Source organism: Pseudomonas chlororaphis, assembly GCF_001921865.1.
GTDB classification, from domain to species: domain Bacteria; phylum Pseudomonadota; class Gammaproteobacteria; order Pseudomonadales; family Pseudomonadaceae; genus Aquipseudomonas; species Aquipseudomonas chlororaphis_D.
In genome coordinates this window covers 57,672-115,342 of the sequence record NZ_MSCT01000012.1, presented here as the reverse complement: position 1 = coordinate 115,342, position 57,671 = coordinate 57,672, and the positions used below count along the sequence as shown (strand labels likewise).

Here is a 57,671-nt window from a genome sequence, read left to right as displayed (position 1 = left end):
GTCTGTTCGCCGGCCATGGGCTTGGGCAGTTGCGGCGCCGCGGGCAACTCGTCGACCCGTGCCAGCCAGTACTCGCGGTCGCGCTGGTGGCGGCTGCCTTCGAGCAGGCCGCGCTCGGTCAGCAGGTAGTCGCGAAAGCTGATGTCCAGGGGCGGCAACGGCGCCTGGGGCTGGTGCAACAGGTGTTCGAGTTCGTTGAACAACAGCTGGGCGCTGGCCCAGTCGGCGATCAGCGAGTCCATGGAAAAGTGCAGGGTGTCGGCGCCGTCGCCCCGGCTCAGGCGCAGCTCGAACAGCGGCCACTGCTCGGTGGGGTAGAGCTTCTGTTCCATACCCTCGCGGATCTGTTGCACGTGCTGTTGGCGTTGTTCGGCACCGAGGCCACGCAGGTCCGCTACGGCCACCGAGTAATGGGGCACCTCGGGCAGTACCCGTTGCGAGCCTTCGCTGGCGATCACCGCCCGCAGCATGTCGTGGCGGGCGATCAACTGGTTCCAGGCCTGTTCGACGCGCTGTGGATCGAGGGCTGGCCAGCTCAGTTCGAGGTAGCCGTGGCAGGCCACGTTGCCGTAGCCGAACGACGACTGGCGGCCCAGCAGGTAGGCGTTCTGCACGTCGGTGAGGGCAAAGGGCGCGTGGCGGTTGGCGGGGTCCGCGCTGACCAGCGGCTGTTCCTGGGCCTGCAGCAGGTCGAGTATCTGCTGCTTGTGCTGGCGCAGCTGCTCCAGGCGCCCGGCATCGAGCAGGCCCTGGGGCGCGCGGAATTTCAGTTGTCCGTCCTGGGGCCAGAGTTCGACCCCCAGGGACTTGAGTTCATTTAAGAGTTTGGCGGCAGGCATGGTGATGACAGCTCCTGGAAAATGGGGTGAGACGGGGCGTCAGATGACGCCCTCTTCAACAGTGTCTGGGGCGGGTTGGCGGTCGAGGGTCTGCGCCACTTCCGCCAGGCTGGCGGCGCCGAACAACTGGCCCATGGGCAGGGCCAGGCCGAGGCGGGCGCGCAGCATTTCGAGGAACCGCGTGGCCAGCAGGCTGTCGCCGCCCAGGCGGAAAAAGTTGTCTTGGCGCGAGACCCGGGGCACCCCGAGCAGTTGCTGCCACAGCGTGGCGACCAACTGCTCGTTGGCGCTCAAGGGCTGTTCGTCCACCGGGCTCGCCGGCCGGCTGGCCGACTCCAGCGTGGCCAGCAGCGCCCGGCGGTCGACCTTGCCGTTGCTGCTCAGGGGCCAGTGCTCCAGGGGCAGGATCCGTTCCGGGCGCATATAGGCCGGCAGGCAGTGTTCAAGGTGCTGCGCCAACTGCTCCGGCGCGGCGCTGCCCGTGACGGCGGCCAGCAGCCGGCCTTGCGCGGTCACCAGCGCCACGGCCGTGCTCACCTCGGGGTGACGGGCCAGGGCGGCTTCGATCTCGCCCAGCTCGATGCGATGGCCGCCGACCTTCACCTGGCTGTCGAGCCGGCCGAGGAATTCCAGCAGGCCGTCGGGGCGGTAGCGGCCCAGGTCGCCGGTGCGGTACCAGCCGTCGACGAAGCGTTCGGCGCTCAGTTGCGGCGCGTGCCGGTACCCCAGGGCGACCCCCGCGCCGCCGATCCACAGCTCGCCGGTGACCCAATCCGGGCAGTCCCGGCCCAGGGCGTCGACCACCCGGTAGGCCTGGTTGTGCAGGGGCAGGCCGTAGGGGATCGAGCGCCAGCCCGGCAACGCTTGCTTGACCTCGAAGTGGTTGGACCAGATGGCCGCTTCCGTGGCGCCGCCCAGGGCGATGAAGCGGCAGCCCGGGGCCTGCTGCGCCAGACGCTGCGGCAGGTCGAGGCCGATCCAGTCGCCGGACAGCAACGCCACCCGCAAGGGCAGCGGCTGGCGGTCATGGGCATTGGCTTCGAGCAGCATCGCCAGCAGGGCCGGGACGCTGTTCCACAGGGTCACCCCATGCCGCAGCAGGGCCTGGAGCCAGGCCCGCGCGTCGCGGCGCTGCTGCTCGTCGATCAACACCAGCGCGGCGCCCGCCGACAGCAGGCCGAACAGGTCGTACACCGACAGGTCGAAATCCAGCGCCGACAAGGCCAGGCCGCGATCGCTGGCGCGCACGCCGTAGGCGCGGTTGATCTCGGCCACGGTGTTCATGGCCGCGCGGTGGGTGATTTCCACGCCTTTGGGCTGGCCGGTGGAACCGGAGGTATAGATCACGTAGGCCAGGGCGTCCGCGGCGACGGGGCGCGGCGCCGGCAGCGCCGGGCCGGCCTGGGCCGCGGCGGGCTTGAGGTGCTTGAGCCCGGGCAACTGCGGGTCGTGTTCGGCGAGGATCAGCACCACCCCGGCCTGTTGCAGGATGCGTTGGCAGCGTTGCCCGGGCTGGTCGACGCCCACCGGCAAATAGGCCGCGCCGGCCGCCAGGACGCCGAGCACGCAGGCAATCTGTTGCGCGCCCTTGGCCAGCGATACGGCCACCAGGTCCCCCGGCTCCACGCCGGCCTCCACCAGGCTGCGGGCGATACGCAGGGCGGCATCGGCCAGTTCGTCGTAGCGCAGGGCGCCGTGTTCGCCCCACAGCAGCGCGTGGCGCTGCGGGAACTGGCGGGCCTGCTCGAAGAAACCCTGATGCAGGACGGGATCGCCGGCGACCGCCGGGCCCGGCGCATTCAGCCGCGCCCGCAGCCGGGCCTGGGCCTCGGGCAGGAGGTCCGGCGGCGCGCTGTCCCACGGGTGTTCGGCCAGCCAGCGCAGGCTGTGCAGGTAGGCGTCGAACATGGCCTCGACCATGCCCTCGGGGAACAGCCCCACCACCCGGTCCCAGTTCAAGGCAATGCCGCCCTCGGCTTCCACCACCTGGTGGTCGAGCCACACCTGCGGGGTCTGGGTCAGGCCGAATACTTGCAGGGCGAAAGGGCCGTCGAGCGGGGCGGCGGTGCCGTCGGGCACTCCCAGGGCGCTGGTGAAGACCACCGGCATCTGCGCCTGCTGCGCGCCGTGCTCGCGGGCCAGTTGCCGCAGCAGGCTGACCGAGCCCAGGCAGCGATGTTCGAGGGTTTCCCCCAGGGTCTGCTGGGTGCGCCGCGCGCGGTCCAGCCAGCGTTCGCCGGGGCGCGGCGTATAGCCGAGCAGGGTCAGCGAGGTGAAGTCGCCCATGACTTGATCGATCTGCGGGTGCAAGGGGCGGCGGTCGAACAGGGTCAGGTTCAGGCACAGGTCGGGCCGGGCGCTCCAGCGGCCGAGGGTTTCGGCGAACGCGCAGAGCAGCACCGCCGAGGCGGTCAGGCCGTGTTGCTGGGCCTGGGCCAGGATCGAGGTCCAGGCCTGGGCCTCGATCCGCCCTTGCAGGCGCTCGAAGCGCGGTTGCCCGAGGCTCGCCGGGTCGGCGGCCAGGGGCAGTTGCGGGTGCGGCGGCAGCGCGGGCAGGCGTTCCTGCCAGAAACGTTGCGCTGCTTGCAGCTCCGCGGGCGGCGGGGCGGCCTGGAGTTGGTAGTCGCGAAACGACAACGCCAAGGGTGCCGATTCCAGCGTCGGGTCGCGGTACAGGGCGTCGAGTTCGGCGTAGAAACGCAGGATGCTCAGGGCGTCGAGGATCAGGTTGTCCAGGCTGATCGCCAGCCGGGTCTGCCGGCCCTGGGTCAGCGCCTGGACGTCGAACAGCGGCCATTGCTGCGGATCGAACACCCGATGCGCGCAGGCCTCGCGCAAGGCGTCCAGGCTGGTGTGGCGCTGGCCGATGACGAACGCCGGCACCTGTTGCAGGGGCAGGATCCGCGCCCGGCCCTGCGCGTCGAAGACCGCGCGGAGCATGTCGTGGCGCTCGATCAGCCGGCCCAGCGCCCGCTGCAGGCGTGGCAGGTCCAGGTCCTGCACCTCGTATTCGCGATAGAAATGGCAACTGACGCCGCCCAGGACCAGGCTCGGATCGCGGCCCAGCCAATAGGCCTGCTGCACCTCGGTCATGGGGAACGGCGCGTGGCGGTGCGCCGGGTCGGCGACGATGACCGGCTGTTCCAGCGCTTCGCTCGCCAGGTACAGGTCGGCGCAGAACTGCGCCAGCAGCGGCCGGTTGAACACCTGGGCCAGCCGCGCGCCGCCCACGCCTTGCTCGGCCAGCAGGCGCACCAGGCGGGTGGCGCTCAGGGAGTCGCCGCCCAGGGAAAAGAAGTTGTGCTCCCGGCACACCTCGGCGCAGCCCAGCAACTGTTGCCAGGCCTGCGCCACGCGTTGCTCGACGGCGCCGCGGGGCGGCGACAGGTCGTGGCGCACGCTCGGCCCCTGGGCTTGCAAACGCGCGTGCAGGGCCTTGCGGTCGATCTTGCCGTTGCCGGTCAGCGGCAGTTGCCCGCAGGCCAGCAGGTGCTCGGGAATCATGTAGGCCGGCAGGCGCTCGGCCAGGTGCTGGCGCAGGCCCGGCGGGTCGAAGGGCGCGGGTTCGGCGGGGCCGTTGGGCACCCGCAGCATGGCGGCCAGCCGTTGCCCGGCCAGCAGCACCACCGCCTGCTCGATGCCGGGCCAGGCCAGCAGGGCGTTTTCGATTTCCCCGGCCTCGATGCGGTAGCCGCGCAACTTCAGCTGGAAGTCGCTGCGGCCGAGGAATTCGACGTTGCCGTCGGGCCGGTAGCGCGCGCTGTCGCCGGTGCGGTACCAGCGTTGGCCCTGGTATTCGACGAAGCGTTCGGCGCTGCGCAGCGGGTCGCCGCGGTAACCCTGCGCCACCCCGGCGCCGCCGATCCACAGCTCGCCGGCGACCCAGTCCGGGCAGTCGTGCCCGTGCCCGTCGACGATGCGCAGGCTGACATTGTCCAGTGGCTTGCCGTAGGGCAGGCAATGCCAGGGCAACGCTTGCCCGGGCAAGACCTCGAAGAGGGTCGAGTGAATGGCGGTCTCGGTGGCGCCGCCCAGGGCCATGAAGCGGCAGTCTGGGGCTTGCGCCCACAGCCGCGGGGCCAGGTCCGGCGCCACTTTGTCGCCTCCCAGCAGCACGGCACGCAGGGGCAGGCGCGCGCCGGCCGGGGCGCAGGCCAGCAGCATGTCCAGCAACGCGGGCACGCAGTTGAGCAGCGTGGCGCAGTGGTTCAGCGCCAGCTCGCGCCAGCGTTCGGCGTCGCGCTGGGCCTGGGGTTCGACGCAGATCACCGCCGCGCCGCTGGACAGGGCGGCGAACAGGTCGAACACCGACAGATCGAACTCCAGGGCCGACAGCGCGAGGATCCGGTCCCGTGGGCCGAGCCTGAGCCGGCGTTGCAGGTCTTCCAGGGTATTGGCCGCGGCCAGGTGGCTGATTTCCACGCCCTTGGGTTCCCCGGTCGAGCCTGAGGTGTAGAGGATGTAGGCCAGGTCGCCGATTTCGCCGGGACGTGGGCCGGGCAGGGCGGCGTAGGCCGGTGGCAGCGCGTCGAGCAACAGCCGGGCGCCGGCCGAGGCGCAGATTTTCTCGCGGCGGGCCAGCGGCTGGTCGGCGCCGATCGGCAGGTAGGTGGCGCTGCAGGCGAGGATCCCGAGGACCGCGATCACTTGCTCCGGCCCCTTGGGCAACTGCAAGGCGACCACATCGCCGCGCTGGACGCCCTGGGCTTCGAGGTAGCCGGCCAGTTGCAAGGCGCGCTCGGCCAGTTCGCCGTAGCCGATCGCCCCGTTATCGCCGAACAGCAGCGCCGGGGCCTGGGGGGCTAGGCGCGCCTGGGCAAAGAAGGCGTCGTGCAGGCGTTGCGCCGGCAGGGCGGCGTGCTGGCCCTGGGAGCGCTGGCGAACCGCTTGCTGCTCGGCGGGAATCAGCGCGGGGACCGGCTGGCGCCAGGCCTGCGCGTCGAAGCACAGGCGTTGCAACAGGCCGCTGTAGGCGGCGAACAGGCCGTCGAGCACGCCGGCGGCGAACAGGCCTTCGCGGGCGTCCAGGTTGACCAGCAGGCCGCCGTCCAACTCGGTGACCTGGGCGTCGAGCCACACCTGCGGGCCCTGGGAAATGATCCACGCCGGTTGGCCGAAGTGCTCCTGCACGCCTTCGGGGAACAGTTCGCCCAGGCCCAGGGCGCTGGTGTACACCACCGGCGCCAGGACCTGCTCGCCCCGTTGCCGGGACAGCTCGCGCAGCACCTGCAGGCCGGAAAACGTGCTGTGCCCGGCGTCCTCGTGAAAGCGCCGTTGCAGGGCGGCGGCGCGTTGGGCGAACGCGCCGGCGGCGCCGTCCCAGGCCAGCAGGATCGACGAGGTGAAGTCGCCCACCAGCCGGTCGACATCGGCATGCTGTGGCGCGCGGTTGAACAGCGGCAGGTTGAGCAGCAGGCCCGGCGTGTCGCTCCAGGCCTCCAGGGCCTCGCAGAACACCGCCGCCAGGGCCATGGCCGGGGTCAGCCCGTGTTCCCGGGCGTGGCGCTCGAAGGCCTGGCGTTCGGCCGGGGGCAACCAGTGATGGCGGCGGCGCACCTGGCTGGCGTCGCCGTTCTGCAGGTTGACGGGCAGACGCGCGGCGCCGGGCAGTTGTTCCAGGCGTTGCAGCCAGTACTCGCGGTCCTCGCGCTGGCGCGCCTGGTGTTCGTCGCTGGCTTGTTCCTGGCGTTGCTCGGCCAGGTAGCGCGCGAAGCTGTAGTCCAGTGGGGCCAGGGGCCGTTGCTGGTACAGGTGCAAAAGGTCCCCCAGCAGGGTGCGCAGGCTCAGGGCATCGGCCGCGAGCATGTCGAGGTTCAGGTGCAGGCGGGTGCCGCCCGGGCGCAGGGCGTCGGGCAGCAGCGACAGCTGGATATCCAGCACCTGGCCTTGCTCCACGGCCAGTTGCCGGTGGGACAGGCTGGCGCGCAGCTGTTCCAGGCGCTGGCCGGCCTGTTCGGCGCTGGCTGCGCGCAGGTCATGCACCTTGAGGCCGGTCCAGGGGCTTTGGTCGAGGATCCGCTGGCGGCCGTCGGCCAGGAACTGCGCGCGCAGCATGGCGTGGCGGGCGAGCAATTGGCCGACGGCGGCTTCCAGGCGCAGTGGATCGACGTGCTGGCCGTCGAACTCGTTATAGAAGTGCGCCGCCACGCCGCCCAGCTCCTGGCCGGGGGCGCGGCCGACCCAGTACGCATGCTGCATCGGCGCCAGGTCGAAGGGCTGCCGGTCGTCATGTTTGGCGTGGGCGGGCATGGCCGGGGTGGGGCGCGCGGTGTCGAGCCGCTCCAGCCAGGCCACCAGGCGCGGGTCCGCCACCAGTTCGGCAAAGCGCGCGGCCAGGCCCTGGCGACGCCATTGGCCGACCAGGCGGATCAGCGTGACCGAATCCAGGCCCCACTCGATCAGGTTGGCGTCGAGGGGAATCTGCTCCGCCGGCAGGCCCAGGGCCTGGGACAGCGACTGACGCAGCAGGGTTGCGGTTGAGATGCTGGGTGTGGCCATGGCTCAACGTCTTCTCATAGCTGGGCTCCGGGCCGGGGTTGGCCCAGGCGTTGGGAAACAAGCGAATGCGCGGAAGAAGATGCTAGTCATTCTCATTGCCAGGACTACCCGCATCGAGTCGATTTCGCCCCGCATCCGTTGGCCGCTCCCGGGGTTGGCCGGCGCGGTTGCTGGAGGCTTGCGCGGTTGGCTGCGCGATACGGTTGGAAAATGACTTGAATCGGGTAGAGCCCGCCCCGCGGCCTTGACTACCGTCCCTGGCTGCCCCTTTGCGGGCAGGTGTTTCCCGCCAATAAGCGCCCTGCGGCAGACCCGGTCTTGCTCGATCGGGATCCGGTAGCGGCGCGCTGTCCATGGAGTTACCGATGTCAGTCGATTCGGGTTTGCAAGTGCGCGGCCTGCGCAAGCGCTACAACAATGGCGTCGAAGCGCTGCGTGGCGTGGACCTGAGCGTCGGCCCGGGGATGTACGGGTTGCTGGGCCCCAACGGCGCCGGCAAAAGCAGCCTGATGCGGACCCTGGCCACCCTGCAGCAGCCCGACGCCGGCAGCATTCACCTGGACGGTGTGGATGTGCTTGGCGATTCCGATCACCTGCGCCGGCGCTTGGGCTACTTGCCCCAACAGCTGGGCGCCTATCCGGGCGTCAGCGCCCGTGACTTGCTCGACCGTTTCGCCTGGCTCAAGGGGCGCACCGATGGCCGCCAGCGGCGCGAGGAAGTTGAAGGCCTGCTGGCCAAGGTCAATCTGCAGGAGGCCGCGCACCGGGCGCTGGCCACCTATTCGGGCGGCATGCTGCGTCGCTTCGGCATCGCCATGGCGCTGGTGGGTTCGCCGCGGCTGCTGATTGTCGACGAACCGACGGCGGGCCTGGACCCGGCGGAGCGCAACCGTTTCCATCGGGTCCTGGCGGACGTGGCCGCGGAATCGATCGTGCTGCTGTCGACCCATATCGTCGAAGACGTCGAGAACCTGTGCAGCCGCCTCGCGGTGTTGGCCGGCGGGCGGATCATCGTCGAAGGCAGCCCGGCGCAGTTGCTCGAGGCCGAGCAGGGGCGCCTGTGGGAAGCCTCCTTCGGCCGCGGCGAAAGCCTGCCGGCGGCGTTGCATGTGGCCGCCAGCCCTGAGGGCAGCCGGGTGATCGTGCACGGCGAGCGACCCGCCGACCCGCGTTTTCGCGCCCACGCCCCGCGCCTGGAAGACATCTATTACCTGGCGCTGGCCCAGGCCGGCGAGGCGCTCGAGGCATGAATACCTTTGTCCTGATGATGCGCGAGGCCTGGGTGGAAGTGCGGGCCGGGTTGCGCAGCGGCATTCCGTTGCTGGTGTTCCTCGGCCTGGCCGGCTACCTGCTGATGTCCCTGACCAATGCCGAATACGTGCAGAAAATGGGCGCCAGCGATATCCCGCGCAATGCCCCGAGCCTGATTTACCTGATGTCGTGCGGCTGCATGTTCTTCCTGTTCTTCGCCTGGGCCTGGGTCTTTGCCCAGCCGGCCCTGCGCGACCGCAAGGCGCAGTTGGAGGAAGTGTTGCTGGCGTTGCCGGTGTCGTTGCCGGCGCTGTTGTGGGGGCGGTTTATCGGCGCGGCGCTGGTCGGCGCTTTGCTGGCCAGTTCCTTGGTGGTGGGGTTTCTGCTGAGCCCGGTCCTGGGCTGGCTGGGCTGGGTGCCCGCGGCGAGCATCGGCGCGCCGGCCTGGTCGGCGCTGGGCTTTGCCTGGGTGGCGTTGCTGTTGCCGGTCAGCACCGGGATCGGTGCCTTGTATTACCTGCTGGCGCTGCGCAGCCGCGGCCTGGCCGCACCCTTTGCCCTGGCGACGCTGTTGATGCTGTTGTGGATGTTCGCGGTGGTGGTGCTCAAGGGCGGGCAGATCAACCCGCTGCTGGCCGCCAGCCTCGATCCCTCGCTGTTTACCTTTGCCCAGGCCCAGGTGGAAACCTGGACGGCGGCGCAGAAGTCCCAGGCGCTGCTGGCGTTGACGCCGGGCTTCTGGCTCAACCGTGGCCTGTGGTGCGTGTTGCCGCTGCTGCTGCTCGCCGGGGTGCTGGCGCGCACCACGCGCCAGGGCTTGATGGGCCGTCGTTCCGGCGCGGTACTGGCCGAGCCGCCGATGCGCCTGGCGCCGGGCACCCGCTTGCCCGGGCCGTTGCTGGCCAGCCGCTGGGCGCTGGCCTTGTGGCGCGAGGCCCGCTGGCAATTACGCCAGGTCTGCGCCCGCAAGGTCTGGTGGCTGGCCCTGGGATTGTTGGCGGTGATGGGCGTGCTCAGCGGTTTCGTGCATGGGGTGTGGCACGCCCGCGGGCCGATGGTGCCCCGGGCCGACCTGACCTTGCCGCTGCTCTCCAGCGCGCTGTTCCTGGTGATCGCCTTTGTGGTGGCGGCGCTGGTCGGCCTGATCTGCCGGCGCGATGATGTGGAGGGGCTGGGGGCGATGTTGCAGGCGACGCCGGCGCCCGTGTGGCTGCGCATGCTGGGCCAGGTGCTGTGCGTGCTGCTGGCGACGTTGCTGCTGGCCCTGGTGCCCGGCCTGGCCAGCTTGTTGATCAGCGCCATCGCCGCGCCGCAAAGCCTGGCCCCCGGTTTTGTGCTGATCTATCAACTGCTGGTGTTCGCGCCACCACTGCTGGAGCTGGCGATGCTGACGGTGCTGGTGCACGCGCTGATCCGGCGTTCCGGCCTGGCCTACGCGACCTCGATGTTGCTGACGTTTTTCCTGGTGCTCAACCACGAGCTGGGGCTGGTGAGTTATCCGGCCTATGCCATGGCGATCCCGGCCCATGTGGCGTTGTCGGCGCTGACCGGGTGGGCGCCCTGGTTGCCCTATCTGGCGACGCTGGCGGGCTGGAAGCTGGCGGGTTGCCTGGTGCTGGTCGCCCTGGCGGCCTTGGCCTTGCCCCGTGGGCCGGAGCAGCGGCGCCTGGCAGACGTGCGCCAGCGCCTGTTCGGGCTGCCGGGCGGGTTGCTGGCGTTGGGCGTGCTGCTGCTGTTGGGCAGCGGCCTGTTGCTGCACCGGCATCTGGTGGAGCAGGGCGCTTATCAGTCGACCGCCGAAGAGCGTGCCGAAAGCGCCGCCTGGGAACAGCGCTGGCTGGCCGGGGCGGGCGCCTGGCAGGTCGCCGGTGGCCAGGTGCAGTTGCGTGTCGACAGTGCGCGTCGGCAGGTGGAAGGGCGCTGGGCCCTGGACGGGGTGATCGCCGCCAGCGGCCGCCTGGACGCGGAGTTGCCGCCGGGCCTGCACGTGACGGGCGCCAGCGTCATGGGCCAGCCGGCCGCTGTCGAACAGGCCACCGACCATCTGCGCATTGCCCTGGGCGCTTGCGCGGCGACGGGGTGCGCCGTGACGTTGCACTGGACGCTTGCCGCCACCGGCTGGCCCAGCGAGGGCGAAGGTTTCTGGCTGGGGCCGCAGGGCGTGTGGCTGGAGGCCCGCCGGGCGCTGCCGCGCCTGGGCCTTGACCCGCAGCGCTGGTTGCGTGCCCCGCTGCAACGGACCCAGGCCGGATTGCCGGCCGCGGTGCCCGTGCTGCCGGCGGGCGCCGCGGTCGCCGCGCACGCCGTGGCCCCGGCGGGCGCCTGGCAATGGCTGATCGAAGTGGACGGCCACGCCTTCAATGCCAGCAGCCAGCAGCCGCTGGACTTCGCTTACGTTCTGTCCCCACTGGCCTCGGCGCAGGCCCTGGACGGTGTGTGGGTACTGGCCGACGCCAGCCGCCAGGACAACGCCCGCGACGTGCGCGAGGACCTGAGGGCCATGGCCACTTGCGTGGCACGGCGCCTGGGCGGCAGCCCGTTGGTCAGCGAGCTGAGCCAGTGGCCCGCCGGCATGGGAGGCAGTCGCCTGAGCAACGGCCACCTGCTGCTTGCCCAGAGTCCGGACTGGGACGTGGCGGCGGCAGGCGTCGGGCGCTGGGCGCGGCGCGGGCATATCGCCGAACTGTTGGCCCGCCAGCGGCTGATCAGCGCCAGCGACCTGCGCGAGGACCCGGGCCATGTCTGGCTCAGCCAGGGCGTGGCCGGGGCCATCGGCCTGCTGTGCGTCGGCGACGTCGACGGCGCCCAAGCCCGTGCCGCGCTGATCAGGCTCGGGGTGGACGACCTGACCCGGGCCCTGGGCAGCGACGGCGAGCCGGTCGGCACCCTGGCCAGCGCCCGGGAGCAGGGCTGGGCCGCCTGGTACGCGCCGCTGGCCAGCCTGGATTGGGTCGCCAGCCAGACCCCCGAACAACTGATGGCGATGACCGCCGACATCCGTAATGGCCAGGGATGGCCCGCTCCGATCCAGGGCCTGCTGGGCGCGCCCTCGGATCAGGTGGTCGCCGCGGCGCTGAAGCGCTGGGGCACACCGTGATGAATTCCCCTCACTCCCTCATATCCCTGGAGCCTTGCATGCCTGCTCGATTGTCACTCAAACCGTTACGCCGACCGGAGGGCTGGCGCGTCAACGTCCTGACCCAAGCCTTGGGGCTGGCCCTGTCCAGCCAGGTGTGCACGGCCTTCGCGGCTGACTATCAGGCCAGCCCGGAAACGGTCGAACTGGCGCCGCTGACGGTCAGCGCCCGGTTGAACCAGGAAAGCGCCAAGGACATCCCGTTCGGCCTGTCGGTGATCGATGGGCAGACCCTGGAAACCCGGCGCTTGCGCACCCTCGAGGACGCGTTGCGCACCACCCCCGGCGTCGACGTCAATTCGTGGGGCGGCGCCAACGACGCCAACGTGCGGATTCGCGGCGTCGGCTCGCTGAACCAGATGAGCATGGACGACGGCTCGGTGGTGCTGAACGTCGACGGGGTGCCGATGTCGGTGCGCAACGCGGCCATGGCCACCCTGGACGTGCAGCAGGTGGAAGTGCTCAAGGGGCCGCAGGGCACCTTGTTCGGCCGCAACAGCGAGGCCGGGGCGATCAACGTGACCACCCGCAAGCCGACCCGTGAGCTGGAAGGTTACGTGCGCGGTGAAGCCGGCCAGGACGGCCAGTTCATGACGGAAGGAGCGGTAGGCGGGCCGTTGACCGAGACGCTGGCCGGGCGCATCGCGGTGCGCCGCAGCGGTTTCGACAACTGGGTCGACGACCAGCAGGATGGCGACCCTCTGACCAAGCCCCGGGACCTGGCCTTGCGCGGCAGCCTGCTGTGGGACAACGACGCCGGCACCACCGGGCTGCTGGTCGCCGAACGCCAGCGGGCCGAACACTACGCCGGCCTGGAAATACTCCGGCCCTTCGGCAACCGCCCGAGTCTGGACTACACCCCCGGGACCTTCGACGGCAACCAGAAGACCAACGAGCGCTATTCGTTCGAGCTCAACCACGACCTGGCGCAAGCGCGGATCACCTCCGTCAGCGCCTACACCAGCACCGACCTCAACGCGGTCAAGGGCTACGACCGCAACATCACGCGCGCGCTGTACGGGTCGCCCTCCGAATACCTGATCGAAGACTCGGCCCACGAGCGCGTCTGGAGCCAGGACCTGCGCCTGGGCTCGCTGCCGGAGGCCGATGTGTTCTGGGTTTCCGGGCTGAACCTCTCGCGTTCCGAGCGCAGTTTCGATTCCGACAACTTCACCAACGGCGCCCAGCAGCGTCGCGACTTCACCACCAACAGCTACGCGGCCTACGGCGAGGTCACGTTCCCGATCGCCGAAGACTGGAAGCTCACCACCGGCCTGCGTCACACCTGGGACCGCAAGACCTATGGCGCCGACTATTCCAGCGCGGGCAGCGTGACCGGCGACAGCCGGCGCCTGCAGGACAACTACAGCACCGGGCGGGTGGCGCTGGCCTACGCGCTGACCCCGCAGACCAACCTCTACGCCGTGCTTTCCCGCGGCTACAAGTCGGCCGGTTTCAACGATTACGCCACCTCGGTCAAGGACAGCGAGCCGTACAAGGCGGCCAAGGTGAATTCCGCCGAGCTGGGTTTCAAGCATGAAAGCGAGGGCGGCGCGTTGAGCCTGGAAGGCGCCTTGTTCATCACCCGTGTCGAGGACGACCACTTGCTGGGGTACGACTTCAACACCCTGGCGGTCAGCGCGGTGAACGCCGACACCCGCAGCAAGGGCGCCGAGTTGTCGAGTACCTGGCATGTCAACGATGAACTGACCCTGAGCAGCGCCGTGACCTACACCAACGCGGTGGTGACGTCCGACGCACCGGGGGTGTCCGGTGGCGATGTGGCCGCGGGCAACCGGGTGCCGGACGTGCCGTTGTGGAGCGGCAATTTCAGCGTGGCCTGGAAGAAGGACTTGCCGTACCTGCTGGGCTTGCCGGCGCCGCGGCTGAACACGCTGCTCAATTACCGGTTGCAGAAGAACCGCCCAGCGGACCCGCAGAATCACTACGACCTCAGCGGCTACGCCAAGCTGGACCTGCACCTGGGCGTGGAAAGCGGTGGCTCGGAAGTCTACCTGTGGGGAGACAACCTGCTGGATGCGCGCTACGACTTGTATGGCTCGTATTCCACCGCCCAGGTGACGACCGGGATGCCGGCGCGCGGGCGGTCGGCGGGGGTGGGTTACAGCTATTCGTTCTGATACGGCGCGTGTGGGAGCAGGCGCGCCTGCTCCCCGGGCGCTTCAGAACGAGTAGGTGTAGCCGACGCCCAGCGTGCGGCGGCGCGCGGGCGCGCCATAGGCCACCGGATCGCTATAGAAGCCGTAGGTGTCGTAGGTCTGGTTGAGCAGGTTGTCGGCATAGGCGTAGACCTCGCCGAAGCGGCTTTCCAGGCCGGCGCGCAGGTCGAGCTTCTCGTAGTTGTCCAGGTTGAAATGGTTCTGCGGATCGGCCGCGCGTTCGCCCACCAGGCGGTAGTTGAGGCTGGTGTTCAAGGTGGTTTCGCCCAGGCTGGCGACGGTACCCAGCGGGTGTTTCCAGCTGGCGTTGAAATTGCCGCTCCAGCGCGGCACGTCCGGGGTGCGGTTGCCCGCGGCGACATCGCCGGCCTGGATGCCGTGCACCGCGCTGGTGATCTTGGCGTCGAGGTAGGTGGCGCTGGCGGCCAGGGTCAGGCCGTGGTCGAAGCGCCAGGCGCCTTCCAGCTCGGCGCCCCGGGTGCGGGTGTCGGCATTGAACGCGTTGGTGGCGAAAGTCGCGGCGTCGTACCCCATCAGGTGGTCGTCGTGGACGCGGGTGTAGAACAGCGCGCCGTTGAGGCTGCCGCGGCGGTCGTCGGTTTCGCTCTTGAAGCCCAGTTCCGCGGCGTTGCTGACCGCGGCTTTGTAGGGCTCGCTGTCGCTGACCTGCGAGGCATAGTCGTTGAACCCGCCGGATTTGTAGCCCCGTGCCCATTGCACGTAGACATTGGTCTGCGGGGTCAGCGCATAGCTCAGGGCCGCGCGCCCGGTGCCGTAGTGGTCCGTCAGCTTGCGCGGGTCGTCGACCGCGGCGCTGCCGGCGAAATACTCGCCGTCATAGGTCTTGCGGTCCCAGGAGTGGCGGTAGCCGGTGGTCAGCTTCAGGCGTTCGGTCAGCGGGAAGGTGACTTCGCCGTAGCCGGCATAGGTGGTCGTGGTGAAGTCGCGGAACTTGGCGCTGGAGGTGCCGTAGGTATTGCGCGGGGTGTCGTAGCTGCGCTCGTTGCGCGTGGCGGCGAGGCCCGTGACCCAGAACACCTCGGCGTCAGGCAGGGAGCTCAGGTGCACGTCCTGGCTCCAGCTGCGCTCGAAGGACTTGTCCACCACCCAGTACTCGTTGGGGGTGCCATAGAGCGCGCCCATGAGTTTGCTGTCGTAGGCGATCAGGCCTTCGAAGTCCGCGGTGGACGTGGCGGTGGTGGAGGTCAGGCGGCTGTTGGCGAAGTCATGCTCGAGCTTGATCGCGTAGCGCTCGGTGGTCTTGTAGTTGTCGTCGAACAGGCCGGGCGTAAGGTCCAGGCCGGGGTCGGAGCCGTACGGGCGCAGCACCAGGGAATTGGTGGCGCGCTTGGTCTTCTGCCGCTCGGCGCTGAACAGCACGTGGGTGTCATCGTCGAGGTCCCACAGCAGGCTACCGCGGTAGGCTTCGTTGCGCGGCTTGGTGATGGGGTGGTTGGTCTGGTCGTTGTCGATCCAGCTGTCGTAACCCGCGCGGCGTATGGCCAACCGGCCGCTGAGACGCTCGCCGAGGGGGCCGCCCACCGCGCCTTCGGTCAGGAACTGGCCCTCCTGGCCGACTTCGCCGCGCACATAACCTTCCAGTTCGCGGGTGGGCTGGCGGGTGGTGATATTGACCGCGCCGGCCTGGCCGATAGTGCCGGACAGGGTGCCCTGGGGGCCCTTGAGCACTTCGATGCGGTCGACGTCCAGGGTCTCGAACCCCAGGCTGCGGGACGACACCGGCACACCGTCGATATTGAACGCCACCGAGCTGTCATCCATCGACATCTGGTACAGCGAGCCCACGCCGCGGATCAGCACGTTGAAGTCATTGGGCCCGCCGGAAGAGTTGACGTTGACCCCGGCGGTGTTGCGCAGCGCGCTTTCCAGGGTGTCCAGGCGTTGCGTGCGCAGTTGTTCGCCGTCGATGACGCTGAGGCTGATGGGCACGTCCTTCGGGTCTTCCTGTTCCATCCGCGCGGTGACGGTCGAGGCCGGCAGTTGCAAGGGCTCGCTGGCCGTGTCGGCGAATGTCGGATGACTGAGTGTGCAACCGAGTATTATTGTTATAGTATAACGTGATTGCGGTGATCGACGGCTGGCCGTCGAGTAGCATCGTGCAGACATGATGGGGCCTTGGCTGAGGTGTTGGGCAATGCGCGTCGCGGCGGGCGACGGCGACTGGAAAGCAATTGTGATGCTTTGTAATGCTATTGATTATCAATTGCGTCCATCTGCCCCAATGTGGTCTGATTCGAGCCGTATCCGATCAGCAAGGAGATTCAAGATGTCGGCTGTTCAGGAGGAGGCGAGGGAACCCATGCCGGTCTCACGGATTATCGCCAATGGTTATGGAGGGGAGTTCGGCCCGGGCACGCAGTGTCGGGTGACCCGGGTGACCCTGCAGGGAGGGCTGGATATCGTGCGTTGGCAAAGCACGTTCGAGCAGCCCGTGGCGCTGCCGTTGCATGACGACAGCGAGCGTATCCACTTCAGTTTTACCCACCTGCTCAAGGGCAAGGCCTATTGCAGCTTTCGCGACGGTCGCCGGCAGCGCCGCTTCGCGATCAACGAAGGCGCCGGCAGCATCAGCTTCGGCCGCAGCCGCCAGGGCCTGTATCACCAGCAGGGCGAGATCGACAACATCACCGTGATGATTCACCCCGAGTTGTTGGCCCAATGGGAACTGGAGATCGATCCGGCCCTGCACAGCGCGCTGGCCTGCGACCATTGTTTTCTCGATGGCCACCGCAGCGGCGAAATGAGCGCCACCGCGCATTTGCTATGCAATGCCATGGACCAGGGCCCCGAGCTGTCCATGGGCCAGCCGCGCAGCAGCCTGTGGCTGTACGGCCAGAGCGTGACCCTGGTCAGCCTTTTCCTGGAAGCCCGGCGCAACCTGGGCTGCACGTGCCGGGTCAGCCACATCGACCGCCAGCGCCTGCTACGCGCCCGCGAACGCCTGCTGGCCGACCTCGGCAAGGCGCCGAGCCTGTCGGAGCTGGCCCGCGAGTCGGGCATGAGCCAGCCGAAGCTGACCCGCGGGTTTCGCCAGCTGTTCTACAACAGCGTCTACGGAGTGTTCCAGCAGGCGCGCATGATCCAGGCGCGCAGCCGGTTGCTGGAGGGCGACGAGTCGGTGATGCGGGTTGCCTCGGACCTGGGCTACGCCAATGCCAGCCACTTCGCCACCGCCTTTCGCAAGCAGTTCGGCATCAACCCCTCCCTTCTCAAGAGTGGCGCGAGGAGCAACTTCCTCGATGCCGGCCTGGCCGGCCGAGGCCATCAGTGAGCCTGGGGCCGGGCGCAACGTTCGGTCGCTGATTCAGGTTTCTGCAATCACCCGGCACCCCAAACAAGAATGCCGCTCGTTGAGCGGCATCTTTGTTTGTACGTGGCTTGCGTGCGTCGAGTCGGGGCGACGCGATGGCTTGTTTCAGAGGCTGAGCAGACATCGGTGGTCGACAAGCGCCTCAAGGTGCATGGGCTTGAAGGGCTGCGCATCGTCTGCGTTGATTTTCCCCAACTTCACCTCGGGCAACACCCACGCGGCGGTGCCGATGGTGGCGGAGAAGGGGCGGGTGAGGATGCAGGCGACCCAGAAGGTCAGCACCGAGTTGATCCCCAGGCGCCAGGTCATCAGGGTGGCGGCAATCAGGCCGGCGAAGATCACCGCGCCCAGCGTGAAGCCCAGGCCTGGCGCTTCGCTGTGGCAGACGCCGGGAAGAAGGTAAGGAACGAAACTTAGTGGGGACTGAGGGGCGGATCTTTATTTGTGCTTGACCCTGACACTGACAAGCGCCGCCTGAGCATGTAGGACTTTTGCTTCAGGGTGGGTAGGAAAATTTCGGATATACTGGTTATATATCCAGTATTTTCGGGCGATTCCTCTGCTAGCGCGATGCAGAACGAAAAATGGGCACGTGGACAGAAAATCCAGCTCGGTTAATTTGCAGACCTCTCCTTTGGAAAGGGAGAGTTTCTTAAATCAATGGAGCAATAAACATGAACAAACCACAAACCCAATCGCCGCTTCGCCACGGTCGCGTCACCTCCCCAGCCTCCCGCGGCGCAGTCGCCATCGACCTGGGCCTGCTGGGCAGCTGGCAGGTCAATGAGATGGAGGGCGGCAAGAACTTCCCGGCCCTGGCTGCCGGTCCGTTCCCTGCACCGTTCAACACGGACAACCCAAGCGACGTGCCGCCGGCCGATGGTTTCATCCTCAGCGGTGGCAAGAGCGATCCCCGGGACTGCGTCAACTTCACCGATGAGGAGATGAGCAAGAAGCTCGGCCGCGCCTTCACCTGGCCGATGCTCAACGTCGAGCCCGGTCAGATCTTCAAGGTGACCTGGCAGTACACCGCGCCGCATACCACCCGTGGCTATCGCTGGCTGATCACCAAGGACGGCTGGGATCCGAAACAGCGCATCACCCGCGCACAACTGGAAGCTCAACCTTTCGCCGAGGACTTCTATCAGCAGGTGCCTTACTACAGCCATGCCGGCGAATTGAAGGCCAAGGTCGATCACGAAGTGAAACTGCCTGCCAATAAAAAGGGCCGCCACGTGATTGTCCTGATGTGGATCGTGGCCAATACCGGCAATGCTTTCTATCAGGCCTTCGACGTCGACTTTAAATAAGTCTGCGGACCCTCCAAACGTTCTGAAGGATTAGAACATGTCAAAGATTGACTTTACCCAACTGAAAGCGCCGCAGGATGATGCCGCGTCGCGGATGCCGAGCCTGGATGGCAAGAAAATCCTCATGGGCTACTGGCACAACTGGCCGGCCGGCCCCTCGGACGGCTACCAGCGCGGGCAGTTTGCCAATATGAACCTGGAGGATGTGCCCCGGGACTACAACGTGGTGGCCGTGGCGTTCATGAAAGGCAGCGGTATTCCGACGTTCAAGCCGTACAACCTGTCCGATGCCGAGTTTCGTCGCCAGGTGGGCGTGCTGAACAGCCAGGGCAGGGCGGTGCTGATGTCCCTGGGGGGCGCTGACGCTCATATCGCATTGAACCCGGGCCACGAACAGCCTCTGGCCAATGAAATCATCCGCCTGGTGGAAACCTACGGCTTTGACGGGCTGGACATCGATCTTGAACAGAGCGCGATTGACTTCGCCAGCAACAAGACCGTCCTGCCTGCCGCGTTGAAGCTGGTCAAGGATCACTATGCCGGCGAGGGCAAGCATTTCATCATCAGCATGGCGCCGGAGTTCCCCTACCTGACCACCGCCGGTCGATACGTCGACTACCTCAAGGCCCTGGAGGGCTACTACGACTTCATCGCGCCGCAGTTCTACAATCAGGGCGGCGACGGCCTCTGGGTTCAGGAGGCCAACAACGGCAAGGGGGCCTGGATCGCCCAGAACAACGATGCCATGAAAGAGGACTTCCTCTATTACCTGACCGAAAGCCTGGTGAGTGGTACTCGCGGTTTCACCAAGATTGCGGCTGACAAATTCGTCATTGGCCTGCCTGCCAACGTCGATGCCGCTGCCACCGGATACGTGGTCAACCCGACGACCGTTTCCAACGCGTTCAAACGCCTCTATGCCAAAGGGGTGTCGATCAAGGGCCTGATGACCTGGTCGGTCAACTGGGACAACGGGTTCAATAAGGACCATGTGGCCTACAACCAGGAGTTCAGCCGGCGTTACGGGCCGTTGATCAACGGCGGCAAGCTGTCCCCCTCAACGCAGGATGAGTCCCACCCGCAGACCGCCCACTAGCGCTCGGTCAAGGAGACATCCGGCAGACGTGCCGGATGCTCGACCGTCAAGCCTATTGACTTGATCGCCAAGGGCAAACAATGAAAATCCGATGCCGGAAGGCATCGGATTTTTTGTAGGTGAGGCCTTCAGAGGCTGTCCGGATCGCCAAAAAACATCTGGATCCGCGAACGCAGCCAGCGTTCGCCCGGGTCGTTGTCCTGGGAGCCGCGCCAGGCCATGTGCAGTTCGAAGCTGCGGGTCGGCAGGGGCGGGTCTTCGGCGCGCACGCCGCCGGCAGCGGTCAGGGCGTCGGCAGTGTAGTCCGGCACGGTGGCGACGATGTCGGTGCCGGTCAGCAGGGTGCTCAGGCCGTTGAATTGCGGCACGGCGAGTACCACATGGCGCTTGCGCCCGAGCTTTTCCAGTTCCTCGTCGATAAAGCCGCTGAGGTCGCCGGCGAAGGACACCAGCGCATGGGGGCGGGCGCAGAAGTCGTCGAGGCTCAGGGCGCCCGGCATGCTGTCGGCCCGCAACAGCTTGGGCAGGCTGCGGCGCAGCACCTTGCGCTTGGCGTTGGCCGGCAGGTCCTGGGTGTAGCTGACGCCAATCGAGATTTCCCCAGAGGCCAGCAGCGCCGGCATCAGCAGGTAGTTGGCGCGGCGCACCACCAGCACGATCCCCGGTGCTTCGGCGCGCAGGCGCTTGAGCAGCATCGGCAGCAGGGCGAACTCGACATCGTCGGACAGGCCGATGCGGAACACCGCGGTGCTGGTCGCCGGGTCGAATTCGGCGGCGCGGCTGACCGCGGTGGAGATCGAGTCGAGGGCAGGCGAGAGCAGGGCGAAGATTTCCACCGCCCGGGCCGAAGGTTCCATGCTGCGCCCGGTGCGCACGAACAACGGGTCGTCGAACAGGCTGCGCAGGCGCGACAGTGCCGCACTGATGGCCGGCTGGCCGAGGAACAGTTTCTCCGCCGCCCGGGTCACGCTGCGTTCATGCATTAATGTTTCGAACACGATCAACAGGTTCAGGTCGACACGACGCAGGTCATTACGATTCATCTTGAGTCCTGGCAGAGTCAGCAAACTTGACGAGAACGGCCATATGAGAACAATGGCCGGCATGAATCTTACGGGGAAAGGCTGCTACTCTGCACCGGCTAATTGTTTTTTCCTGTAAGCGCGCCCTTGCTCTGGCACGCCGTTTGGCGTCGTTTCAGGGGCCGCGGAATCAATGACAGGCATGTCGACTATTAATGGCCGCTGATGGTCTTGGCCAGAAAGCCCAGATAGAGTTCATGGCATTAGAGGTTACTTTGACGAGGTTTGCGATGTCCCGCACGATCCGTTTTCACAAGTTTGGTCCGGCCGAGGTGCTCAAGTGCGAAGAGCATGCGGCCGCTCTGCCTGCGCCGGGCGAAGTGCAGGTGCGTGTCGAAGCGATCGGCATCAGTTGGTACGACGTACTCTGGCGCCAGAACCTGGCGTCCTCCCATGCCCGCCTGCCGTCCGGCCTTGGCCATGAGATGGCCGGCGTGGTGACGGCGGTCGGCGAAGGTGTCGACGACTTGGCCGTCGGCGACAAGGTCGCCAGCTTCCCGGCCGAAAGCCCGAACGATTATCCGGTCTACGGCGAGCAGATCGTCCTGCCGCGCTCGGCGCTGACCCGCTACCCCGACCTGCTCAGCCCTATCGAAGCCGCCGTGCATTACACGCCGCTGCTGATGGCGTACTTCGCCTATGTCGACCTGGCGCGGGTCAAGCCCGGGCAATTCGCCCTGGTCACCGATGCCAGCCACTGCGCCGGTCCGTCCTTCGTCCAGCTGGGCAAGGCGCTCGGGGTGCGGGTGATCGCGGCGACCAAGACCGCTGAAGAGCGTGAATACCTGCTGTCCCTGGGGGCCGATAAAGTCATCGTCACCGAAGAGCAGGACCTGCTCATGCAGATCAACAAGCTCACCGACAACCGCGGCGTCGACGTGGTGTTCGACGGCCTCGGCGGTCCACAGATGTCGATGCTCGGCGATGTCCTGGCGCCACGCGGCAGCCTGGTGCTGTACGGCCTGCAGGGCGGCAACCAGACGCCGTTCCCGGCCTGCGCGGCGTTCCAGAAGAACATCCAGTTCTTCGTGCACTGCATCGGCAACTTCACCGGCAAGCCGGAGTTGGGCATCATCCAGGACCAGGTGGCGTTGCAGCGTGCCTTGCGCGACATCAACCAGCTGACGGCAGATCGGGTCCTGCTGCCACTCAAGACCCGGGTCTTCGGCTTCGACGAGTTCGTCGAGGCCCACCGCTACATGGACGAATGCCCTTGTCGCGAGCGGGTGGCACTGCAGGTCGAGCCCGCCTGACGCCGCTGCACGACGCCTCGGGCGTCCCGCGCAACCCCCTCCAGCCCTCTATCGATCGATAGGGGGCTTTTTCATGGCCGCGACAGTGGATTCTGTCGATTTCGGCACGGATAGATCCCGTCGCGCTGCGGTCAAACTGCCAGTAAACTGCGCAGCACTCACCGAACCATCCTTTTCCGAGGTTTTGCATGACACTCAGTCCTTTTGCGGGCAAGCCGGCACCGATCGAACTGCTGGTCGACATTCCGCGACTGGTAACGGCCTATTACACCGGCCAGCCCGATGCCGCCGTCTCTACCCAACGTGTCGCCTTCGGCACCTCGGGGCATCGCGGCAGCTCGTTCGACCTGAGTTTCAACGAATGGCATGTCCTGGCCATCAGCCAGGCGATCTGCCTGTACCGCCAGTCCCAGGGCATCGACGGCCCGTTGTTCGTCGGCATCGATACCCACGCGCTGTCCACGCCGGCCGGGGCCAGCGCCCTGGAAGTGCTGGCCGCCAACGGCGTGACCGTGATGATCGCCGCGGGCGATGAATACACCCCGACGCCGGCGGTGTCCCACGCGATTCTCTGCTACAACCGCGGCCGCACCAGCGGCCTGGCCGACGGCATCGTCATTACCCCGTCGCACAACCCGCCGCAAAGCGGAGGTTTCAAGTACAACCCCACCAACGGCGGGCCGGCCGACACCCATATCACCAAGTGGATCGAAGCCAAGGCCAACGAACTGCTGGCCAATAAACTGGCCGGGGTCAAGCGCATCAGCTACGAGCAGGCGCTGAAAGCCGACACCACCCACCGCCACGATTACCTCAACAGCTACGTCGCCGACCTGATCAACGTCATCGACCTGGACGCCATCCGCAACGCCAAGCTGCGCTTGGGCGTCGATCCGCTGGGCGGAGCAGGGGTGCGCTACTGGTCGGCGATTGCCGAGCACTATCGCCTGGACCTGGACGTGGTGAACAAGGAAGTCGACGCGACGTTCCGTTTCATGTGCGTCGACTGGGACGGCCAGATCCGCATGGACCCATCCTCCAGCCACGCGATGCAGGGCCTGATCGGCCTGAAAGATCGTTTCGACGTGGCGTTCGGCTGCGACCCGGACCACGACCGCCATGGCATCGTGACCCCGACGGGCGGCCTGCTGGCGCCGAACAACTACCTGGCGGTGTCCATCGACTACCTGTTCCAGAACCGTCCGCAGTGGCGCGCCGACGCGGCCGTGGGCAAGACCGTGGTCAGCAGCGGCCTGATCGACCGCGTGGCGGCACGTCTGGGCCGCCGTTTGTACGAAGTGCCGGTGGGCTTCAAATGGTTCGCCGACGGCCTGTTCGACGGTTCCCTGGGGTTTGGCGGCGAAGAAAGCGCCGGCGCCTCGTTCCTGCGCAAGGACGGCAGCGTCTGGAGCACCGACAAGGACGGCCTGATTCCCGCCTTGCTGGCGGCGGAAATGACCGCGCGCACCGGTCGCGACCCGAGCCAGGCCTACCGCGCCCTGTGCGACGAGCTGGGCGAGCCGTTCTCGGTGCGCGTCGACGCCAAGGCCAACCCGCAGCAGAAGGCGCTGCTCGGCAAGCTGTCGCCGCAACAGGTGACTTCGACCGAGCTGGCCGGCGAACGCATCCAGAAGATCCTCAGCCATGCGCCGGGTAACGACCAGGCGATCGGCGGCCTCAAGGTGATGACCGAGAACGGCTGGTTCGCGGCGCGTCCGTCGGGTACCGAGGATATCTACAAGATCTACGCCGAGAGCTTTATCGGCGACGATCATCTGAAACAGCTGGTGCAGGAAGCGCAAACCCTGGTGGACGGCGCGATCAGCGCCTGAGCCTTTTGTGTAGGAGCGAGCTTGCTCGCTCCTACAGGGGTAAATAAAAAGGGGCGACCGTCTGGTCGCCCCTTTTTATTTATTGCCGTTAACGCCTCAAGCCAGGTCCACCAGGACGATTTCGCTGTCTTCGATGGCCGTGACCCGCAGCAGGCGCTCGTCCTGGACCGCGACGCCGTCTCGAGCTTCGGCGCGCAAGCCATTGACTTCAATGACCCCGGTAGCCGGTACCAGGTAGGCCCGGCGCCCGTTGTCCAGCGGGTACTCAGCCGACTCGCCGGCCTTCAGGTTGGCGGCTACCAGGCGCGCGTCGGCACGGATCCGCAGGCTCTGGTCGTCGCCTCGCTTGCCGCTGGCCAGGGTCACGAAACCCTCGCGCTGGCCTTTGGGGAACGGCTTGGCGCCCCAGGACGGCGCGGAGCCGGCCTCGTTGGGGATGATCCAGATCTGGAAGATCTTGGTTTCCCCGGCTTCCAGGTTGTACTCGCTGTGGGCGATGCCGGTGCCGGCACTCATCACCTGTACATCGCCCGCTTCGGTACGGCCCTTGTTGCCCAGGTTGTCCTGGTGGCTGATCGCACCTTCACGCACGTAAGTGATGATCTCCATGTCCCGGTGCGGGTGCTGCGGGAAACCGGTGCCAGGGGCGATCACATCGTCGTTCCACACGCGCAGGTTGCCCCAGTTCATGCGTTTGGGGTCGTAGTACTCGGCGAACGAAAAATGGTGATGGGCATCCAACCAGCCGTGATGGGCACCGCCCAGGGATTTGAAGGGTCTGAGTTCAAGCATGATCGTCTCCTGTCAGGGTTCGTCATGGGGCGCTTGGGTTGAGCCGCAGAACGAGACCGGTGATTGATGGCGATTATGATCTATCAGCTAAGCATCGATAAAAAGCGCAAAAAATGCCGTAATCCAATCTATTAATTAGATGTTTAGTTGCGAGGTTTCTACATTCAGTTCATCGCCTAAGCGAATGACCTGTAAGCATTTCACTAGAAGTCAGCGACAAATGAGGCGACCATAGACGCCCTATATTTCCATGCAGCCTCATACCCTGGAGTCAGCGTGCCGCAAGACAGCCCCGATCTTCCTCCGCAACTGTTGCCCTTGGCCGAAATGCCGCTGCTCAAGCGCCTGGCGGCGCGTTTTTTCGGCCTCGGCCTCAGTCGCCTGCATGCCCAGCACCGCGCTTCCTGGTTGCATGGTCAGGCGGACGGCTTCCGCAGCGGCCATACCGCCGGGGTGGAGTACGGCTACCAGGAGGGCAAGGCCGAGGGGCTGGAGCAGGGGCGCCAGGTGCTGCTGATCCGCGACAGCCGCTCGACCGAGCATCCGGCGCCCGGGGTCGACGACCAGCTGTTCGACGATTGGCGCCTGCCGCTGGGCGCCGAACTGAAGAAACGCATCAAGGCCGACGTCGCGCGCCTGCTGCCGGCGCATGCCCAGCCCAGCACCGCGCAATGGAAGATGATCTTCAGCGAAACCCCGTCGACCTCGGTGATCGCCGGTGCCGGGGCTGGCAAGTCGACCTCCCTGGTGCTGCGGATCCTGCTGCTCAAGCACTACCTGGGGTTCGAGCTCGACTCCATGACCGTGGTGACCTTCACCCGCGAGTCGCGCAAGGACTTCATCGCCAAGCTGCTGGAGGTGTTCGCGCTCTGGGGCGAGCCGCTGGGCCTGAAGGATGCGCGCGACCTGGTGCGGACCTTCCATTCGCGCATTCTGCCGATGGTCCGCAGCCTGCCGGGCTTCGAGCGTCTGCAGGCGTTCGAGAACCTCAGCGACCGCCCGGCGCAGGGCGAGCTGGAGGTCGACAGCAACCCCTTCGACCTGCGGATCAACGATGCCCAGCGCAAGCACCTGAATGCCTGCTATCACGGGTTGCATCAGCGCGATGGGCGTTTTCGCGAAACCATCAAACCGCTGTTGCGTCATGCCCTGCAGCTCAAGGAGCTGGAGCGCGACCATCCGGACGTGCAAAAACGCGTAGCCGTGACCGAATTGGCCGCCAAGCGCGACGAAGAGCTGTGCGACACCCTGGAAGACCTGTGGTTTCGCGCCGGGGCCTGGCCGATCAAGGGCATCGAGCCGAACCGGCAAACGTTCGAGATCAACGGCGCGCGTTTCCATTGCCACGGTTATGCCGCCGAGCTGGATGCCTGGGTGGTGCTGGGCTTCGACTCTCGGGAAAACCCGCAGTTGAGCCGCCCCGGCTCGAAGCTGTCGGTGCGCGCGGAGTGGGCGGTCAAACGTACGCTGTTTCAAGCTTTCTGCCGTAAGCCCATCATCTGGCTGGATAATTACGAGTCGGCCAAGCGCGTCCTGTCGTCCCTGGCCGGCGATGCCAGCGCCGGCCCGGGTTTCGATTACAAGCTCAAGGGCGAGCTGGCGTCGGCGCCGCTGCTCGACTGTTTTGTCGCGGCGGCCGGGTTTATCGAGAACCTGGGGCTGGACGTGTCGGTGGCCGTGGGGCAGATGATGTTTCCCCGGGACGACCCGGACCGGCATTTCTTCGAGGCCCTGAGCCTGTTCTGGCGCGCGCTGGACGACCACCTGCTGGACCAGTCGCCGCCGATCATGAGCTACAACCGCATGTTCGCGCTGTTCGGCGAGAGCACCCCGGAAAACTTCAAGCTGCTCAGCGATGAGCGGCTGCGGCCGATGTCGCACCTGATGATCGACGAGTTCCAGGACGTCTCGCCGCAGATCGTCTCCTGGATTCGCGCCAGCCTGCGGGAAATCCGCAGTCGCGGGCCGGCCATGCATGTCGGGCGGGGCGCGCAACGCTCGTCGCTGCTCTGCGTGGGCGACGACTGGCAGTCGATCTACGGCTGGCGGGGCAGTTCGCCGAAGTACTTCATGGAGTTCAACAAGGAATTCCCGTCGCCGGCCACCACCCGGGTGATGCTCAGCGAGAACTACCGTAGCCACCAGCACATCATCGATGCGGCGGAACACATCGTCCGCGCGGCGCCGGCGATTGCCGGGAAGAAGGCCAAGGCCAGCGGTGAGCCCAAGGAAGTACGGCCGGTGAATGTCCTGGATCGCGACGACCAGGGGCTGGCGGCGCGACTGGCGGAGCATTATCGGAACGGCGACTCGATCTTGATGTTGTTTCGAAAAAGTATCGATAAGTCATTGATAGAAGAAAGTATTTTTCCTGTAGTTAATGTTGATTCTAGGTTGCCAATCGAGGAGCGACGGCTCAAACAACTGACCTATCACAGCGCCAAGGGTCTGCAGGCGGATGCGGTTTTCCTGCTAGGCGACTGCCAGCACCTGAGTAGTTCGCCCTACAAGAACCAGGTCTACCGCATGGCCGGGTTGGGCGAGGACGGCGATAGCGAGCCCTACGACAACGCGCAGAAGGACGAGACCCTGCGCCTGGCCTATGTCGGCATCACCCGGGCGGTGAAACATTGCTACTGGTATGTGGACCGTCCCGACACCCAGGCGGCGAACGCGCCCAAGGCGTCGGACCGGATTCCCCGGGACAAGCCGTTCTTCGCCGATCTGCGGGCCTGAAAAAGCCCGCGCGGGGCGGGCTTGGGAACGACAGCCGGGACGCCAGGGATGGACGACCCTAGGCCTTGAGGGCAAGCGGCGGCATGAAGGCTTCCAGCTCGTCTTCCACGGCCTCGATTATTCGCTCGACATCGGCGGCATTCATCACGGTGGCGCAGGGGATGCCGGCGATGGCGATCATGGTTTCGCCGCTGGCACGATCGAAGAGCCGGGCGATCATGCTGCCGGGCGCATCCATGCTGGCTTCGAAGCCCATGGGGTGAAAATGCCAGCGCATCAGCTGGCAGGCGTTGGGAAAGGTGACTTTGCTGGCACAGACTCTATTCATGGGTGGCCCACCTTGATTCATTGAGCGCTTCCTTGTGCTCGCGGTAGGTACGGAAAGGCCTTCGCTGGCCCAACCGGTGGAGCTTGTAAAAATAGCACCGGCGCATGACAGCCGAGGTTTTTTTTCAGGCCGTTTGGCGATTGCGTCGCACTTTTTTGATGCGGGGCATTTCCGGCGCCGGCTTTGGCAAAGCGCCAGTATCCAGGGGCCCTGTCTTGGCCATTGAAGCGCCGGGCGAACTTCGGCAAGCTGGGATTTTTCCTCTCCGAGTACCCTATGCCTGCCTCTGATGATGGCCCGGCGCACACCCAGGCCACCGGCGAGACCGTGATGCGCTATCACCTGTGCTGGAAGCACCGCGACCTCGATGGCGTCATGGCCTTGTATCACCCGGACATCCAGTACTACGACTTTTTCCAGAACCGCACCCTGGGGCTGGACGAGTTGCGCGAATACGTGCGCAACAGCATGCCCCGGGCACCCGACGAAGCCCTGGAACACAGCGACCGCATCCGCCTGGACGGCAATACCGCGTTCATCCAGTACCGGGTGACCCTGCGCGGCGGCCAGGGGCTGGTGTCGTTTCGCGCCAGCGAGGCGATCACCGTGCGCGACGGCCTGGTCTGGCGGGTCAACGAATACGCCTCGCTGGTGCGTGAGCCGGCGCCGAGCAAGGCCGGTGGCGGCGCACGGCCGGCGGTCAGCCGCCTGGGCCTGTCGCCGCGGCAGTTGAGCTTCATGGCCGAGGACCTGCAACAGTACTTCTCGCGCCAGCAGCCGTATCTCGACCCGGAACTGGACCTGCAACGGGTGGCGAACGAGTGCGGTTACAGCCGCAACCAGATTTCCTACCTGCTCAATCAGGTGCTGGGGCAGAGTTTCTACCGTTATGTGAACCAGGCGCGCTTGCAGCATCTGCTGGCCGCGCTGGACCAGGCCACGCCGCCGCTGCGTGTCGACGAGCTGGCGTTCGCCGCGGGGTTCAACTCGCTGTCGGCGTTCTACAGCTGTTTTCGCCAACACACCGGCCTGTCGCCCAAGGCCTATGCGCGGCAAATTTCTTTGCGTGCACGCGCGCAAGACAGCGCCTGAGCCCAGGCACTAGGATCGGCGCCATCGAAGTTCGGGTGGCGGAGTCCGTGTATGCCAGCGTGGCGCACTATCAGTTTGTGGATGGATCAGCTCGACGAGCCGCTGCTGGCACGGGCGTCGCTGGAGCAGGATCTGGAGGTCGACGTAGCGATCATCGGCGCCGGTTATACCGGGCTGTGGACCGCCTATTACCTCAAGCGCCTGGCGCCGACCCTGAACATCGCCATCGTCGAGGCGCAGACTGCCGGCTTCGGCGCCTCCGGGCGCAACGGCGGCTGGCTGATGGGCAACCTGCTGGGCGAGGATCGGTTGCTGGCCGGGCTGAACCCCGAGCAGCGCCGCGCGGCCTTCGACCTGCTGCACGGTATTCCGGATGAGGTGGCCAGCGTCCTCGAACGTGAAGGCATCGCCTGCGATTACCGCAAGGGCGGGGTACTGTACTGCGCGGCGCGTTATCCCGAGCAGGAAGTCGCCCAGCGCCGTTACCTGCAAGGGCTGTACGCCCAGGGCCTGGACGAGCGCGACTACCGCTGGTTGAGCCCGGAACAGTTGGCGCAGCAGATCCGCGTGGCCAAGGCCTATGGCGGCATCTACGCAGCGCATTGCGCGACCCTCCAGCCGGCGAAGCTGGTGCGCGGCCTGGCGCGCGTCGTCGAGGGTATGGGCGTACGGATCTACGAAAACAGCCCGGTCGCCCATTGGCAGTCCGGCAGCCTGCAAACCGCCAAGGCGCGGGTGCGTTGCCAGTGGCTGGTGCCGGCGGTGGAAGGGTATTCGGTGACCCTGCCGCCCCTGGGCCGCTACCAGTTACCGGTGCAAAGCCTGCTGGTGGCCACCGAGCCCTTGTCGGCGGCGACCTGGGACGAGATCGGCCTGGACCGGGGCCAGGCGTTCAGCGAAAGCAGCCGGCAAGTCACCTACGGCCAGCGCACCGCCGATAATCGCCTGGTGTTCGGCGCCCGCGGCGGTTACCGCTTCGCCGGCAAGCTGCGCCACGATTTCGAGCTGACCCGCGACGAAGTCGAGCTGCGGCGCTACCTGTTCAGCGAGCTGTTCCCGCAGCTGAAAAACGTCCGTATCACCCATTCCTGGGGCGGCAACTTGGGCATGTCCCGGCACTTCAAGCCGCACATGCTCTGCGATCGCCGACAGGGCATCGCGTTGTCCGGCGGCTACGGCGGCGAAGGCGTCGGCGCCAGCAACCTCGGCGGACGGACCCTGGCCGCGCTGATTCTCGAGCGCGACAGTGAGCTGACGCGCCAGCCCTGGGTCATCCCCGAAGGCGGCCTCGACGCCTTGCGCGCCTGGGAGCCGGAACCGTGCCGCTGGCTGGGCTACAACGCGATCATCCGCAGCTTCGTCCATGAAGACCGGACCCTGGCCAACCCGGCCACGGCGCCCTGGCGGCGCCGGCTGGCCAGCGGCGTGGCGGGCTTCATGGAAGGCCTGATGCACTGAGTTTTCCCCACCCACAGGTAGCGCCATGAGCATCACCCACTTCAAGAACACCGCCCACGCCACCCTGGAACAAACGGCCCCGGTGGCCGTGCCCCTGGGCAGCCCGGTCGCCGTGACCTCGGTGACCTGCGTCGAACGCGGCGACGGCGTCGAAACCGGCATCTGGGCCTGTACCCCCGGGCGCTGGCGGCGGCAGATCGTCGCCCAGGAGTTCTGCCATTTCATCCAGGGCCGCTGCACCTTCACCCCGGACAACGGCGAACCCCTGCTCATAGAAGCCGGCGATGCACTGATGTTGCCGGCCAACAGCACCGGGGTCTGGGACATCCAGGAAACCGTGCGCAAGACCTACGTCTTGATCTTCTGATCCCTTGATTGCCTGCCAATAACAACAACCCATACAGGAATCGCCCAATGATCCGTAAGACCCAGGCTTTATCGCTGTTCGCGCCGTTGCTGCTGGTGGCTTCCTTCAGCCAGGCGGCCGAGACCGTGAAGATCTACAACTGGTCGAGCTACATCGCCCCGGACACCCTGAAGAACTTCCAGCAGGAAACCGGCATCGGCTTCAGCTACGACGTCTACGACAGCAACGAGACCCTGGACGGCAAGCTGATGACCGGCCGCTCCGGCTACGATGTGGTGTTTCCCTCCAACCACTTCATGGCCCGGCAGATCGAGGGCGGGGCCCTGAAAAAGCTCGACAAGAGCCAGTTGCCGAACTGGAAGAACCTCAACCCGGTGCTGCTCCAGGCGTTGCAGGTCAACGATCCGGGCAACGAGCACGGCTTCCCGTACCTGTGGGGCAGCACCGGGATCGGCTACAACGTGGCCAAGGTCAAGGCGGTGCTGGGGGATGACGCCCCGGTGGACTCCTGGGACCTGATCTTCAAGCCCGAATACATGCAGAAGTTGCAGAAGTGCGGGGTGGCGATCCTCGACAACGGCCCCGAGCTGCTGCCAGCGGCGCTCAACTACCTGGGCCTGCCGCACCACAGCAAGAACCCCGAGGACTACAAGAAGGCCGAAGCGCTGCTGCTGAAGATCCGGCCCTATGTCGCCTACTTCCATTCGTCCAAGTACACGGCCGACCTGGCCAACGGCGATATCTGCGTGGCGGTGGGCTTCTCCGGCGATGTCCTGCAAGCCGAAAGCCGGGCCAGGGAAGCCAACAACGGCGTACAGATCGGCTATGGGATTCCCAAGGAGGGCGCGCCGATCTGGTTCGACATGGTGGCCATGCCCAACGACGCGCCGGACGAGAAGGCCGGTTACGCCTACATGAACTACCTGCTGCGCCCACAGGTGATGGCCGAGATCACCAACTACGTGCACTACGCCAACGGCAACCAGCAGGCCGACAGCCTGGTCGACCCGGCCATCAAGAGCGACACCAAGGTCTACCCCAGCCCGGACATGATGGGCAAGCTGTTCGCCCTGGAAGCCATGCCCTTGAACATCGACCGGATCCGCACCCGCTTGTGGAACAAGATCCGCACCGGCAGCTGAGGTCGACCGGCCTGGACGGGCGCCTCGAGGCGCCTGTGTTGGCCGGCCCGGATATCGATGACGATTCAAGGCCTCATATAGACGACGCTGCTCGGGTCGATTCCAAAACAATATAAAAATCAGCGGTATAAAGAGGATGAACCCGGTTCCCTGAACAAGAATGAGCCAATGGACAGCTTGGAGCATGACGCGTTCTAAAGGGAGATGTGGGATGGATACCATTCTTGAGCTGATTGAACGGAAAGTAATCGAACACCCTGGACAACTGGCTGTTGTAGACGCTGCGCGGAGCCTTAGTTATGCGCAGTTGGACGCTCACAGCTCCAGGGTCGCGGCCTGTTTGCAGGCTCGCAACATCGGGCGCGGCGACTGTGTGCTGGTCCAGGCGCAGCGTTCCATCGAACTGGTGGTCGCCTTGCTGGCGGTGATCAAGAGCGGAGCCGCCTTCGTTCCTGTGGATCGACGGTTACCGCAAAACCGCAAGGAATATATCGCCAGGCAATGCAATGCCTCGTTCGTGCTGTCTACCCATGAGTACGACACCTTGCCGCTGCTGTCGTGCGAAGTGCACACCGTCGACGCGCTGTTGCGCTCCCCCGAACCATTGACGTTGCAGCCGGTGGGCGCCCAGCCGGAAGACGTCATGTACGTGATTTTCACCTCGGGAACGACCGGCGCGCCCAAAGGGGTGATGATCGAGCATCACTCGGTGGCCGAGCTGATGCTGCAGCACAATGCCAACCTGGACGTTACGTCCTCCAGCCGCGCTACGTTGATGGCTTCCGTCGGTTTCGACCTGTGCCAATCGGAAATCTGGTCGACGCTGATTGCCGGGGCATGTCTTTATCTGCTGGACGACGAGTCGCTGCTCAATAGCGACGAGTTCTTGAAGTTCTGCGCGACGAACCGGATTACCCACGGGTTCGTGCCGACGTTGAAGGTCTACGACCTGTTGAACGCCAGGCAACCTGAGGGGCTGTGCCTGAAGTGCCTTTATACGGCGGGGGAGAAGCTTCATCCGGTGGAGGTCGAGCATCTGCCGTACCGCCTGGTGGACTGTTACGGGCCCACCGAAGCGACCATTTATGTCACCTCGAAAACAGTAGAGAGCAAGCGGCTGAATCGCCCGGCGTCCATCGGCTGGCCGATAGCGAACTGCAAGGTCTATATCCTCGACGAGGCACTGGCGGAACGTGCGGCGGGCGAGGTGGGGGAGTTGTGTATCGCCGGTAGTTGCCTGGCGCGCGGGTATCTGGGGGCACCTGAGCTGACGGCGGAACGCTTCATCCATTCGGACGTGCTGGGGTGCCGCCTTTACCGGAGCGGCGACCGGGCGCGCCTGTTAGCGGACGGTAGCCTGCAGTTCCTGGGGCGCATCGATGGCCAGGTGAAAATACGCGGCTACCGGGTGGAAACCGGAGAAATCGAATCTCGCCTGCTGAAAGAGACGCCCGTCAGTTCTGTCGCCGTCGTGGTGCAGGACTCCGGGACCCAAGCCGAGAAGTGCCTGGTGGCGTTTGTGGTGCCGCGCGACAAGCAGGCCCATTCCGGGCGTTTGATCGCGGGGTTGCGCCGCAGCCTCGAGGCGGATTTGCCCGACTACATGCTGCCGGAGAAATATTATTGCCTGGACGTCTTGCCCAGTAACGCCAATGGCAAAACCGACAAGCAGGCCCTGCTCGAGTACTTGAAGGATGTGCCGCCTGCATCGCTGGATGTCGAGCGTTTTGCCGACGAGTCTCAGCGGGCCCTGGCCGGCGTCTGGTTCCGGTTGCTTGGCCATGGCGATTTCGCGCCGAATGACCGGTTCCTGGAGGTAGGAGGGCACTCGTTGCGGATCGCGGAGTTGGCAAAGGCCTTGTCGGAGCATTTCAAGATCAAGGTGTCTGTCCGCGATATCTATGAACACCTGGTCTTCAAGGACCTTGCCGCCGAGTTGCACCGACGCACGCACCATCCGGCACCGAACGTCGCGACCAACTGCGCCGGGACCTTCGAAGGCGATGTGGCGCTGGCTGCCGGTAGCGAGTTTTTCGGGACGCTCGACCCGATCCAGTTAACGGACCCGCGGCACATCCTGCTCACCGGCGCTACAGGGTTTGTCGGTATACACCTGCTCGAACAGTTGCTGGCCACGAGCGCGGCCTGTGTGCATTGCCTAGTGCGCTGCGAAAACTCCAACGCCGGCCTGGCGCGCATCCAGCAGATCAGCGAGCGCTATCAGGTGCCGATCGGCGAGGGCGATTGGTCGCGCATCCGCGTCTATCCCTGCGATCTGCCGGAGGAAGACCTCGGGCTGGACCCGCAGAGCTATGGCTTGCTTTGCGAGATAGTCGATCTGGTCTATCACTCCGCGAGCGCCGTCAATTTCATCATGCCGTACTCCTATATGAAGCGAACCAACGTGGAGGGCGCGCGGCAGATCATCAGGTTTTGCGCGGCCAAAAAAACCAAGCCGCTGATGTTGATGTCAACGATCTCGGTCTATAGCTGGGGGCATCGGTTTACCGGCAAGCGGCGGGTCCACGAGGCCGACGATATCGATGAGAACCTTGCCGCGGTACGGGGCGACCTGGGTTATGTGCAAAGCAAGTGGGTGGTGGAAAAAATAGCCGACCTTGCCGCCTCACAGGGCCTGCCGCTCATGACCTTTCGCCTCGCTTACGCCACCTGCCACAGTCGCACCGGGGTTTGCGCGCATTACCAATGGTGGGGGCGCTTCATTCAGACCTGCCTGGCCTACAACGCCGTGCCTGACCTTGAGGATATGCGCGAGGGGCTGACCACGGTCGACTTCATGGTGGAGGCGATTGCGGTGATCTCGCGCAAGCCCCAGGCCCTGGGCAAGAAGTTCAACCTCTGCCAGGCGGACCGCACGAATCTGGGGCTCAAGGCGTTTTGCGAGCGGGTCGGCAGGCATTATGGCCGGGACCTTCCGGTCATCCCCTATAAAGACTGGGTGGCGCTCTGGGACACCAACCCCGAGGCCCTGCTTTATCCTTTGCTGGGGCTGTTCAAGGACGATATGCATGAAGGCCTGTCGATTCTTGAGCTCTATCAGCACAACTACACCTGGGATCGCAGCCATGTGGAGGCATTCCTCGAGGGCAGTGGTGTGCGTGAGTCGGCGTTCGAGGGCGAGGTATTGGCGGCCTATCTGGAGCACTTGCAGCCTTAGGGGCGCCGCCTTCAGCGTGGCGTAACCGGGCGGCGGCTCAGGCCCGTATTTTCAGCCGCAGCGCCAGGACCACGCCGAGTACCGCGGCGCCGAGCACTAGCGCCGCCGGGGCGGACCAGCCGGCATAGCCGACGGCCGCGCTGAGGGCGATGGGCGCGACAACCTGGCCCAGGTAGTTGCCTTGCATGACCAGCCCCAGGCACAGCGGGATCAGCGTCGGCTCCGGCGCAGTCCGCGGCGTGCTGGCGAGGATGGTGGCCGGGAGCATGCCGGCCACCGCGCAGAAAAAGAAACACAGCGGAATCACCAGCTCGGTGGGGGTCATCGACAGGAAGATCCCCATCCCGGACAGCCCCATGACGATGCTGGTGCCGGCGAGCAGGGTTTGCGGGCGGACCCCGCGCGACAGCAGCAGGCCGGCGCTGAGGTTGCCGACGATATTCACCGCCACGATCGCGGCGCTGACCAGCCCCGCGGTGGCGATCGACAGGCCGACGCGCTGCATGAGGAATACCGGCAGAAAGGCCATGACCGCAAAGAACTGCAGGTTGTAGGCGCTGAAGATCAGCGCCATCACCAGCGGCTGCCGGGCGCGCAGCACGCTGCCCAGGGAGTCGCGCAGGGCCGGTTGCGCCTGGCGGCGCAGGGGCAGCGGGTCTCGCGGGGTGGTCAGCGGCAACAGCAGCGCCGCCAGCAGGGTCAGGACCGCTCCGGCGATCCAGCCCTGTTGCCAGCCGCCCAGCAGCGGCCCGAACAGCAGCGAAGTGCCGATGCCGAACGCCATGAAAGTGCTCCAGATGCCGAACGCCAGGTTGCGCCGGGGAGCCGGCACCAGGCGATTGAGCACCGCCGGCGCCGCGACCACGACGATGACGAACCCCAGGCCTTCGACAAAGCGCGTCGCCACCAGGGCGTGGAAGTCGTGCAGGCAGGAACCCAGCGCGCTGGCGGCGGCCATGATCAGCAGGCCGAGCACCAGCAGGTAGCGGTCGCCCCAGCGCTGGACGAGGATGCCGGCGGCGATCCCGCCGAACACGCCGACGAAGGGAAAGGCCGAAATGATCCAGCTCAGCGACTCCAGGGAGCGTCCGAACTCGTGCTGCAATTCCGGCAGGGCGATGGTCGCCTTGCCGATGTGCAGGGCGGCCGCGATACCGGCAAACAGCACATTGAGCACCGCGGGCCAATACCCGCTAGCGGCCGGGGCATACGCCTGGAGGGCTGGTTTTGTGGACGTCATGGCGTTCTCCGAAGACTGGCTGGGACTGCGCCGCTGACTCTAAAAGTTGAAGTTGACTTTAAGTCAACCGAAAAAATCGCTATCGCGTCCGGCCTTCGCCAATACCCGTCGTCGGCGCGCTGTTTGTCGGGCGCACGCAAAGCGCCCGGGCAGTGGACATACTGTTGGCCTTGCCGGCCCACGCCCGACGGGCCCGGCGCTAGCGCCAGGCCCGCGCGGCCTGCCGGTCAAACCAACTGGGCGTTCTCCGGCAGCAGGGCGCCGCCGTCGACGACCAGGGTCTGCCCGGTGATGTAGCCGGCCTGCTCGGACGCCAGGAACAGCATGGCGTGGGCAATGTCCTGTGGGGTGCCCAGGCGCTTGAGCGGGATGCTCCCGGCCAGGGCCGGCGAGTCGCCGAGGTTGGCCATGGCCTGGGTGGCGATCAGGCCGGGCTCGACGCCGTTGACGGTGATCCGCTGGGCGGCCAGTTCCAGGGCCGCCGCGCGGATGAAGCCGTTGACCCCGGCCTTGGACGCGGCGTAGTGGGCCAGCCCGGGAATCGCCGTGCGCGGCCCGGTCACCGAAGAGGTGATGACGATCCGCGGGTGTTCGGCCCGGCACAGGGCCGGCAGCGCCGCCTGGGTCAGCCAGAAACAGCTCTTGAGGTTCACCGCCAGGGTCGTCTCCAGGATGTCGTCGGACAGTTGCGCAAGCGGCTGCATGGGAAACACCGCGGCGTTGTGGATCAGCAGGTCCAGCCCGCCGAAGGCCCGCAGCGCGGCGGCCACCGCCTGGTTGGCCGCGGCCCGGGTGCCGAGGTCCAGCACCTGCAACTCGGCGCTGCCGCCGGCCGCGCGGATCAGCTCCAGGGTTTCGGCGCCGGAGGCTTCGCTGCGGGTGGCGAGCAGCACCTTGGCGCCGCGGGCGGCGAACAGCTGGGCGATGGCGCGGCCGATGCCCTGGCCGGAACCGGTGACCAGGGCGACCCGCCCGGTGAGGTCGAGGATCATGGCTGTTCTCCTTGAGCGACGGTGGCCAGGCACTCGTCGAGCAGGCGGTTGTGCAGGTCGACGTCTTCGGTGCTGGCGGCCGGGCACAGCAACGCCATGTTGTGGAACGGCGTCAGCAACACCCCGCGGTTGAGCAGGTACAGGTGCAGGTAGGCTTCGATCAGCCCGTGGCGGGCGTGGTGGGCCTCGCCGCCGTTGCGCGGCGCGCGGTCCATGAACAGGTATTCGACCCGCGCGCCGATCCGCGTCACGTGCCAGGGCAGGCGATGCTTGTCGATCAGCGCCTGGACCCCGTCGCGCAGGCGTTCGGCCAGGGCGATCATGTGCGCGTAGTTGGCTTCGCTCATGACCTCGCTGAAGGTCGCGCGCATGGCCGCCATCTGCAAGGCGTTGCCGGCCAGGGTGCCGCCGAAGCCGAAATGGTTGATCGCCTGCCCGGGCTGGAAGTGCGGCAGCACCTGCCAGATCCGCTCGGCCATGGCCTGGCTGGCGCCCCAGACGGCGGTGGGGATGCCGCCGGCGATGCATTTGCCGAGCACGAAGAAGTCCGGCTGCAGGCCGTTTTCGCCGCTGTAGCCGGCGGGACCGCAGGAAATGGTGTGGGTCTCGTCGATGATCAGCGGCACGTCGAAACGCCGGGTCAGCTCGCGCAGCCCGGCGTGGAAACCGGGGGCGGGCGGCACCATGCCGACGTTGGTCATGAAGGGTTCGGTCAGCACCGCGGCCACATCGCCATGGGCCAACGCCGCTTCCAGGGCGGCCAGGTCGTTGAACTCCACCAGGCGGGTGGTGGCGTCGTGCTTGAAGCCGTTGGCGTGCACGCCTTCGCGGGGAATCATCCGGCCATCGGCGGCGAACTCGACCTGGGACTCGTCGACGCTGCCGTGGTAGTTGCAGTTGAACACCAGGACCTTCTCCCGCCCGGTGATCATCCGGCACAGGCGCAGCACGAAGCGGTTGGCATCGGTGGCGGAGGTGGTGACCTGCCAGAACGGCAGGCCAAAGCGCCGCACCAGCTCCTTGCCGACCCACAGGCTGTCAGCGGTCGGCAGCATCAGGGTCGAGCCGTGCCGCGCCTGATGGCCGATGGCCTCGGCCACGGCGGGCTGGCCATGGCCGAACATGGCGCCGGTGTCGCCCAGGGCGAAGTCGACGTAGCGGTTGCCATCGCAGTCGGTCAGCGTCGCGCCCTGGGCGTCGGCCACCAGGATCGGGTACAGCCCGGGCCATTGCTGCATCCAGTGCAACGGCGCGCCGTACAGCCAGTGCTTGAGGTTTTCCTGATAGAAACCGGCGGAGCGCGGGTGGCGTTCGGCGAACAGTTGCAGCTCGGACTGGTAGCAACGGGCGACGCGGTCGAGGTTGAGGCCAAGGGTCATGGTCGAGGTCCTGTGGAATGTTGGAATAGGAGTTACGCCGGGTAGCCGTCGCAATCCGCACAACCTGTTCGGCCTGACGCACCGCAAGCTCAGGTTTGGCGGCAACTGCGTTGCCGTACGCAGCCGCGCTGGCGCTTGGCAGCGGCTACAGGCGTCAGGGGTGGGTGGTGAGGTTCAGCACCCGGGCGAGGGCGCCCACCGGGAAGTTGCTGGGCGTGGCGAAGTCGCTGCCCTGGTAACCGAAGATCTTGCCGTCGCTGCGGCCGGCGCGCAGGTCGATCAGCACCAAGCCCAGGGTCGGCACGATCTTTTCGCGCCAGACGAACAGGTACAGCTGCTCGGCAAGCTTGTAGTAATGGCAGCGGTCGGTGTCCGCCAGGCCTTGCTCGACCCCCTTGAGGCATTGCCAGCTGTAGAAGTTCCGGTTCAGGTAAACGTGCTCGTAGGCTTCGGTGGCGCTGTAGGTGTACTGGTTGCGCAGGCCCACCAGTTCGTCGGTCGGCGCATGGCGGGCGCCGTTGGCGGTCGGCGGGGCGTCGATGCCGCCGTGGAAGAACTGCGCCTTGACGCTGGTCAGCTCTTCGCCGGCCAGGGCACGGCTGAACAGGTCGACGCGGGTTTGCGCCTGGCTCGGCATCTGGCCGATGACCGCGGTAAAGATGCGTTGCTCAAGGTCGAGGATCAGGCTGACCGAGTGGGTCTGGCCGTCTTCCGACTTGAGAAAGTCCACCAGGTAAATACCGGAACGTATTGATGTCACTCGATAAATGCTTTCGCCTCTGGCCGGGCTGTCGGCGTCCTGCCAGTGCAGCGACCGGGGGCCGAACCGGTGTTCGATCCGCCAGCCGTTGGCGAAATGCAGGGTCAGGCTGCGGCCGGAAAACACGTCGAGAGCGGGCAGGATATGGTTGTCGGCGGCAAACCCCTCGGCCAGGGCGCCAACGGTGATCCATTCGGGTTGCGGCAGTTGTTCTTGGCTCATGGGGCGGCTCTCGGCTGATGAAGAAGAACCTCATGTTCAGCGTGCAAGCCGTTGTTGCCCATCAACCGGATGGTTGAGTCGGCGGTTTTTTTACAGGAACAGCGCGCTCACCAGCTCGGTGCGGTTGTTCACCCCGACCTTGCGGAACAGGTTGATCAGGTGGGTCTTGACCGTCGGCAAGCCGAGCGCCAGCTGTTGGGCGATGGTCTTGTTGCAGGCGCCGTCGCGCAGCAGCCAGGCGATCTGCCGTTCCCGAGGGGTCAGGCCACCCAGGCGTTCGTCGTCGGCCGAATAGGGGGCCTGGGCGGCGATCTCCAGCAGGCCTTGCAGCGCTTGCAGGGTGCTCAGTTCGCCGGGCTGGAACGGGCCGAGGCTGGCGTCGCGCAGCAGCGACAAGCCGGCAATCGGGCTGCCGCCGGCATTGCGCGCGAGGATTTCCACCACATCCAGCACGCCGTGGCGCTGCAGGAAACCCTGGTAGACCTCGGTTTCATGCCGGCCCTGCTGGGCCATGCCCATGTGCAGCGACAGCACCGGGCGGCCCGCCGCCAGGCAGTTGCGCGGGCGCAGGGGGTCGTAGTGGCGGTAGCGTTGCAGGTAGGCGTCGTGCATCTGCTGGCTCATGTGGTAGAGCGAGAAATGCCCGGCCTGCAATTGCGAGTCGATGCGATAGAAGGCGCATAGCGTTGCCGGCACCACTTGGGTGAAGGCGGCGATGCAGCGTTGGCCAAGCTGCTGGGCATCCGGCGGGGCGTTCGGCGTAGGCATGGGACGAATGCCTCTTCATGATTGAATGAGAAGAGGGTCGTAACCCTCTGAAGGTCATGGAGTTGTTTTCCCTATAGCCGCTGTTGCAGGCTGCGAAAAGCCCCGAAGGGCTTTCCGTGATCGTGCGGGCCGTGCCGGCATCAATGCCTGCGCGGCCCGCGGTTCAAGGCTGCGGCGACCGGCTCAGCGGGCCTGGGTGAAGCCCAGTTCCAGGGCGCCGACGATGGCATCGATCTGCGCCGGCTGGATCACCAGCGGCGGCGACAGGATGATCTTGGTCCCTACCGGGCGCACCATCACCCCGTTGTCGCGGGCGATCTGCGCCACCTGGTTGGCATAACCGCCCATGGGGTCGATCGGCTCGCGGGTGCGCTTGTCGGCCACCAGGTCGAGGGCGACCATCAGGCCCTTGCCGCGCACCTCGCCGACGCGCTCGAAACGCTCGGCGAACGGCAGCAGTTGCTTGAGCATGTAGTCGCCCATCTTCGCCGCGTTGGCCGGCAGGTCCTCCTTGACCACGATGTCGAGGCTGGCCAGGGCCGCCGCGCACGCCACCGGGTGCCCGGAGTAGGTGTAGCCGTGCATGATCGCGCCGGTGAAGTTGCCGTTCTTCGCGAAGGCGGCCTCGATCCGTTCGTTGACCACGGTGGCGCCCAGGGGGATGTAGCCGGAGGTGATGCCCTTGGCCAGGCACATGATGTCGGGCTTCACGCCCCACAGGCGGCTGCCGAACATCGAGCCGCTACGGCCGAACCCGGTCACCACTTCGTCGGCGATCAGCAGCACGCCGTACTTGTCGCAGACCTCGCGGATCAGCGGCCAGTAGTTGGCCGGCGGCACGATCACGCCGCCGGCGCCCTGGATCGGCTCGGCAATGAAGGCCGCCACCGTGTCGGGGCTCTGGAACTGGATTTCCCGCTCGAGGAGGTCGGCGCAGATCTTGCCGAGCTCTTCCGGGTCCTGGCTGTAGGGGTTGCGGTACAGCCAGGGCGTATCGACATGGAAGCAGCCCGGCAGCAGGGGCTCGTAGTTGCGCCGGAACACCGTGTTGCCGTTCACCGAGGCGCCGCCGAAGTGGGTGCCGTGGTAGCCCTGGCGCAATGAGATGAACTTGGTGCGGTCCGCTTGGCCTTCGAGTTTCCAGTACTGGCGGGCCAGCTTCAACGCGGTCTCGATGGCGTCCGAGCCGCCGGAGCTGAAGGCCACGCGGCGCATGTCCTCGGGTTCCAGCAGGTTCATCACCACCCGCGACAGCTCTTCGGCGCGCGGATGGCTGACGCCGTCGAACAGCTGGAAGTATTCCAGCTCGTCCAGCTGGGCGGTGATCGCCGCCTTCACTTCCTTGCGGTTGTGGCCGACGTTGACGTTCCACAACCCGGCGACACCGTCCACCAGCTGGTGGCCCTGGTCGTCATAGACATAGCAGCCATCGCCGCGAACGATACGGATCGGCTCGCGTTGTTGCATTTCGTTGGGGTGCAGCATGGGATGCCAGAAGCGGCTTTGTTCGCTCACGTTGAGTCTCCTGATAACGCACAGACAGCGTGGGACATAGTAGTGCGCCTTTTCCCGGCGCGGTGCTTGCCTCTGTGTGCCAGGGCTCTTGACCGTCGCTGCCAGCGTTGCGGGCGGGCGGCTACAAAGCTGCGCAATCCCTGTAGCCGCTGCCGCAGGCTGCGCACGAGCGCGCAGCGCTCGCCAAACCGGGCAATGCGTTTCTCCAGGCTCACCGCGAACGCAGGTTTTGCGGTCGCTTCGCAACCGTACGCAGCCTCGCAAGCTCGGCAGCGGCTACCCACGGCATCGGGGCAAAGCCCTGGCAACCAGCGCCAAGTTTCGCGGCAGGCAGAATCAAGACGCTGCCGGGGTTTGCGCTCAGAGTCTGGGCCGTACCCGTCCATTGCCTGAGGATTGCAGATGAGCCTTGCCATCGACCCACGCGTCGCCGCCTTTATCGACAGCCAGCACGGCCTGCTGATCGACGGGCGCAGCCAGCCGGCCCTGTCCGGTGCGCAGATGCCGGTGTTCAACCCGGCCACCGGCGAAGAACTGACCCGCGTCGCCGCCGGGGCCGGTGCCGATATCGACCTGGCCGTGGCCGCCGCGCGGCGCGCTTTCGAGGGCCCTTGGGCCGCGCAGCGTCCGGCGGATCGCGAGCGCCTGCTGCTGAAGCTGGCCGACTTGCTGGAGACCCACGGCGAGGAGCTGGCGCAGCTGGAAACCCTCAACAACGGCCAGTCGATCCACCTGTCCCGGGCCCTGGAAGTCGGCGCCGCCGCCGAGTTCACCCGCTATATGGCGGGCTGGGCGACCAAGATCGAGGGCAAGAGCCTGGACCTGTCCATCGCCGCCGTTCCCGGCGCCCGCTACCGCGCCTATACGGTGCCGGAGCCGGTGGGCGTGGTCGGCGCCATCGTGCCGTGGAATTTCCCCTTGTTGATGGCCATCTGGAAGATAGTCCCGGCCCTGGCCTGCGGTTGTACCGTGGTGCTCAAGCCGGCCGACGAAACCCCGCTGACCGCCTTGCGCCTGGGCCAGCTGTGCCTGGACGTCGGCATACCGGCGGGGGTGGTCAACGTGGTCACCGGCAGCGGCGCCCAGGCCGGCGCGGCCCTCGCGGGGCACAAGGGGATCGACAAGCTGGCGTTCACCGGCTCGACCCAGATCGGCAAGGTCATCGGCCATGCCGCGGTAGACAACATGACCCGGTTCTCCCTGGAGCTGGGCGGCAAGTCGCCGGTGATCGTGCTCGACGACTGCGACCCGCAGGCCGCGGCCGCCGGCGCCGCCGGGGCGATCTTCTTCAACCAGGGCCAGGTCTGCACCGCCGGTTCGCGGCTGTATGTCCAGCGCGGGATCTTCGACCAGGTGCTGGAGCGCCTGGCGGCCATCGCCGGCTCCCTGAGCATCGGCCCGGGCCTGGACGAGCAGGCGCAGATCAACCCGCTGATTTCCGCCAAGCAGCAGAAGCGCGTGCTGGACATGATCGGCCAGGGCGTGGCCGACGGCGCGCGGGTGCTGTGCGGCGGGGTGGCCCATGGCGAGCAGGGCTTTTATGTGCGCCCGACGGTCCTGGCCGAGGTGCATGCGGGCATGCAGGTGGTGCGCGAGGAAATCTTCGGCCCGGTGGTGGTGGCCACGCCTTTCGACGAGATCGACGAAGTGGTGGCGCTGGCCAACGACAATCAGTACGGGTTGGGCGCGAGCATCTGGTCCAACGACCTGGCGAAGGTCATGGACCTGATCCCGCGGATCAAGGCCGGCACGGTCTGGGTCAACACCCACAACATGCTCGATCCGTCGATGCCGTTTGGCGGTTACAAGCAATCGGGCATCGGTCGCGAGATGGGCCACGCGGCGATAGAGGCGTATACCGAGAACAAGTCGGTGTGCATCGCCTTCTAGCCGCCTGTAGCCGCTGCCGCAGGCTGCGATCGCGCCCGAAGGGTGCGTAAGATCTCAAGATCGCCGAAGGCCTTCGGCCTTATCGCCGCCTGCGGCAGCGACTACAAAAAAGGTAGAGCATCCAGGCTGCGCAGACAGCCAGCAACAAGCACGTCCGCGTGCCCTTGAAATGCCTAAAACAACAACATCAGCCATGCTTTCGAGGTCCAGACATCATGTCTTTCAACGACAGACTCACCCGACACCTGAATCAGGGTGTGGTCGGGTTCCCCACGGCCCTGGCCAGCGCCGTCGGCCTGATCATGGCCAGCCCGGTGATCCTCACGGCCACCACGGGGTTCGGTATCGGCGGCGGCGCCTTCGCCATGGCCATGGTGATCGCCATGGTCATGATGCTCGCGCAATCGACGACCTTCGCCGAGGCAGCCTGCATGATCCCCACCAACGGCTCGGTATACGACTACCTGGCCTGCGGCCTGGGGCGCTTCTTCGCCATCACCGGGACCATTTCCGCCTACCTGATCGTGCACGTGTTCGCCGGCACGGCGGAAACCATCCTCAGCGGCGTCATGGCCCTGGTGAACTTCGAGTCCCTCAACACCTTGCTGGAGCAGAGCGGCAGCGCCTGGCTGGTGGGCGTCGGCCTGGTGATCTTCTTCGGCCTGCTGAATGCCGTCGGCATCACCGCCTTCAGCCGCGCCGAGGTGATCCTGACCTTCGGCATGTGGACCACCCTGATCGTCTTCGGCGTGGTCGGGGTGCTCAAGGCGCCGGCGGTGGAGCTGAACGGCTGGTTCGGCGACTCGATGGTCGGTACCGACCTGCCGACCATCCTGTCGCTGGTGGGCATGGCCATGTTCATGTTCGTCGGTTGCGAGTTCGTCACGCCGCTGGCGCCAGACGTGCGCAAGGCGGCGAAAACCCTTCCCCGGGCCATGGCCCTGGGGTTGGTGGGGGTGGCCACCTGCATGTTCATCTACGGCGCGGCGATGAAGCGCCAGGTGGCGAACGTCGCGTTGAGCGAAGACGGCAGCGTGCACCTGCTGGACACGCCGATGGCCATCCCGCAGTTCGCCGAGCAGGTCATGGGGCCCTACGGGCGGATCTGGCTGGGCGTCGGCCTGCTGTTCGCCGGCGCGGCGACCATCAACACGCTGATGGCCGGCTTGCCGCGCATCCTCTACGGCATGGCGCTGGACGGCGCGTTGCCCAAGGCGTTCACCTACCTGCACCCGCGCTTCAAGACGCCGCTGCTGTGCATCGCCGTGGCAGTGCTGATTCCGTGCCTGCACGCTTGGTGGCTGGGCGGCAGCACCGACAACATCATGCACCTGGTGCTGGCCGCGGTCTGTGCCTGGAGCACCGCCTACCTGCTTGTGACCCTGTCGGTGGTGGTGCTGCGCATCCGTCGTCCGGACCTGCCGCGGGCCTACAAGTCGCCGTGGTTCCCGCTGCCGCAGATCGTCTCGTCCATCGGCATCCTCCTGGGCATGTGGTACATCACGCCGCCAGGCATGAACCCGCGGGATATCTACGTGCCCTTTGGCAGCATGCTCGGGCTGACCGCGATCTATGCGCTGGTCTGGACCCTGTTCGTGCAGAAGGTCAACCCGTTCCGCCCGGTGCCGGTGGAGGAGGTGCTGGAGAAAGCCTTCAACCTGGAGTCCCCCTCTGACACTCAAGCGCAGGACCTTGGAGCGAAGCCCGATGAGCAGTACAAGCTGGCGGCAAAACCTCTCTGACTTCTGGCGGCGTCCGCCCTCGGGTTACCGCCCGGGGGCGACCCTGAACCAGCTGTGCCGCGATCTGCCGGGGCTCGACTGGGTGCCGCTGGCGCCCGGGGCGGCACGTTTCGCCTGGGCCGAGGGCGGGTTGGTCTTCGAGGTCCAGGAACTGCCCCAGGCGCAGTTCCTGATGCACCTGGTGGTCTGCGAGTTTCGCTTGCAGATTCCGGCCCGGCCGGGGCCGGCGGCGCGGATCGATCTGCGGCATACCGGGGCGATTCGTCGCCAGGGCTTCACCGCCTGTCTGAAACAGGGTACGCCGGAGGAGTGGGCCGAGCTGCTGCAACGGCTGGGCAGCGACCCGCAATTGCTGGAGGCGCTGCTGCCGCTGGACTTCAAGCGCCTGCAACTGCGGCGCGGCGAACAGGGCTGGACGGTCTGCCTGGAGCATTTTGGCGCCAGCGAGGTGGTCAACCGGCTGCCCGGTTTCCGCCGTTACATCCGCCTCAGCGCCGAGCAGCGGGGCGCTTTGCTCGCGACCTTCAAGCGCTTGCGGCAACTGCTGGACGACCACTGAGCTATTCCCATCCGGGCTGGCACAGCCCGTGCTTAAGCCATAACAGGCTATCCATTGCGCCGAGGCTCCTTGCCCGGCAAATAGATAACATGTTAATGATATCGCCATAACAACAAAGGCGGTCTCAAACGGCTACTGGAGGTGCACAGTGCTTGCTTCGCATAGTTTCAGTTCCTGGGTCGGTGCATTGCAGGGTGTCTGCGGTCGGTTCGACGCGCGCCCGGCGCTGAATCCGGCGTTGTTTATCGGGGAGGTCGGCCTGCGGGACTACGCGGGCCTCGAGGTGGCGCAGATACGCACCAATGCCGGCCTGATTTCCCGCAAGAGCACCAGCGTCGATCATGAGGACGATCGCCACTGTTTCCTGATCCTGCAGCGCAGCGGCCATGCCCAGCTCAACCAGGGCGGCGAGAGCATCGAACTGGCGCCGGGGGAAATGGCCCTGCTGGATTCGGCCGGGGCCTGCGAAATCGTGCCCCATGGGCTGATCGAGCATGCCTCCCTGCATTTGTCCCGGGACGAGGTCTGTCGCCACCTGCCGGCGCAGCAACGCACGTTCGGCAAGCTTTCGCAGGGCTGCGCCAGCGGCCGGCTGATGCGCGTGCTGGTGGAACAGATCTGCGGCGGCGAGCTGCAGGATTGCGCCGCCGGCCAGGAAGGCCAGGCCCTGCAAGAGGCGCTGATCGCGCTGCTCGGGCCGACGCTGCGCCAGCCGCCGAGCCCGACCCTGGACGGCTACGACAGCCAGCATGGCGTTTGCCTGCGCAGCCAGGCCCGGCAGCTGATTCATCAGTCCCTGAATGAGCCCGGCCTGACCCCGGTGTCGCTGGCCGGGCAGATGAATATCTCGGTGCGCCAGCTGTATCGGCTGTTCGAGGAGCAGGGCGACAGCGTCTGCCGTTTCATCCAGCGCTCGCGCCTCGAACGCAGCGCGAACGACCTGGGCAACCCACGCCTGCGCCACCAGTCGATCACCGACATTGCCTTCAAGTGGGGGTTCACCGATTCGGCGCACTTCAGCCGCACCTTCAAGAAGCATTTCGAACAATCGCCCAGGGACTACCGGGCCCATGCGCTGAACGCATAACCCCCTGTAGGAGCGAGCTTGCTCGCGATGGCGTCGGGTCAGGCGCACCGCATCGCGCCTATCGCCAGCAAGCTGGCTCCTACAGGATTGGCGCCGGGCCAGGCTCAGGGGTTTTCCAGGTCATGCCCCAGGGATTGGATAAACAGCGAAAACAGTTCCGGCTGCGAGGAGATGTCGAGCTTGGCGTAGAGATGGCGCCGGTGCACCTTGACGGTGTCCGGGGAGATCTTCAGGCGTTCGGCCATGGCCTTGGACGAGAAGCCGCGCAGGATCAACCGGGCGATTTCCACCTCCCGATCCGACAGCACGCCGCAGCCGAAATGGCTCAGGGCGTCGCGGATCTGGCTGGCCATTTCGTCGGCGGCGGGCACTGGCGGGCGCTGGTTGCTCTGCTGCCAATGCTGCTGCATCAGTGGCAGGACCCAGGCCGAGAACGTGGTGAGCTGGCCGATCTCTTCGGCGCTGAACGGCCGCTGCATGCCCAGGGACAGCGACAGCGCGCCGGCCTCCGGCACCTGCAGGATGAATTGCAGTTCATCCTCCAGCACGTTGTCGTGGAAGTAGCTGGAAAAGTACTCGCTCTGCCGGAAATGGTCCGGCGCCACTTCCTCCAGGCGGTAGACACCGCTGGGATAACCCTCGCGGCAGGCCTGGAAAAACGGGTCCAGCAGGTACAGGCCGTTGAGGTAGGTGAGCATCGACGCCGGCTTGTCCGAGGGCTCGGCATCGTACTCCTCCAGCGCCCTGGGCAGGCCGTTGTGCGGATAGAAGATCGCCAGCGCGTTATCGAACGGCAGGGCCTGGTGCAGCAACAGCACCAATTGTTTCCAGAAACGCTCGCCGCCGATCTGCGAGAGGGTGCGCCCGAGTCCGGCATGCATGCCGATTTCCCTGAACAGAGTGATCAAACCGCTGGCTCCGCGTCGATGTCGCTGTGATCTGGCGCGTATTGCGCCAGTTGGACTGACGGTTTCGGCGATTTGCCCGGCCGCGTCAAGGGGGAGTACTCCAATAGGGGAATTGGCCCAGGGCCCGGGGCTGCCTAAAGTGGCCTTCATTCAATGCGCCCCAGAGCGCACCCGCCTGACGTTCTGCGTTTCTGCCTCAAATCAAAAATAACCACGAGGATAACGACATGAGCTCTCCCTGTGCGCCGCAAGGCGCCCTGAAACCCACGCTGAGCGTATTCGATGTAGTGGCCATTACCGTGTCGGGCGTGACCCCCGCCAGCTCGGTCTTTGTCATCGCCCCATTCGCCATCCACCAGGCGGGCAGCGGGGTGTTCCTGGCCTTTGTCATGGCCGGCCTCTTGGCATTGATGTTCGCCTTCTGCTACGCCGAGCTGGGCCGCGCCCACAACAGCGCCGGCGGCGAGTACGTGTACGCCAAGCGGGTGTTCGGCGGCATGGCCGGCTACGCGACCTTCCTCACGGTGCTGGTGATGCTGCTGTTCATCCCGCCGGTGCTGGCCACCGGCGCGGCGACTTACCTGAACAATGCCCTGGGCACGCGCTTCGATTCGCAGACCGTGGCCCTGGTCATCGTGGTCTGCAGCTACGCGCTGGGCATCCTCAATATCAAGCTCAACGCCTGGATCACCGGCACCTGCCTGCTGCTGGAGATCGCCGCCTTGCTGGTGATCGTCTGCCTGGGCTTCGGCAATGCCTCGCAGCCGGCGAGCATCCTGCTGCAACCGCAGATCGTCGAGAACGGCGTGCTGCACCTGGCGCCCTGGGCCCTGGTGATCGGCGCGGTGGGCATCGGCCTGTTTTCCTATAACGGCTACGGCCCGGCGGTCCTGCTGGCCGAAGACATGAAGTGCCGGGGCGAGGGCGTGCACAAGGCGGTGCTCTGGTCGCTGGTGCTGGTGGTGATCATCGAACTGGTGCCGCTGACCGCGCTGCTGATCGGCGCGCCGTCCCTCAGCGCCATGCTCGCCAGCCCCGACCCCATCGGCTACCTGCTGACCAGCCACGGCAACGAGCCCCTGTCGCGGGTGGTCAGCGCCGGGATCTTCCTCTCGGTGTTCAACGCCATCGTCGCGATCGTGATCCAGATCGGCCGGGTGGTGTTCTCCAGCGGCCGCGATGCGCTGTGGACGCCGGGCATCAACCGGCTGTTCACGCGGATTCACCCGCGCTGGGATTCGCCCTGGCTGGCCACGCTGTTCCTGGCTATCCCCTCGGCGGTGCTCAGTTTCAGCTCGAACCTGGCCGACCTGACGTCGTTCAGCGTGCTGTTGATCATGCTGGTGTACCTGATCGTCGCCCTCAGCGCCTTGATGAGCCGGGTGCTGCTGCGCGACCGCGCGCACCCGTACCGCATGCCGCTGTGGCCGGTGCCGGCGCTGCTGGCGGTGATCGGCTCCGGCTATCTGTTGTTCAATCTGTTCCTCGAGGCTTCGCTCAGGGACATCATGGTGATTGTCGGCCTGCTGGCGCTGTCGGTGATCCTGTATGGCACCAACGGCCGGTTCAGCCCGGCGTTTCAGAAACTCTAAGGAGAAATCATGCGCGCACGTCAATTGGGGATCAGCCTGGGCCTGGGCACACCCGGCCCGTTCAATGCCATCACCGACGTTCCCGGGGTGCGGGTTGGCCACAGCACCCTCAAGACCACGGTGGACGGCAAGCAAGTGCGGACCGGGGTGACCCTGGTGCAGCCGCGCGAAGGGCATGCCCGGCTGCAACCCTGTTTCGCCGGCTGCCATGTGCTCAACGGCAACGGCGACGCCACGGGGCTGGAGTGGGTCCGCGAGGCGGGCCTGTTGACCACGCCGCTGGCCATCACCAATACCCACAGCGTCGGCGTGGTGCGCGACGCGCTGATCGCCGAGGAACATGCGAGCCTGGCGGACCCCGCGGAATACTGGTGCATGCCGGTGGTGATGGAGACCTACGATGGCCTGCTCAACGATATCTGGGGCCAGCATGTCGGCCCGCAGCAGGTCCGCGAAGCGCTGGCCAATGCCGAGTCCGGGCCGGTGCAGGAAGGCGCGGTCGGCGGCGGCACCGGGATGATCTGCCACGAGTTCAAGGGCGGCATCGGCACGGCCTCGCGCCGGGTGCCGGGGGAGCAGGGCGGCTACACCGTGGGCGCGCTGGTCCAGGCCAACCACGGCAAGCGCGCGGAGTTGCGGGTCGACGGTTATCCGGTGGGGCGCCAATTGAGCGGGATCCCGTCGCCGTTCGCCGAGCGCGGCACGCCGGGCATGGGGTCGATCGTGGTGATCCTGGCCACCGACGCGCCCTTGCTGCCGCACCAGTGCCAGCGCCTGGCGCAGCGCGCGTCCATCGGCATTGCCCGCACTGGCGGCGGCACCGAGGATTCCAGCGGCGATATCTTCCTGGCCTTCGCCACGGGCAATCGCGACGTACCGCCTTCGGCCTACGGTCGCCCGGGCGTACCTTTCAGTACGCCGCTGGCGATGCTCAACAACGATTACATTTCGGCGCTGTTCAGCGCGGCCGCCGAAGCGGTGGAGGAGGCCATCGTCAACGCGCTGCTGGCAGGCGAACCGATGACCGCGGACAGCGGCGCGAGCGTTCCGGCACTGAGCGGCGAAACCCTGTTGGACGCCATGAAACTAACTGGGTGGAACAATGCGCGATGAACTAAAAACTGCGACGCAGTCGGCAAAATAATCTTTACCTTTATTTAATATTTAAATTTTAGATTGTCGGACAATTGTTCACGGATATGGGGGGTAAAAGAATATTTAGACTTGTCGGTCATTGTTTTCGGGAGTTTGCTGGAACAGTGGAATCAGGCGTCGAAAAAGTAGTGGACGCCTGATTTCGAATTGTGTCAGGTTGCTTACGCCCAAAACGGGGCGAGTGATAGGACGATCTCGCCAGGGATTGTCGCTATCGGACAAAAACTGTTCCATTGATTACAAGGAAGTGTGTTTATGTCGAAAGTAAAAGAGAACGCTATTGTCGCCGCCGAACAGCAGCTGGTGCCTTTGGCTGCGGCAAGTTCTGCGTATAACCAGATCAATAGCTTCAGCCATCAGTATGACCGCGGCGGCAACCTGACGGTCAATGGCAAACCCTCCTACTCGGTCGATCAGGCAGCCACCCAGCTGCTGCGCGACGGTGCCGCTTATCAAGACCTCAACGGCAACGGCAAGATCGAACTGACCTATACCTTCCTCACCTCGGCATCCTCGAGCACCATGTACAAACATGGCATCTCCGGGTTCAGCCAGTTCAGCGCCCAGCAGAAAGCCCAGGCCGCGCTGGCCATGCAATCCTGGGCCGACGTGGCCAATGTCACCTTCACCGAAAAGGCTTCCGGCGGTGACGGCCACCTGACCTTCGGCAACTACAGCAGCGGCCAGGACGGCGCGGCGGCGTTCGCCTACCTGCCGGGCACCGGTGCCGGCTACGACGGTACTTCCTGGTACCTGATCAACAGCGGTTACACCGCGAACAAGAACCCCGACCTGAACAACTACGGCCGGCAGACGCTGACCCACGAGATCGGGCACTCCCTGGGCCTGGCCCACCCTGGCGACTACAACGCCGGGAACGGCAACCCGACCTATAACGACGCGACCTATGGACAGGACACGCGCGGTTACAGCGTCATGAGCTACTGGAGCGAAAGCAATACCAACCAGAACTTCAGCAAGGCCGGCGTCGAAGCCTATTCGTCCGGCCCGCTGATGGACGATATCGCGGCGATCCAGAAACTCTACGGGGCCAACACCAGCATCCGTACCGGCGACACCACCTACGGCTTCAACTCCAACACAGGTCGCGATTTCCTCAGCGCCACCTCGTCGGCGGACAAGCTGGTGTTCTCGGTCTGGGATGCCGGCGGCAAGGACACCCTGGACTTCTCCGGTTTTACCCAAAACCAGAAGATCAACCTCAATGAGGCCTCGTTCTCCGACGTTGGCGGCCTGGTGGGCAACGTGTCCATCGCCAAGGGCGCCACCATCGAGAACGCCATCGGCGGTTCGGGCAACGACCTGCTGATCGGCAACAACGTGGCCAACGAGCTCAAGGGCGGTGCCGGCAACGACATCCTCTACGGCGCCGGCGGGGCGGACAAACTCTGGGGCGGCGCGGGTGCCGACACCTTCGTCTTTGCTGCCAGCTCCGACTCCACCCCGGGTGCGGCCGACCAGATCCTCGACTTCGTCAGCGGCCTGGACAAGATCGACCTGACCGGCATCACCAAGGGCGCGGGGCTGCACTTCGTGAACGCGTTCACCGGCAACGCCGGCGACGCGATCCTCAGCACCTCGGCAGGCAACAGCACCCTGTCGGTGGACTTCTCCGGGCACGGCGTAGCGGACTTCCTGGTCAGCACCGTTGGCCAGGCGCTCTCTACCGACATCGTGGCTTGAACAAGCCTGTAAGCTAGGCATGCGTAAAAGGCAGGAGGGCGGCGCCAGGCGGCGCCCTCCGACCTTGCATGGACTGGCGAATGGCCTGAGACTGCGGCCCGGAGCGACCCCCTATGATTCGAACTGCCTTGATCGCTAAGGCCGGCGCGTACCTGATCGCGACGTTGATGATGTTTTATGGAGAAACAAGCATGGCAAGCAGCCTGAGATTGGCGGACCCCGCGGAACTGGCCGGGCACTGGCAACTGTCGCAGCCGGCGCAACCGGCCAGCCAGTGCGTCCTGGACCTGGAGCAGAACGGCACCCTGGGCGCTGGCGCCGAATGCCTTTCGGGCTGGCTGGGGGATGCGGCCGTCGGTTGGTTCCCTGAACCGGACGGTATTGCCGTGACGGGCAAAGAGGGCTCGAAGATCATCTTTCTAAGTCGTCAGAAAGAAGGTTTATATCAAGGCACTTTGAAATCGGGTACGACGATTATATTGCAGCGCAAACCCTGATTAATCGCCGCTGTATGCATCTTTGAATGTATCTGTATGGATAAACGTATAAGGCAAGTGCCATATACGTTATGCCTTTACGTTTCTTTACAATAACTAAATAACTAGAACTCCTTATCGTCTGGCGGTAGAGTTCTTTCGCCTGCACGCCTCAATAATCCAATAATGTCCCGACTCAATTACGGGCGGTTTATTTGTCCTGCGCCCCTGGCACGGGATATTCAGCTCAGGAAAGACCAATGAAGATGGCGAAGACCACTGCACCGCTGTTCAAGGCATTGGGCGATTACAAAGGCATTCTGATCAGCGTCGGGTGTTTCACCGCCCTGATCAACGTGCTGATGCTGGTCCCCTCGATCTACATGCTCCAGGTCTACGACCGGGTCCTTTCCTCACAGAACGAAACCACCCTGGCGATGCTGTCGCTGATGGTGGTCGGGTTCTTTGCCTTCATCGGCCTGCTGGAGGTGGTGCGCAGCTTCATCGTCATCCGCATCGGCAGCCAGTTGGAGCGCCGTTTCAACCTGCGGGTCTACCAGGCGGCGTTCGAGCGCAACCTGCTGCGCGGCGAAGGGCATGCCGGGCAATCCCTGGGCGACCTGACCCACATCCGCCAGTTCGTCACCGGGCCTGCGCTGTTCGCCTTCTTCGACGCGCCGTGGTTTCCCATCTACCTGTTCGTGATCTTTCTGTTCAATACCTGGCTAGGGGTGTTCGCCACGGTGGGCGCGGTGTTGCTGATCGCCCTGGCGTTCCTCAACGAAGCCATGACCAAGAAGCCCCTGGGCGAAGCCAGCGGCTACTCGCAGAAGTCCACGCAACTGGCCACCAGCCACCTGCACAATGCCGAAACCATCCAGGCCATGGGCATGCTCGGCGCGCTGCGCAAGCGCTGGTTCGAGGTGCACTCGCGGTTTCTCGGCCTGCAGAACCAGGCCAGCGACACCGGCGCGGTCATCAGCTCGTTGAGCAAGACCCTGCGCCTGTGCCTGCAATCGCTGGTGCTGGGCCTGGGGGCGTTGCTGGTGATCAAGGGCGACATGACCGCCGGCATGATGATCGCCGGGTCGATCCTGATGGGCCGGGTGCTGAGCCCGATCGACCAATTGATCGCGGTCTGGAAGCAGTGGAGCTCGGCCAAGCTGGCCTACCAACGCCTGGATTCGCTGTTGCAGGCCTTCCCGCCGAGCGACACGGCGATGTCGCTGCCGGCGCCCAAGGGCCAGGTGGGCTTCGAGCAGGTCAGCGCCGGGCCGCCGGGCAAGCGCCTGGCGACCTTGCAACAGGTCAGCTTCAACCTGGGCGCGGGGGAGGTGCTGGGCGTGCTGGGCGCTTCCGGCTCCGGCAAGTCGACCCTGGCTCGGGTGCTGGTGGGCGTGTGGCCGACCCTGGCCGGCACGGTACGCCTGGACGGCGCCGATATCCATCGCTGGAACCGCAACGAACTGGGCCCTTACATCGGTTACCTGCCCCAGGACATCGAGCTGTTTTCCGGGAGCATTGCTGAAAACATTGCGCGATTTCAGGACGCCGACCCGCAAAAAGTCGTGCAGGCCGCGCAACAGGCCGGGGTGCACGAACTGATCCTGCGCCTGCCCCAGGGCTACGACACCCAGCTGGGCGACGACGGCAGCGGCTTGTCCGGCGGCCAGAAACAACGGGTGGCCCTGGCGCGGGCGCTGTACGGCCAGCCCAGCCTGGTGGTGCTCGACGAACCCAATTCCAACCTCGATACCGTGGGCGAAAGCGCCCTGGCCTCGGCCATCGCGCAGATGAAGGCCCAGGGCACCAGCGTGGTGCTGGTGACCCATCGTTCGTCCGCGCTGGCCCAGGCCGACAAGCTGCTGGTGTTGAACGAAGGGCGCCTGCAAGCCTTCGGGCCGAGCCAGGAAGTGCTCAAGGCACTGTCGGGCCAGGCTCAAGCCCAAGCCCAGCCCCAGGCGCAAGCCCAGGAACAGCAGCCGCGGGACAAGGCCCCAGCCGGCTTGAGCATGAGCCGCCAGTACCAGGCCCCGACACGGAATCCAGGCGCATGAGCAAGGACAGCGAAATGATGATCGAACAAGGTTATGCGCCGGAGCGTCCCGAGCGCGACGCGCGGTTTTTCGCGCGCATGGGCTGGGTGCTGGCGCTGGCCGGCGCCGGCAGTTTCTTTGCCTGGGCGGCCCTGGCGCCGCTGGACCAGGGCATTCCCGTGCAGGGCACGGTGGTGGTCTCGGGCAAGCGCAAGGCCGTGCAGTCGATGAGCGGCGGGGTGGTCAGCCGGATCCTGGTGCGCGAAGGCGAGGCGGTGAAGCAGGGGCAACCGTTGTTCCGCCTCGACCAGACCCAGGTCGAGGCCGATGTGCAATCGTTGCAGGCCCAGTACCGCATGGCCTGGGCCAGCCTCGCGCGCTGGCAGAGCGAGCGCGACAACCTCAAGCAGGTGACGTTTCCCGCGGCCTTGAGCGCCGATCCCGATCCGCGCCTGGCCCTGGTGCTGGAAGGCCAGCGGCAGCTGTTCAGCAGCCGCCGCGAAGCCTTCGCCCGCGAGCAGGCCGGGATCCGCGCCAGCATCGACGGCGCCACGGCGCAACTGGCCGGGATGCGCCGCGCGCGCACCGACCTGAACAACCAGGCCGAGTCGCTGCGCCAGCAACTGGCCAATCTGCAACCCCTGGCGGACAACGGCTACATTCCGCGCAACCGGCTGATGGAATACCAGCGCCAGCTGTCCCAGGTGCAGCAGGAGCAGGCGCAGAACACCGGTGAAAGCGGGCGGGTGGAGCAGGGCATCCTCGAGTCGAAGCTCAAGTTGCAGCAGCACGGCGAGGAGTACCAGAAGGAAGTGCGCAGCCAGTTGGCCGAGGCCCAGCTGAAAAGCCTGACCCTGGAACAACAGCTGACCTCGGCCGGTTTCGACCTGCAGCACAGCGAGATCCTCGCACCCGCCGACGGCATCGCGGTCAACCTCGGGGTGCATACCGAGGGCGCCGTGGTTCGTCCGGGGGAGAACCTGCTGGAGATCGTGCCCCAGGGCACCCGCCTGGAAGTCGAGGGCCACCTGCCGGTGAACCTGATCGACAAGGTCGGCAGCCACCTGCCGGTGGACATCCTTTTCACCGCCTTCAACCAGAGCCGCACGCCGCGGGTGGCCGGCGAAGTCAGCCTGATTTCCGCCGACCAGATGGTCGATGAAAAGACCGGCGTGCCGTACTACGTGCTGCGCAGCAGCGTCAGCGACCAGGCCATGGAAAAGCTCAACGGCCTGGTGATCAAGCCCGGCATGCCGGCGGAAATGTTCGTCCGCACCGGCGAGCGCTCGCTGCTCAACTATCTGTTCAAACCCCTGCTCGACCGGGCGGGTTCCGCATTGACCGAAGAATAAGGATGTTCCGTCGCATGAGTCAGTTTTCCATCTTCGGAGCCACGCTCGCCTTGCTGGCGTGCGCCAGCGCCCAGGCGGCCATGGGACCGTTCCAGGTCTACGAACAGGCATTGCGCAACGACCCGGTGTTTCTCGGCGCGATCAAGGAGCGCGACGCCGGCCTCGAGAACCGCATCATCGGCCGCGCCGGCCTGCTGCCCAAGCTCGGCTACAGCTACAACAAGGGCCATAACAAATCCAAGGTCACCTACCTTGATACCCGCACCGGCACCCAGCGCGAAAACCGCGACTACGACAGCTACGGTTCGACCTTCACCCTGCAACAGCCGCTGATCGACTACGAGGCCTATGCCTCCTACCGCAAGGGCGTGGCCCAGGCGCTGTTCGCCGACGAGAACTTTCGCGGCAAGAGCCAGGAACTGCTGGTGCGGGTGCTGAGCTACTACACCCAGGCGCTGTTCGCCCAGGACCAGATCGACATCGCCCAGGCCAAGAAGAAAGCCTTCGAGCAGCAGTTCCAGCAGAACGAGCACATGTTCCGCCAGGGCGAGGGCACCCGCACCGACATTCTCGAAGCCGAGTCGCGCTACGAGCTGGCCACCGCCGAAGAGATCGAGGCCCGCGACGAGCAGGACGCGGCATTGCGCGAGCTGGGCGCCTTGATCGGCGAACGCAGCGTGGACATCCGCGACCTCGAGCCCCTGAGCCAGCACTTCGAGCTGTTCACCCTGGCGCCGGCCAACTACGACGCCTGGCATGAACTGGCGATCAGCAACAACCCGAACCTGGCCTCGCAGCGCCAGGCCGTGGAAGTGGCGCGTTACGAAGTCGAGCGCAACCGCGCCGGCCACCTGCCGCGGCTCAGTGCCTATGCCACCTCGCGCAAGGTCGAGTCGGAAAGCGGCAACACCTACAACCAGCGCTACGACACCAACACCATCGGCATCGAAGTCAGCGTGCCGCTGTACGCCGGCGGCGGGGTTTCGGCGGCCACCCGCCAGGCCAGCCGGACCATGGAACAAGCCGAATACGAGCTGGACTCGCAGACCCGCACCACCCTGATCGAGCTGCGGCGCCAGTTCAGCGCCTGCCTGTCCGGGGTCAGCAAGCTGCGCGCCTATCAAAAGGCGCTGACCTCGGCCGAGGCGCTGGTGATCTCCACCAAGCAAAGCATCCTCGGCGGCGAACGGGTCAACCTCGACGCGCTGAACGCCGAGCAGCAGCTGTACACCACCCGCCGCGACCTGGCACAGGCCCGCTACGACTACCTGATGGCCTGGACCAAGTTGCACTACTACGCAGGCACCCTGCGCGAAGACGACCTGGCGAGAGTCGACGAAGCCTTCAGGCCCGGCTCATGAACTGAACGACCAAGGCGGCCGCGGACGGCCCG

The 57,671-nt window shown here is 65.8% G+C and carries 37 protein-coding genes and 2 pseudogenes (1 of these 39 only partly in view); 26 read left to right on the top strand and 13 right to left on the bottom strand.

All coding sequences use genetic code 11. From position 1 onward, the window contains the following. On the bottom strand, positions 1-839 hold part of the coding region annotated (locus BTN82_RS15905; RefSeq protein ID WP_075120087.1) for a non-ribosomal peptide synthetase (this coding region is incomplete at its 3' end). The annotated region extends 4,236 nt beyond the left edge of the window; 839 of 5,075 annotated nt are visible. A gap of 39 nt (positions 840-878) precedes the next feature. Continuing rightward, positions 879-7,337, bottom strand: a complete 6,459-nt coding sequence (locus tag BTN82_RS15900; protein ID WP_075120086.1) for a non-ribosomal peptide synthetase — start codon at positions 7,335-7,337, stop codon at positions 879-881. Positions 7,338-7,702: 365 nt separating this feature from the next. On the opposite strand from BTN82_RS15900, the gene BTN82_RS15895 reads away from it, so the two are divergent. From BTN82_RS15895 to BTN82_RS15885, 3 genes are read left to right on the top strand one after another with little or no spacing between them, the layout of a single operon-like run. After that, positions 7,703-8,587 (top strand): ABC transporter ATP-binding protein, encoded by an 885-nt coding sequence (locus BTN82_RS15895; protein ID WP_075120085.1) that lies wholly within the window; start codon positions 7,703-7,705, stop codon positions 8,585-8,587. Next, positions 8,584-11,685 (top strand): hypothetical protein, encoded by a 3,102-nt coding sequence (locus BTN82_RS15890; RefSeq protein WP_075120084.1) that lies wholly within the window; start codon positions 8,584-8,586, stop codon positions 11,683-11,685. The genes BTN82_RS15895 and BTN82_RS15890 overlap by 4 nt, the downstream gene beginning before the upstream one ends. Before the next feature lie 38 nt (positions 11,686-11,723). After that, positions 11,724-13,865, top strand: a complete 2,142-nt coding sequence (locus BTN82_RS15885; RefSeq protein ID WP_075120083.1) for a TonB-dependent receptor — start codon at positions 11,724-11,726, stop codon at positions 13,863-13,865. Positions 13,866-13,907: 42 nt separating this feature from the next. Here BTN82_RS15885 and BTN82_RS15880 read toward each other — a convergent pair whose 3' ends face one another. After that, positions 13,908-15,911: a TonB-dependent receptor gene (locus BTN82_RS15880; protein ID WP_261792983.1), complete on the bottom strand. Its 2,004-nt coding sequence runs from the start codon at positions 15,909-15,911 to the stop codon at positions 13,908-13,910. 280 nt (positions 15,912-16,191) lie between these two features. On the opposite strand from BTN82_RS15880, the gene BTN82_RS15875 reads away from it, so the two are divergent. The 4 genes and pseudogenes from BTN82_RS15875 to BTN82_RS15860 form a co-directional block, all read left to right on the top strand. Beyond that, the gene (locus BTN82_RS15875) at positions 16,192-17,196 is read left to right on the top strand and encodes a helix-turn-helix transcriptional regulator (RefSeq protein WP_075120082.1); all 1,005 of its coding nucleotides are present in this window, start codon (positions 16,192-16,194) and stop codon (positions 17,194-17,196) included. 156 nt (positions 17,197-17,352) lie between these two features. Continuing rightward, positions 17,353-17,482: pseudogene (locus BTN82_RS31695) on the top strand (GMC oxidoreductase); the annotation flags it as partial. A gap of 427 nt (positions 17,483-17,909) precedes the next feature. Beyond that, positions 17,910-18,545: a lytic polysaccharide monooxygenase auxiliary activity family 9 protein gene (locus tag BTN82_RS15865; RefSeq protein ID WP_075120080.1), complete on the top strand. Its 636-nt coding sequence runs from the start codon at positions 17,910-17,912 to the stop codon at positions 18,543-18,545. 37 nt (positions 18,546-18,582) lie between these two features. Beyond that, positions 18,583-19,593: pseudogene (locus BTN82_RS15860) on the top strand (chitinase); the annotation flags it as partial. A 176-nt stretch (positions 19,594-19,769) separates the two neighbouring features. Here BTN82_RS15860 and BTN82_RS15855 read toward each other — a convergent pair. Continuing rightward, positions 19,770-20,684 (bottom strand): LysR family transcriptional regulator, encoded by a 915-nt coding sequence (locus tag BTN82_RS15855; RefSeq protein WP_075120078.1) that lies wholly within the window; start codon positions 20,682-20,684, stop codon positions 19,770-19,772. Between the two features lie 269 nt (positions 20,685-20,953). Here BTN82_RS15855 and BTN82_RS15850 point away from each other — a divergent pair, with 269 nt between their 5' ends. Both BTN82_RS15850 and pgm read left to right on the top strand, forming a co-directional pair. Beyond that, positions 20,954-21,976, top strand: coding sequence for a zinc-dependent alcohol dehydrogenase family protein (locus BTN82_RS15850; protein WP_075120077.1), 1,023 nt, complete (start codon positions 20,954-20,956; stop codon positions 21,974-21,976). 188 nt (positions 21,977-22,164) lie between these two features. Beyond that, complete coding sequence (gene pgm, locus BTN82_RS15845; protein WP_075120076.1) at positions 22,165-23,808, top strand: phosphoglucomutase (alpha-D-glucose-1,6-bisphosphate-dependent); 1,644 nt, start codon at positions 22,165-22,167, stop codon at positions 23,806-23,808. 96 nt (positions 23,809-23,904) lie between these two features. Here the strand turns inward: pgm and BTN82_RS15840 are convergent, their stop codons facing one another. Next, entirely contained in the window at positions 23,905-24,600 is a 696-nt protein-coding gene (locus tag BTN82_RS15840; RefSeq protein WP_075120075.1) for a pirin family protein, read from the bottom strand. 276 nt (positions 24,601-24,876) lie between these two features. Here BTN82_RS15840 and BTN82_RS15835 point away from each other — a divergent pair, with 276 nt between their 5' ends. Continuing rightward, the gene (locus BTN82_RS15835) at positions 24,877-27,336 is read left to right on the top strand and encodes a UvrD-helicase domain-containing protein (protein WP_075120074.1); all 2,460 of its coding nucleotides are present in this window, start codon (positions 24,877-24,879) and stop codon (positions 27,334-27,336) included. A 58-nt stretch (positions 27,337-27,394) separates the two neighbouring features. On the opposite strand, the gene BTN82_RS15830 is transcribed toward BTN82_RS15835, so the two are convergent. Continuing rightward, complete coding sequence (locus BTN82_RS15830) at positions 27,395-27,664, bottom strand: DUF1652 domain-containing protein (RefSeq protein ID WP_075120073.1); 270 nt, start codon at positions 27,662-27,664, stop codon at positions 27,395-27,397. Positions 27,665-27,940: 276 nt separating this feature from the next. Here BTN82_RS15830 and BTN82_RS15825 point away from each other — a divergent pair, with 276 nt between their 5' ends. The 5 genes from BTN82_RS15825 (at position 27,941) to BTN82_RS15805 (ending at position 34,901) form a co-directional block, all read left to right on the top strand. Next, complete coding sequence (locus tag BTN82_RS15825) at positions 27,941-28,756, top strand: AraC family transcriptional regulator (protein WP_075120072.1); 816 nt, start codon at positions 27,941-27,943, stop codon at positions 28,754-28,756. Between the two features lie 51 nt (positions 28,757-28,807). Then, on the top strand, positions 28,808-30,214 hold the full coding sequence (locus tag BTN82_RS15820) for an NAD(P)/FAD-dependent oxidoreductase (RefSeq protein WP_075120071.1): 1,407 nt from the start codon (positions 28,808-28,810) through the stop codon (positions 30,212-30,214). Positions 30,215-30,239: 25 nt separating this feature from the next. After that, a complete protein-coding gene (locus BTN82_RS15815; protein WP_075120070.1) occupies positions 30,240-30,581 on the top strand; it encodes a cupin domain-containing protein in 342 nt (113 codons plus the stop codon). A 47-nt stretch (positions 30,582-30,628) separates the two neighbouring features. After that, complete coding sequence (locus tag BTN82_RS15810; protein WP_075120069.1) at positions 30,629-31,723, top strand: polyamine ABC transporter substrate-binding protein; 1,095 nt, start codon at positions 30,629-30,631, stop codon at positions 31,721-31,723. A 211-nt stretch (positions 31,724-31,934) separates the two neighbouring features. Beyond that, positions 31,935-34,901: an amino acid adenylation domain-containing protein gene (locus BTN82_RS15805; protein WP_075120068.1), complete on the top strand. Its 2,967-nt coding sequence runs from the start codon at positions 31,935-31,937 to the stop codon at positions 34,899-34,901. Positions 34,902-34,938: 37 nt separating this feature from the next. Here the strand turns inward: BTN82_RS15805 and BTN82_RS15800 are convergent, their stop codons facing one another. The 6 genes from BTN82_RS15800 to BTN82_RS15775 all read right to left on the bottom strand — a co-directional run bounded on the left by BTN82_RS15800 (position 34,939) and on the right by BTN82_RS15775 (position 41,777). Continuing rightward, entirely contained in the window at positions 34,939-36,141 is a 1,203-nt protein-coding gene (locus BTN82_RS15800) for a CynX/NimT family MFS transporter (protein ID WP_075120067.1), read from the bottom strand. Between the two features lie 227 nt (positions 36,142-36,368). Further along, positions 36,369-37,133 (bottom strand): SDR family oxidoreductase, encoded by a 765-nt coding sequence (locus BTN82_RS15795; RefSeq protein WP_075120066.1) that lies wholly within the window; start codon positions 37,131-37,133, stop codon positions 36,369-36,371. Then, positions 37,130-38,512 carry an aspartate aminotransferase family protein gene (locus tag BTN82_RS15790; protein WP_075120065.1) on the bottom strand — a complete coding sequence of 461 codons (1,383 nt, stop codon included), beginning with the start codon at positions 38,510-38,512 and terminating at the stop codon, positions 37,130-37,132. The genes BTN82_RS15795 and BTN82_RS15790 overlap by 4 nt, the downstream gene beginning before the upstream one ends. 154 nt (positions 38,513-38,666) lie before the next feature. Further along, complete coding sequence (locus tag BTN82_RS15785) at positions 38,667-39,494, bottom strand: molybdenum cofactor biosynthesis F family protein (RefSeq protein WP_075120064.1); 828 nt, start codon at positions 39,492-39,494, stop codon at positions 38,667-38,669. A gap of 90 nt (positions 39,495-39,584) precedes the next feature. Then, positions 39,585-40,262 carry a helix-turn-helix transcriptional regulator gene (locus BTN82_RS15780; protein WP_075120063.1) on the bottom strand — a complete coding sequence of 226 codons (678 nt, stop codon included), beginning with the start codon at positions 40,260-40,262 and terminating at the stop codon, positions 39,585-39,587. A 183-nt stretch (positions 40,263-40,445) separates the two neighbouring features. Beyond that, positions 40,446-41,777 carry an aspartate aminotransferase family protein gene (locus BTN82_RS15775; RefSeq protein ID WP_075120062.1) on the bottom strand — a complete coding sequence of 444 codons (1,332 nt, stop codon included), beginning with the start codon at positions 41,775-41,777 and terminating at the stop codon, positions 40,446-40,448. Positions 41,778-42,179: 402 nt separating this feature from the next. Here BTN82_RS15775 and BTN82_RS15770 point away from each other — a divergent pair, with 402 nt between their 5' ends. The 4 genes from BTN82_RS15770 (at position 42,180) to feaR (ending at position 47,055) form a co-directional block, all read left to right on the top strand. Further along, a complete protein-coding gene (locus BTN82_RS15770; protein ID WP_075120061.1) occupies positions 42,180-43,667 on the top strand; it encodes an aldehyde dehydrogenase family protein in 1,488 nt (495 codons plus the stop codon). A 215-nt stretch (positions 43,668-43,882) separates the two neighbouring features. After that, the gene (locus BTN82_RS15765; RefSeq protein WP_075120060.1) at positions 43,883-45,409 is read left to right on the top strand and encodes an APC family permease; all 1,527 of its coding nucleotides are present in this window, start codon (positions 43,883-43,885) and stop codon (positions 45,407-45,409) included. Then, entirely contained in the window at positions 45,375-45,968 is a 594-nt protein-coding gene (locus tag BTN82_RS15760) for a DUF3156 family protein (protein WP_075120059.1), read from the top strand. The genes BTN82_RS15765 and BTN82_RS15760 overlap by 35 nt, the downstream gene beginning before the upstream one ends. Positions 45,969-46,116: 148 nt before the next feature. Further along, entirely contained in the window at positions 46,117-47,055 is a 939-nt protein-coding gene (feaR, locus tag BTN82_RS15755) for a transcriptional regulator FeaR (RefSeq protein ID WP_075120058.1), read from the top strand. Between the two features lie 104 nt (positions 47,056-47,159). Here feaR and BTN82_RS15750 read toward each other — a convergent pair whose 3' ends face one another. Further along, positions 47,160-47,963 carry a helix-turn-helix transcriptional regulator gene (locus tag BTN82_RS15750; protein ID WP_148169565.1) on the bottom strand — a complete coding sequence of 268 codons (804 nt, stop codon included), beginning with the start codon at positions 47,961-47,963 and terminating at the stop codon, positions 47,160-47,162. A gap of 227 nt (positions 47,964-48,190) precedes the next feature. Between BTN82_RS15750 and BTN82_RS15745 the strand changes: the two genes are divergently transcribed. The 7 genes from BTN82_RS15745 to BTN82_RS15715 all read left to right on the top strand — a co-directional run bounded on the left by BTN82_RS15745 (position 48,191) and on the right by BTN82_RS15715 (position 57,639). Continuing rightward, complete coding sequence (locus BTN82_RS15745) at positions 48,191-49,555, top strand: APC family permease (RefSeq protein WP_075120056.1); 1,365 nt, start codon at positions 48,191-48,193, stop codon at positions 49,553-49,555. A 9-nt stretch (positions 49,556-49,564) separates the two neighbouring features. Next, a complete protein-coding gene (locus tag BTN82_RS15740) occupies positions 49,565-50,668 on the top strand; it encodes a P1 family peptidase (RefSeq protein ID WP_075120055.1) in 1,104 nt (367 codons plus the stop codon). A gap of 297 nt (positions 50,669-50,965) precedes the next feature. Continuing rightward, positions 50,966-52,414 carry a serralysin family metalloprotease gene (locus BTN82_RS15735; RefSeq protein WP_075120054.1) on the top strand — a complete coding sequence of 483 codons (1,449 nt, stop codon included), beginning with the start codon at positions 50,966-50,968 and terminating at the stop codon, positions 52,412-52,414. Between the two features lie 113 nt (positions 52,415-52,527). Beyond that, positions 52,528-52,911, top strand: a complete 384-nt coding sequence (locus BTN82_RS15730) for an AprI/Inh family metalloprotease inhibitor (protein WP_075120053.1) — start codon at positions 52,528-52,530, stop codon at positions 52,909-52,911. Between the two features lie 239 nt (positions 52,912-53,150). After that, entirely contained in the window at positions 53,151-54,947 is a 1,797-nt protein-coding gene (locus BTN82_RS15725; protein WP_075120052.1) for a type I secretion system permease/ATPase, read from the top strand. Positions 54,948-54,961: 14 nt separating this feature from the next. Then, the gene (locus BTN82_RS15720) at positions 54,962-56,278 is read left to right on the top strand and encodes an HlyD family type I secretion periplasmic adaptor subunit (RefSeq protein ID WP_410002815.1); all 1,317 of its coding nucleotides are present in this window, start codon (positions 54,962-54,964) and stop codon (positions 56,276-56,278) included. 2 nt (positions 56,279-56,280) lie between these two features. After that, positions 56,281-57,639: a TolC family outer membrane protein gene (locus BTN82_RS15715; RefSeq protein ID WP_075120050.1), complete on the top strand. Its 1,359-nt coding sequence runs from the start codon at positions 56,281-56,283 to the stop codon at positions 57,637-57,639. The last annotated feature ends 32 nt before the right edge of the window (positions 57,640-57,671 follow it).

Bases quoted from the DNA above. Each gene is read 5' to 3' on its own strand.
- BTN82_RS15900 (WP_075120086.1), bottom strand. From the start codon at position 7,337: ATGGCCACACCCAGCATCTCAACCGCAACCCTGCTGCGTCAGTCGCTG.
- BTN82_RS15895 (WP_075120085.1), top strand. From the start codon at position 7,703: ATGTCAGTCGATTCGGGTTTGCAAGTGCGCGGCCTGCGCAAGCGCTAC.
- BTN82_RS15890 (WP_075120084.1), top strand. From the start codon at position 8,584: ATGAATACCTTTGTCCTGATGATGCGCGAGGCCTGGGTGGAAGTGCGG.
- BTN82_RS15885 (WP_075120083.1), top strand. From the start codon at position 11,724: ATGCCTGCTCGATTGTCACTCAAACCGTTACGCCGACCGGAGGGCTGG.
- BTN82_RS15875 (WP_075120082.1), top strand. From the start codon at position 16,192: ATGTCGGCTGTTCAGGAGGAGGCGAGGGAACCCATGCCGGTCTCACGG.
- BTN82_RS15865 (WP_075120080.1), top strand. From the start codon at position 17,910: ATGAACAAACCACAAACCCAATCGCCGCTTCGCCACGGTCGCGTCACC.
- BTN82_RS15855 (WP_075120078.1), bottom strand. From the start codon at position 20,684: ATGAATCGTAATGACCTGCGTCGTGTCGACCTGAACCTGTTGATCGTG.
- BTN82_RS15850 (WP_075120077.1), top strand. From the start codon at position 20,954: ATGTCCCGCACGATCCGTTTTCACAAGTTTGGTCCGGCCGAGGTGCTC.
- pgm (WP_075120076.1), top strand. From the start codon at position 22,165: ATGACACTCAGTCCTTTTGCGGGCAAGCCGGCACCGATCGAACTGCTG.
- BTN82_RS15840 (WP_075120075.1), bottom strand. From the start codon at position 24,600: ATGCTTGAACTCAGACCCTTCAAATCCCTGGGCGGTGCCCATCACGGC.
- BTN82_RS15830 (WP_075120073.1), bottom strand. From the start codon at position 27,664: ATGAATAGAGTCTGTGCCAGCAAAGTCACCTTTCCCAACGCCTGCCAG.
- BTN82_RS15825 (WP_075120072.1), top strand. From the start codon at position 27,941: ATGCCTGCCTCTGATGATGGCCCGGCGCACACCCAGGCCACCGGCGAG.
- BTN82_RS15820 (WP_075120071.1), top strand. From the start codon at position 28,808: ATGCCAGCGTGGCGCACTATCAGTTTGTGGATGGATCAGCTCGACGAG.
- BTN82_RS15815 (WP_075120070.1), top strand. From the start codon at position 30,240: ATGAGCATCACCCACTTCAAGAACACCGCCCACGCCACCCTGGAACAA.
- BTN82_RS15810 (WP_075120069.1), top strand. From the start codon at position 30,629: ATGATCCGTAAGACCCAGGCTTTATCGCTGTTCGCGCCGTTGCTGCTG.
- BTN82_RS15805 (WP_075120068.1), top strand. From the start codon at position 31,935: ATGGATACCATTCTTGAGCTGATTGAACGGAAAGTAATCGAACACCCT.
- BTN82_RS15800 (WP_075120067.1), bottom strand. From the start codon at position 36,141: ATGACGTCCACAAAACCAGCCCTCCAGGCGTATGCCCCGGCCGCTAGC.
- BTN82_RS15795 (WP_075120066.1), bottom strand. From the start codon at position 37,133: ATGATCCTCGACCTCACCGGGCGGGTCGCCCTGGTCACCGGTTCCGGC.
- BTN82_RS15790 (WP_075120065.1), bottom strand. From the start codon at position 38,512: ATGACCCTTGGCCTCAACCTCGACCGCGTCGCCCGTTGCTACCAGTCC.
- BTN82_RS15785 (WP_075120064.1), bottom strand. From the start codon at position 39,494: ATGAGCCAAGAACAACTGCCGCAACCCGAATGGATCACCGTTGGCGCC.
- BTN82_RS15780 (WP_075120063.1), bottom strand. From the start codon at position 40,262: ATGCCTACGCCGAACGCCCCGCCGGATGCCCAGCAGCTTGGCCAACGC.
- BTN82_RS15770 (WP_075120061.1), top strand. From the start codon at position 42,180: ATGAGCCTTGCCATCGACCCACGCGTCGCCGCCTTTATCGACAGCCAG.
- BTN82_RS15765 (WP_075120060.1), top strand. From the start codon at position 43,883: ATGTCTTTCAACGACAGACTCACCCGACACCTGAATCAGGGTGTGGTC.
- BTN82_RS15760 (WP_075120059.1), top strand. From the start codon at position 45,375: ATGAGCAGTACAAGCTGGCGGCAAAACCTCTCTGACTTCTGGCGGCGT.
- BTN82_RS15745 (WP_075120056.1), top strand. From the start codon at position 48,191: ATGAGCTCTCCCTGTGCGCCGCAAGGCGCCCTGAAACCCACGCTGAGC.
- BTN82_RS15740 (WP_075120055.1), top strand. From the start codon at position 49,565: ATGCGCGCACGTCAATTGGGGATCAGCCTGGGCCTGGGCACACCCGGC.
- BTN82_RS15735 (WP_075120054.1), top strand. From the start codon at position 50,966: ATGTCGAAAGTAAAAGAGAACGCTATTGTCGCCGCCGAACAGCAGCTG.
- BTN82_RS15730 (WP_075120053.1), top strand. From the start codon at position 52,528: ATGATTCGAACTGCCTTGATCGCTAAGGCCGGCGCGTACCTGATCGCG.
- BTN82_RS15725 (WP_075120052.1), top strand. From the start codon at position 53,151: ATGAAGATGGCGAAGACCACTGCACCGCTGTTCAAGGCATTGGGCGAT.
- BTN82_RS15720 (WP_410002815.1), top strand. From the start codon at position 54,962: ATGATGATCGAACAAGGTTATGCGCCGGAGCGTCCCGAGCGCGACGCG.
- BTN82_RS15715 (WP_075120050.1), top strand. From the start codon at position 56,281: ATGTTCCGTCGCATGAGTCAGTTTTCCATCTTCGGAGCCACGCTCGCC.